The 57,671-nt window shown below is 60.8% G+C and carries 51 protein-coding genes (1 of these 51 running past the window's edge); 23 read left to right on the plus strand and 28 right to left on the minus strand.

What is annotated here, in order from left to right:
• Window positions 1-211: 211 nt before the first annotated feature.
• The 5 genes from ACFPU0_RS14160 to ACFPU0_RS14180 all read right to left on the minus strand — a co-directional run bounded on the left by ACFPU0_RS14160 (window position 212) and on the right by ACFPU0_RS14180 (window position 5,233).
• Window positions 212-928 carry an ABC transporter ATP-binding protein gene (locus ACFPU0_RS14160; RefSeq protein WP_377693801.1) on the minus strand — a complete coding sequence of 239 codons (717 nt, stop codon included), beginning with the start codon at window positions 926-928 and terminating at the stop codon, window positions 212-214.
• Window positions 929-930: 2 nt separating this feature from the next.
• Window positions 931-1,704: an ABC transporter ATP-binding protein gene (locus ACFPU0_RS14165; RefSeq protein ID WP_377693718.1), complete on the minus strand. Its 774-nt coding sequence runs from the start codon at window positions 1,702-1,704 to the stop codon at window positions 931-933.
• Window positions 1,701-2,948: an ABC transporter permease subunit gene (locus tag ACFPU0_RS14170; protein WP_377693719.1), complete on the minus strand. Its 1,248-nt coding sequence runs from the start codon at window positions 2,946-2,948 to the stop codon at window positions 1,701-1,703. Before ACFPU0_RS14170 ends, ACFPU0_RS14165 begins: the two co-directional genes overlap by 4 nt.
• Before the next feature lie 16 nt (window positions 2,949-2,964).
• Entirely contained in the window at window positions 2,965-3,903 is a 939-nt protein-coding gene (locus ACFPU0_RS14175; RefSeq protein WP_377693720.1) for a branched-chain amino acid ABC transporter permease, read from the minus strand.
• Between the two features lie 175 nt (window positions 3,904-4,078).
• Window positions 4,079-5,233: a branched-chain amino acid ABC transporter substrate-binding protein gene (locus ACFPU0_RS14180; RefSeq protein ID WP_377693721.1), complete on the minus strand. Its 1,155-nt coding sequence runs from the start codon at window positions 5,231-5,233 to the stop codon at window positions 4,079-4,081.
• 448 nt (window positions 5,234-5,681) lie between these two features.
• Between ACFPU0_RS14180 and ACFPU0_RS14185 the strand changes: the two genes are divergently transcribed.
• Window positions 5,682-6,407: a FadR/GntR family transcriptional regulator gene (locus ACFPU0_RS14185; RefSeq protein ID WP_377693722.1), complete on the plus strand. Its 726-nt coding sequence runs from the start codon at window positions 5,682-5,684 to the stop codon at window positions 6,405-6,407.
• 188 nt (window positions 6,408-6,595) lie between these two features.
• Here the strand turns inward: ACFPU0_RS14185 and nhaC are convergent, their stop codons facing one another.
• Entirely contained in the window at window positions 6,596-8,083 is a 1,488-nt protein-coding gene (gene nhaC / locus ACFPU0_RS14190) for a Na+/H+ antiporter NhaC (protein ID WP_377693723.1), read from the minus strand.
• A gap of 310 nt (window positions 8,084-8,393) precedes the next feature.
• Here nhaC and ACFPU0_RS14195 point away from each other — a divergent pair, with 310 nt between their 5' ends.
• Window positions 8,394-9,113 carry a FadR/GntR family transcriptional regulator gene (locus ACFPU0_RS14195; protein WP_377693724.1) on the plus strand — a complete coding sequence of 240 codons (720 nt, stop codon included), beginning with the start codon at window positions 8,394-8,396 and terminating at the stop codon, window positions 9,111-9,113.
• A gap of 25 nt (window positions 9,114-9,138) precedes the next feature.
• On the opposite strand, the gene ACFPU0_RS14200 is transcribed toward ACFPU0_RS14195, so the two are convergent.
• The 9 genes from ACFPU0_RS14200 to ACFPU0_RS14240 all read right to left on the minus strand — a co-directional run bounded on the left by ACFPU0_RS14200 (window position 9,139) and on the right by ACFPU0_RS14240 (window position 21,166).
• Window positions 9,139-10,590: an NAD-dependent succinate-semialdehyde dehydrogenase gene (locus ACFPU0_RS14200; protein ID WP_377693725.1), complete on the minus strand. Its 1,452-nt coding sequence runs from the start codon at window positions 10,588-10,590 to the stop codon at window positions 9,139-9,141.
• Between the two features lie 75 nt (window positions 10,591-10,665).
• Complete coding sequence (locus tag ACFPU0_RS14205) at window positions 10,666-12,351, minus strand: thiamine pyrophosphate-binding protein (RefSeq protein ID WP_377693726.1); 1,686 nt, start codon at window positions 12,349-12,351, stop codon at window positions 10,666-10,668.
• 25 nt (window positions 12,352-12,376) lie between these two features.
• Window positions 12,377-13,573 (minus strand): NAD(P)/FAD-dependent oxidoreductase, encoded by a 1,197-nt coding sequence (locus tag ACFPU0_RS14210; RefSeq protein WP_377693727.1) that lies wholly within the window; start codon window positions 13,571-13,573, stop codon window positions 12,377-12,379.
• Window positions 13,574-13,600: 27 nt separating this feature from the next.
• Window positions 13,601-14,413: an NAD-dependent epimerase/dehydratase family protein gene (locus ACFPU0_RS14215; protein ID WP_377693728.1), complete on the minus strand. Its 813-nt coding sequence runs from the start codon at window positions 14,411-14,413 to the stop codon at window positions 13,601-13,603.
• Between the two features lie 40 nt (window positions 14,414-14,453).
• Entirely contained in the window at window positions 14,454-15,656 is a 1,203-nt protein-coding gene (locus tag ACFPU0_RS14220) for a pyridoxal phosphate-dependent aminotransferase (RefSeq protein WP_377693729.1), read from the minus strand.
• A 1-nt stretch (window position 15,657) separates the two neighbouring features.
• Entirely contained in the window at window positions 15,658-17,331 is a 1,674-nt protein-coding gene (locus tag ACFPU0_RS14225; RefSeq protein ID WP_377693730.1) for a hydantoinase B/oxoprolinase family protein, read from the minus strand.
• A gap of 27 nt (window positions 17,332-17,358) precedes the next feature.
• Window positions 17,359-19,434, minus strand: a complete 2,076-nt coding sequence (locus tag ACFPU0_RS14230) for a hydantoinase/oxoprolinase family protein (protein WP_377693731.1) — start codon at window positions 19,432-19,434, stop codon at window positions 17,359-17,361.
• Between the two features lie 231 nt (window positions 19,435-19,665).
• Complete coding sequence (locus ACFPU0_RS14235; protein ID WP_377693732.1) at window positions 19,666-20,424, minus strand: SDR family oxidoreductase; 759 nt, start codon at window positions 20,422-20,424, stop codon at window positions 19,666-19,668.
• On the minus strand, window positions 20,417-21,166 hold the full coding sequence (locus ACFPU0_RS14240; protein WP_377693733.1) for an SDR family NAD(P)-dependent oxidoreductase: 750 nt from the start codon (window positions 21,164-21,166) through the stop codon (window positions 20,417-20,419). The genes ACFPU0_RS14235 and ACFPU0_RS14240 overlap by 8 nt, the downstream gene beginning before the upstream one ends.
• A 135-nt stretch (window positions 21,167-21,301) precedes the next feature.
• Between ACFPU0_RS14240 and ACFPU0_RS14245 the strand changes: the two genes are divergently transcribed.
• The 3 genes from ACFPU0_RS14245 to ACFPU0_RS14255 all read left to right on the plus strand — a co-directional run bounded on the left by ACFPU0_RS14245 (window position 21,302) and on the right by ACFPU0_RS14255 (window position 26,318).
• Complete coding sequence (locus ACFPU0_RS14245; RefSeq protein ID WP_377693734.1) at window positions 21,302-24,355, plus strand: FAD-binding and (Fe-S)-binding domain-containing protein; 3,054 nt, start codon at window positions 21,302-21,304, stop codon at window positions 24,353-24,355.
• A gap of 95 nt (window positions 24,356-24,450) precedes the next feature.
• Window positions 24,451-25,053, plus strand: coding sequence for a TetR/AcrR family transcriptional regulator (locus tag ACFPU0_RS14250; protein WP_377693735.1), 603 nt, complete (start codon window positions 24,451-24,453; stop codon window positions 25,051-25,053).
• A 32-nt stretch (window positions 25,054-25,085) separates the two neighbouring features.
• Entirely contained in the window at window positions 25,086-26,318 is a 1,233-nt protein-coding gene (locus ACFPU0_RS14255) for a DUF3422 domain-containing protein (RefSeq protein WP_377693736.1), read from the plus strand.
• A 99-nt stretch (window positions 26,319-26,417) separates the two neighbouring features.
• Here the strand turns inward: ACFPU0_RS14255 and ACFPU0_RS14260 are convergent, their stop codons facing one another.
• From ACFPU0_RS14260 to ACFPU0_RS14270, 3 genes are all read right to left on the minus strand, one after another.
• Window positions 26,418-26,771, minus strand: a complete 354-nt coding sequence (locus tag ACFPU0_RS14260) for a hypothetical protein (protein ID WP_377693737.1) — start codon at window positions 26,769-26,771, stop codon at window positions 26,418-26,420.
• A 96-nt stretch (window positions 26,772-26,867) separates the two neighbouring features.
• Window positions 26,868-27,188, minus strand: coding sequence for a hypothetical protein (locus ACFPU0_RS14265; RefSeq protein ID WP_377693738.1), 321 nt, complete (start codon window positions 27,186-27,188; stop codon window positions 26,868-26,870).
• A 900-nt stretch (window positions 27,189-28,088) separates the two neighbouring features.
• Complete coding sequence (locus ACFPU0_RS14270) at window positions 28,089-28,973, minus strand: LysR family transcriptional regulator (protein ID WP_377693739.1); 885 nt, start codon at window positions 28,971-28,973, stop codon at window positions 28,089-28,091.
• Window positions 28,974-29,112: 139 nt separating this feature from the next.
• On the opposite strand from ACFPU0_RS14270, the gene ACFPU0_RS14275 reads away from it, so the two are divergent.
• Complete coding sequence (locus ACFPU0_RS14275; protein WP_377693802.1) at window positions 29,113-30,093, plus strand: NAD(P)H-quinone oxidoreductase; 981 nt, start codon at window positions 29,113-29,115, stop codon at window positions 30,091-30,093.
• Window positions 30,094-30,136: 43 nt separating this feature from the next.
• On the opposite strand, the gene ACFPU0_RS14280 is transcribed toward ACFPU0_RS14275, so the two are convergent.
• Genes ACFPU0_RS14280 through ACFPU0_RS14300 form a run of 5 tightly spaced genes read right to left on the minus strand, consistent with a single transcriptional unit; the run spans window position 30,137 to window position 34,249 of the window.
• Window positions 30,137-30,916, minus strand: coding sequence for an SDR family NAD(P)-dependent oxidoreductase (locus ACFPU0_RS14280; protein ID WP_377693740.1), 780 nt, complete (start codon window positions 30,914-30,916; stop codon window positions 30,137-30,139).
• On the minus strand, window positions 30,913-32,088 hold the full coding sequence (locus ACFPU0_RS14285; protein ID WP_377693741.1) for an acyl-CoA dehydrogenase family protein: 1,176 nt from the start codon (window positions 32,086-32,088) through the stop codon (window positions 30,913-30,915). The genes ACFPU0_RS14280 and ACFPU0_RS14285 overlap by 4 nt, the downstream gene beginning before the upstream one ends.
• A 25-nt stretch (window positions 32,089-32,113) precedes the next feature.
• Window positions 32,114-32,827, minus strand: a complete 714-nt coding sequence (locus ACFPU0_RS14290; RefSeq protein WP_377693743.1) for a histidine phosphatase family protein — start codon at window positions 32,825-32,827, stop codon at window positions 32,114-32,116.
• Window positions 32,817-33,194: a DUF6285 domain-containing protein gene (locus tag ACFPU0_RS14295; RefSeq protein WP_377693744.1), complete on the minus strand. Its 378-nt coding sequence runs from the start codon at window positions 33,192-33,194 to the stop codon at window positions 32,817-32,819. The genes ACFPU0_RS14290 and ACFPU0_RS14295 overlap by 11 nt, the downstream gene beginning before the upstream one ends.
• A complete protein-coding gene (locus ACFPU0_RS14300) occupies window positions 33,191-34,249 on the minus strand; it encodes a phosphotransferase family protein (protein ID WP_377693746.1) in 1,059 nt (352 codons plus the stop codon). Before ACFPU0_RS14300 ends, ACFPU0_RS14295 begins: the two co-directional genes overlap by 4 nt.
• A 203-nt stretch (window positions 34,250-34,452) precedes the next feature.
• On the opposite strand from ACFPU0_RS14300, the gene prpR reads away from it, so the two are divergent.
• The 5 genes from prpR (at window position 34,453) to ACFPU0_RS14325 (ending at window position 41,759) form a co-directional block, all read left to right on the plus strand.
• Window positions 34,453-36,426, plus strand: coding sequence for a propionate catabolism operon regulatory protein PrpR (gene prpR / locus ACFPU0_RS14305; protein WP_377693747.1), 1,974 nt, complete (start codon window positions 34,453-34,455; stop codon window positions 36,424-36,426).
• Between the two features lie 280 nt (window positions 36,427-36,706).
• Window positions 36,707-38,317, plus strand: a complete 1,611-nt coding sequence (locus ACFPU0_RS14310) for a long-chain fatty acid--CoA ligase (protein WP_377693748.1) — start codon at window positions 36,707-36,709, stop codon at window positions 38,315-38,317.
• A gap of 82 nt (window positions 38,318-38,399) precedes the next feature.
• Complete coding sequence (locus ACFPU0_RS14315) at window positions 38,400-38,729, plus strand: DUF485 domain-containing protein (protein WP_377693749.1); 330 nt, start codon at window positions 38,400-38,402, stop codon at window positions 38,727-38,729.
• Window positions 38,726-40,372, plus strand: coding sequence for a cation acetate symporter (locus ACFPU0_RS14320; protein ID WP_377693750.1), 1,647 nt, complete (start codon window positions 38,726-38,728; stop codon window positions 40,370-40,372). The genes ACFPU0_RS14315 and ACFPU0_RS14320 overlap by 4 nt, the downstream gene beginning before the upstream one ends.
• Window positions 40,373-40,496: 124 nt before the next feature.
• On the plus strand, window positions 40,497-41,759 hold the full coding sequence (locus ACFPU0_RS14325; RefSeq protein ID WP_377693751.1) for an OprD family porin: 1,263 nt from the start codon (window positions 40,497-40,499) through the stop codon (window positions 41,757-41,759).
• Between the two features lie 41 nt (window positions 41,760-41,800).
• Here ACFPU0_RS14325 and ACFPU0_RS14330 read toward each other — a convergent pair whose 3' ends face one another.
• From ACFPU0_RS14330 to ACFPU0_RS14340, 3 genes are all read right to left on the minus strand, one after another.
• Window positions 41,801-42,097 carry a putative quinol monooxygenase gene (locus ACFPU0_RS14330; protein WP_377693752.1) on the minus strand — a complete coding sequence of 99 codons (297 nt, stop codon included), beginning with the start codon at window positions 42,095-42,097 and terminating at the stop codon, window positions 41,801-41,803.
• Between the two features lie 74 nt (window positions 42,098-42,171).
• Window positions 42,172-42,855, minus strand: a complete 684-nt coding sequence (locus ACFPU0_RS14335; RefSeq protein ID WP_280365100.1) for a type 1 glutamine amidotransferase domain-containing protein — start codon at window positions 42,853-42,855, stop codon at window positions 42,172-42,174.
• 90 nt (window positions 42,856-42,945) lie between these two features.
• Window positions 42,946-43,377 carry a nuclear transport factor 2 family protein gene (locus tag ACFPU0_RS14340; RefSeq protein WP_377693753.1) on the minus strand — a complete coding sequence of 144 codons (432 nt, stop codon included), beginning with the start codon at window positions 43,375-43,377 and terminating at the stop codon, window positions 42,946-42,948.
• A gap of 136 nt (window positions 43,378-43,513) precedes the next feature.
• On the opposite strand from ACFPU0_RS14340, the gene ACFPU0_RS14345 reads away from it, so the two are divergent.
• Complete coding sequence (locus ACFPU0_RS14345) at window positions 43,514-44,485, plus strand: LysR substrate-binding domain-containing protein (RefSeq protein WP_377693754.1); 972 nt, start codon at window positions 43,514-43,516, stop codon at window positions 44,483-44,485.
• Window positions 44,486-44,853: 368 nt separating this feature from the next.
• Here the strand turns inward: ACFPU0_RS14345 and ACFPU0_RS14350 are convergent, their stop codons facing one another.
• The gene (locus ACFPU0_RS14350; protein WP_377693755.1) at window positions 44,854-45,819 is read right to left on the minus strand and encodes a LysR family transcriptional regulator; all 966 of its coding nucleotides are present in this window, start codon (window positions 45,817-45,819) and stop codon (window positions 44,854-44,856) included.
• A 308-nt stretch (window positions 45,820-46,127) separates the two neighbouring features.
• On the opposite strand from ACFPU0_RS14350, the gene argH reads away from it, so the two are divergent.
• From argH to ACFPU0_RS14405, 11 genes are all read left to right on the plus strand, one after another.
• Complete coding sequence (gene argH / locus ACFPU0_RS14355; RefSeq protein ID WP_377693756.1) at window positions 46,128-47,555, plus strand: argininosuccinate lyase; 1,428 nt, start codon at window positions 46,128-46,130, stop codon at window positions 47,553-47,555.
• Window positions 47,556-47,649: 94 nt separating this feature from the next.
• Window positions 47,650-48,528 carry an amino acid ABC transporter permease gene (locus tag ACFPU0_RS14360; protein WP_377693757.1) on the plus strand — a complete coding sequence of 293 codons (879 nt, stop codon included), beginning with the start codon at window positions 47,650-47,652 and terminating at the stop codon, window positions 48,526-48,528.
• A 26-nt stretch (window positions 48,529-48,554) separates the two neighbouring features.
• A complete protein-coding gene (locus ACFPU0_RS14365) occupies window positions 48,555-49,319 on the plus strand; it encodes an amino acid ABC transporter ATP-binding protein (RefSeq protein ID WP_377693803.1) in 765 nt (254 codons plus the stop codon).
• Window positions 49,320-49,352: 33 nt separating this feature from the next.
• Complete coding sequence (locus ACFPU0_RS14370; RefSeq protein ID WP_377693758.1) at window positions 49,353-50,171, plus strand: ABC transporter substrate-binding protein; 819 nt, start codon at window positions 49,353-49,355, stop codon at window positions 50,169-50,171.
• A 15-nt stretch (window positions 50,172-50,186) separates the two neighbouring features.
• Window positions 50,187-51,032 carry a polysaccharide deacetylase family protein gene (locus tag ACFPU0_RS14375; protein WP_377693759.1) on the plus strand — a complete coding sequence of 282 codons (846 nt, stop codon included), beginning with the start codon at window positions 50,187-50,189 and terminating at the stop codon, window positions 51,030-51,032.
• Window positions 51,029-51,928 carry a polysaccharide deacetylase family protein gene (locus ACFPU0_RS14380; protein WP_377693760.1) on the plus strand — a complete coding sequence of 300 codons (900 nt, stop codon included), beginning with the start codon at window positions 51,029-51,031 and terminating at the stop codon, window positions 51,926-51,928. The genes ACFPU0_RS14375 and ACFPU0_RS14380 overlap by 4 nt, the downstream gene beginning before the upstream one ends.
• Entirely contained in the window at window positions 51,925-53,286 is a 1,362-nt protein-coding gene (locus ACFPU0_RS14385; RefSeq protein ID WP_377693761.1) for an MmgE/PrpD family protein, read from the plus strand. Before ACFPU0_RS14380 ends, ACFPU0_RS14385 begins: the two co-directional genes overlap by 4 nt.
• Window positions 53,287-53,467: 181 nt before the next feature.
• Window positions 53,468-54,328, plus strand: coding sequence for a transporter substrate-binding domain-containing protein (locus ACFPU0_RS14390; RefSeq protein WP_377693762.1), 861 nt, complete (start codon window positions 53,468-53,470; stop codon window positions 54,326-54,328).
• A 34-nt stretch (window positions 54,329-54,362) separates the two neighbouring features.
• Entirely contained in the window at window positions 54,363-55,352 is a 990-nt protein-coding gene (locus ACFPU0_RS14395) for an NAD(P)H-quinone oxidoreductase (RefSeq protein WP_377693763.1), read from the plus strand.
• Between the two features lie 101 nt (window positions 55,353-55,453).
• Window positions 55,454-56,632, plus strand: coding sequence for an MFS transporter (locus ACFPU0_RS14400; RefSeq protein ID WP_377693764.1), 1,179 nt, complete (start codon window positions 55,454-55,456; stop codon window positions 56,630-56,632).
• Window positions 56,633-56,685: 53 nt separating this feature from the next.
• A complete protein-coding gene (locus tag ACFPU0_RS14405; RefSeq protein ID WP_377693765.1) occupies window positions 56,686-56,967 on the plus strand; it encodes a hypothetical protein in 282 nt (93 codons plus the stop codon).
• A gap of 686 nt (window positions 56,968-57,653) precedes the next feature.
• Here the strand turns inward: ACFPU0_RS14405 and ACFPU0_RS14410 are convergent.
• Window positions 57,654-57,671, minus strand: the 3' portion of a protein-coding gene (locus ACFPU0_RS14410) for an IS1182 family transposase (protein WP_377693766.1). The gene runs 1,413 nt beyond the window's last position; the window shows 18 of its 1,431 coding nt (coding positions 1,414-1,431); its start codon lies beyond the right edge, outside the window; its stop codon occupies window positions 57,654-57,656.

A 57,671-nucleotide genomic window follows, 5' to 3' on the forward strand; every position in this document is an offset into this window, starting at 1 on the left:
GGCGTGCAGAGGACTTTCACCTCCAAGTCGTCCAGTTCACCACCACAGTGAACCGAACAGCGCCAGTCACGGCGCTACGCGCCATGCCTGGCGCACCCAAAAAAGTACCCCAGCATTGCTGGGGCAAAATGAGAGCGAGCGAGGCGCGAGCCGACACAAAGTGCGCCTCACCAAGCCCTCACGTGGGATTCATAGGTGATTCGGTTTACCGTCACTCGCCCAGGTAGGCCTTTTGTACCTGCTCGTTGTGCAGCAGGTCCTTGGCATCCCCTTCCAGAGCGATTCGACCGCCATCGATCACATAGGCCCGCTGGCAGGTCTGGAGCGCGAGCTTGGCGTTCTGCTCAACCAGCAGCAGCGTCACCCCGCCTTTCACCACCTCGCGGATGGTCTCGAAGATCTTCTGCACGATGATCGGGGCCAGGCCCATCGACGGCTCGTCCAGCAACAGCAGCTTGGGCTTGCCCATCAAGGCGCGGGATATGGCGAGCATCTGCTGTTCACCACCGGACATGGTGCCCGCGAGCTGGAATGCTCGCTCCTTGAGCCGGGGGAAAACGGCGAACATGCGATCGATGTCGGCACCAATAGCATCCTTGCCGTCTGTACGAGAGAAAGCCCCCATCTCCAGGTTTTCCATCACCGTGAGCTTGGAGAAGATGCCCCGTCCCTCTGGTACCAGAGCCAAGCCCTCGCGTATCAAGTCATAATTTTTGATACCCGAATGCAGCTTGCCATCGAATCTGATCTGGCCGCTTGCTGGCGAGAGCATACCGGCGAGGGTCTTGAGCGTTGTGGTCTTACCGGCACCGTTGGCGCCGATGAGCGCAACCATCTCGCCCTCCGCGACGCGAAAGCTGATGCCCTTCAAGGCCTTGATCGCCCCGTAGGCGACCTGCAGGTTTTCCACTTCCAAGATCTGTTTCACGTTCATTCCCCGCTTTCCGTTCCCAAGTAGGCCTCGATGACGCGAGGGTCCTTTTGCACCTGGGCAGGCAGACCGTCGGCGATCTTCTTCCCGAACTCGAGTACGGTTACTCGGTCGCACAATCCCATCACCAGCTTTACGTCGTGCTCGATGAGCAGCACGGTCTTGCCGTCGCCCTTCATCTTGCACATCAGTTGGCGAAGTCCTTCCGTCTCGGAGGCGTTCATACCCGCCGCGGGCTCGTCGAGTGCAATCAACAGCGGCTCGGTGGCCAGCGCACGGGCAATCTCAAGGCGTCGTTGATCGCCGTAGGAGAGGTGCTTTGCGGTTTCGTCGGCGAACTTGCCGATGCCGACATAGTCGAGCCAGTACTTGGCGGACTCGCGAATCTCGCGCTCCTCTTTCTGGAAGCCACGGGTGCGGAAGATGGCGCCGAACACTCCGCCCGCAGTCCTGACGTGACGTCCCACCATCACGTTTTCCAGGGCCGTCATGTTGTGGAACAGGCGGATGTTCTGGAAGGTACGGGCGATCCCGGCCTTCACAACCTTGTCGGGCTTGGAGGTCTGCAACGGCTGGCCGTTGAAGATCACCTTGCCCTTCTCTGCCTGGTACAGGCCCGTCAGGCAATTGAAGAGCGTGGTCTTGCCGGCACCGTTCGGCCCGAGCAATCCGCGGATCTCCCCGCGCCCGATACTGAGGTTGATCTCGTGAAGGGCCTGCAAGCCACCGAAGTACTTGCTGACCGACTGGACTTCTAGCAATACGCTGTTCATGCCTTACGCGCCTCGCCGATCTGATATTGATTTGAAGATTGGCTGCTCGCCGGTGCGGTCGGTGCGCTTGAGTTGCCTGCATGCTGGCCCGGCTCGTCATCCTTGTCGTGCAATTCCGCGCGGCGGCGGGTGGATGGCCATAGCCCTTCCGGACGGAAGCGCATCACCAGCACCAGGGCGATGCCAAAGACCAGCATGCGCAGGGTGGAGGCATCGAGGATGTTGCGCAGCGTCTCGCGGCTGATGAAAGTGACGTTGTCCATGATCACCGGTTGTACCCAGTTCACTAGGTCACGGAACAGCTCAGGCATGATGGACAGCAACAACGCCCCCAGCACCACGCCGCGAATCGAGCCCATACCGCCCAGCACCACCATGGCCAGCACCATGATCGACTCGATCAAGGTGAAGGACTCGGGACTGACGAACCCTTGGTAGCTCGCAAACAGCGATCCGGATACGCCTCCAAAGGTGGCGCCCATGCCGAAGGCAAGGAGCTTGATGTTGCGCTTGTTGAGACCCATGGCCTCGGCAGCCACTTCATCCTCGCGCAGCGCCATCCAGGCCCGGCCGATTCGAGAGTTCTCCAGACGCTTGGACATCACGATGGCAAAGATCACGATGGCCAGGAAGAACAGGTAGTAATTGATGACAGGAGTCACCTGCAGTCCGAACAGACTCCACTTGCTCTGCAGTGAGAATATCGCTTGTGGCGCTTCCCCCACCGCGTAGGACCAGGCGCCGCCATCGACATGCAGGGGCGCAATGGAACTGATGCCTTGGGGGCCGTTGGTCAGGTTCACCGGCTGATCCAAGTTGTTCATGAAGATCCGGATGATCTCGCCGAAACCCAGAGTCACGATGGCCAGGTAGTCGCCACGCAGCTTCAGTACCGGCGCTCCCAACAAGGCTCCGCATAGACCGGCAACCGCCGCCGCCATCGGAATGATCAACCAGAGTGGCCAGTTGAGTACACCATCAGCCAGCCCAGCCATGCTCAGATGCGGGGAGGCGAGTAACGCATAGAGGTAGGCCCCCACCGCGTAGAAGCCGATGTAACCCATGTCCAACAGACCGGCATAGCCAATGACGATGTTCAGCCCCAGTGCCAGCAGGACATACAGCATTGCGAAACCCAGGATTCGTACCCAAGTGGGACCCAGGATCGGCGTCGCGTTGATGATGAAGGGCAAGGCGATAAAGGCCAGCAGCAGCAAGCCGTACTTCAGATAAGTCTTGTTCATGTTGAGTTTCCGCCTCTCAGGCACGTTCGGCCATGCGCTCACCCAGCAGGCCGTTGGGTCGCGCCAGGAGGACCAGGATCAGCACCATGAAGGCGAAGATGTCCTGGTAGTGGGAACCAAGGAATCCACCACTGAGTTTGCCGATGTAGCCAGCCGCCAACGACTCAATGAGTCCCAGGAGAATGCCGCCGGCCATGGCACCAAACAGGTTGCCGATACCTCCGAGAACAGCGGCGGAGAAGGCTTTTAGACCAAGCAGCAAGCCCATATAGGCGTCGGCCTGGCCATAATTGACGGCGCGCATGACGCCAGCGATCGCCCCCAGTGAAGCACCAATTACGAAGGTGGCGGAAATGATGCGGTTGATGTTAATGCCCATCAGCCCGGCGACTTCCTGATTCTGTGCGGTAGCGCGCATGGCTTTGCCCAGCTTGGTCTTGTCCACCAACAGCCAGAGCCCGAACATGATGACCACCGACACCACCATGATGCTCAACTGCGCATTGGTGATGGTTGCGCCAAATACCTCGATTGGCTTGATCTCGATTACATCGGGGAAGGTCTTATAGCCACGCCCCCAGATCATCATTGCAGCGTTCTGCAGGATGATGGAGATACCGATGGCAAGGATCAGCGGAGTCAGGCGCGGTGCCTTGCGCAGCGGGCGGTATGCATACTTTTCCATTCCCTGGGCCAGCAGCATGCAGACGATGCAGGCGATCATCAGCGCGAACAACAGAGTCAGAACACCCGCGGACATGCCGAAGCCCATCAGCATGGTAAGCACGGAGATTGTGACCATCGCGCCGACCATGACGATCTCGCCATGGGCGAAGTTGATCAGGCCGATGATGCCGTAAACCATGGTGTAACCAAGCGCAACGAGCGCATAGATACTACCGAGCACCAGACCATTCAGGACCTGCTGCAAAAGAACATTGAGTTGGGCTTCCACGAACGTTTCCTCACAAAGCGGCACTGTGTCGGCCGGCGCTGTAGACGACGGCCTTCACAGACGGGATGGCTTTCCTGGCAGTTAAAGCTTCGGCGTGAAGTACCTCAGCCGGTGGACCGAGGCACTGGCCTTGCCTCGGTCTTTTTGTAAGCGGCCTGGGAAGGCTCACCGGGTCTTATTGATTGCCACGCTCGATGCCGAGCGTGTTCCATTGACCACCCTGGAACTGGAAGACGGTTGCGGCTGCGTTCTTGAGGTTGCCTTTCTCGTCGAAGGCGATGGTTCCGGTCACGCCGTCATAGCTGCCGGCCTTGAGCGCCGCGAGGTAGACCGACGGATCGGCGGATTGCGCTTTAACCATGGCATTGATTGCGGCCCAGGTCGCGTCGTAGGCAAAGGGTGACGACTGAACTACACCCGTGCCGAACTTCTGCTTCAGCTTGTCCTCAAAGGCGGTTCCACGCGGCATCTCTTTCAGCGGCATGCCGTAGTTCCATGCATAGACGCCTTCAGCCGAGCTACCGGCCATCTTCGTGAAGTCTTCGTTGGGCAGGTTACCGATGTTCATGAACTTGGCTTTGAGACCAAGGTTCTTCATCTGCTTGGCCATGGGCGCGGCTTGGTAGTCCAGGCCAGCAAAGAACACCAGATCAACACCTTCCGACTTCGCGGTGGTCAGGATCGAGTTGAAGTCGGTGGACTTGTCGTTGGTGTACTCACGCACCGCCACCTCGCCTTGAGCCGACTTGACGGCCTTGACCACCTCGTCGGCCAGCCCTTGGCCATAGGCAGTACGATCATCGATCACAGCCACGCGCTTGGCACCCAGGCTCTGGACGATATAGGTGCCGGCATAACGACCGAGAGTCGCATCGTCGTTCACCACTCGGAAGACCGACTTGATGCCTTGACTGGTCAGCAAGGGATTGGTGGCTGACGGCGAGATCTGGGGAATACCGGCGTCTGCATAGATCTTCGAAGCCGGAATACTGGTACCGGAGTTGTAATGACCGATCACCACGGCCACGCCGGAGTCCACCAAGCGCTGCGCCACTGCTGTGCCAGTCCGGGGATCAGCACCATCATCTTCGGACACCAGCTTGAACTGGACAACCTTGTCGCCAATTTTCAGCTGCTGCTGGTTGGCTTCCTCAATGGCTATGCTCACGCCATGTTCGACGTCCTGCCCCTGGTGAGCCGAAGGCCCTGTCAGCGGGCCGGCGAAGCCGATCTTCACGACTTCAGTTTCATCAGCGACAGCAGCGCCAGTCATAACACCAGCGGCCACGGCCGCCACGAGGAATTTCCGGCCAAAAGCATGAATTCGCATGTTCCCCTCCACAACCGCTTCCGCGATCGGATTGAGCACCATCGGTGCATTGCATCTTTGTTGTTTCCTCGGTCGAGCTGCTCAGCTCCCCAAGGGTGTTCTGGATACAACCTCCGCTGCCATCAGGCCGCCAGCACTGTTGAAAGCGACAGTCGCTGAATGACAGTACTTGTAAGATATCAGGCGTCATCTGTCTGTCAATATACTTTTCCCGGACGGACTGAAAGCGCGCGAAAACGCTCCACAGCGGTGCAGAAAACGGGCGAAAATGACGAAACGCACCACAAGTGGTATGTTGTTTGACAACATACAAGCTAGAATGTAGCGGCTAGCAAGATCCAGCGGACACCGCTAACAACAAGGCTCACAGCCTTGTCATACCGAACCAATGAAACTCGTTCTTTCGAGCGACCAGGAAGATCCGCTACCGGCCAATGAAGGAGGAATCATGAACAGAGCCCTGGGCACCAAGCGAGGCAACCTAGCGGAAGCCGTTATCGTCGAACTTTCCGACCGCATCGATTCCGGCATCTATGCACCCGGCGACAAGCTGCCATCCGAGCAAGAGCTCTGTAAGGAATTCAATGTCAGCCGCCCAGTAGTCCGCGAAGCCGTCGCATCTCTTCGCCTGGGCGGTCGCCTGGTAGCCAGGCAAGGTGTTGGCGTGTTCGTGGTCGAACAGGACTCCAGGCGACTCGGTTTTGAGCTCAATCCGGTGGACGGTGTTCGCAATGCCCTGCAGGTCCTCGAGTTTCGTCTCGGCGTAGAGACCGAGTCCGTAGCACGCGCTGCCGAACGCCGCACACCAGACAGCATGGCCGACATCACCAAGGCCTTTGATCGGTTCAACTCGCTGGATGGGACCGATCTCGAGGAAGAAGCCAAGGCCGATTTCGAGTTCCACCTGGCGATCGCCCGGGCCACAAAGAACCCGAATTTCCCTCAATTTCTGGAAGCACTGGGCAAGGACATCATCTTCGACCTGCGTCTCAAGCACGGTCAAAGCACTGGCAAAAGCCGACTTGGCCACATCAGAAAGATAACCCGTGAGCACGGAGCAATTCTTTCGGCCATATCCCTTGGAGATGTCTCCGGCGCTCGCTCCGCGCTGAAAAGGCATCTGGAGGAAAGCCTTGCACGCTATCAGCGGCTGGTCGCGGATAACCCCGAGTGAAGGCCACCGAGTCAATATGCAACCTGCGGCATGACGCCGGCGCGAGATGAACTACCGACTGACCTGAAGGACGCGCAAGGCCATGCAGAGGCTCCCTCCCCTGCCAAAGCCGAGAGCGCAATTGACAGGGTAGACGGGAGGCACCCGCGCTCAACCTTAGCGCAAGACGCCTCGCCTTGAGCAATGAACTAACCACCACTCGCGGTAGACGGTTGCAGTGCTATCGCACCGCCAACCTCCCGTTCACCGAACACTCCTTCAGCCTCGCTCTTCTGCTCATCCACCTTGGAGATGCACTTACCAGTGAGTGCAAACAGGACGTCGATCAGGAATGACGCCCAGCACGCGATGGCCCATGGAAAGTACGCCAGAGTACCGACACCCAAAGTGGCTGCAACAAAAACACCACTACTGGACCAGGGAATCAACGGTGCCGCTACGGTGGCGCCATCTTCCATCATGCGCGACAACACCGTGACCTGAATGCCGCGCTGGCGATACGCAGGCGCAAGCATCCGTCCAGGTAAAGACATGGCCAAGTACACATCGCCAGAAGCCAGATGAACCCCCAGAACGGAAAACAGGCTGGACAACAGGAGCCGCGACTGAGTGTGAGCGAACTTCATAACGGCACCCAGGATGGTTTCCAGGCAGCGCGTGGATTCCAGAACTCCACCCAACGCCAAAGCACAGAGAATCAGGCTGATAACCCAGTTCATCGACATCATGCCGCCCTTCGAGAGCAATGCATCGACGGACTGATCTCCGGTATTAGCCTGATACCCGTTGAGCAGGACCGCAAATAGCTCATGCAAGCCGATGTCCTGGAAGACCAGCCCACACATAACACCAGCCACAAGCCCCGCAACCAATCCCGGCAAAGCCGGAGCTTTGAGCACCGCCAGCACCAGGACAACGATCGGAGGCAAAAGCAACACGAGTGAAAAGTGAAAGCTCTGGCTCAAAACCGTCATGGTCTGATTGATAGCCACTTCATCGACCGATTGGTCCGCATACCCGAGCCCGACAACCAGATAAACCACAAGGGCAATGAGCATGGCGGGAACGGTGACCGGCAGCATGCCGCGAATGTGCTCGAACAACGTGCAGCCGACTACCGTGGGCGTAAAGTTAGTGGTGTCGGAAAGGGGGGAAATCTTGTCACCGAAAAACGCGCCGGACACGACTGCGCCAGCAGTGATTTCCACAGGAATCCCCAGACCGCCGCCAATGCCGATCAAGGCAAGCCCGATGGTACCGGTAGTCCCCCACGAGGTTCCGGTTGCCAACGAAACAACAGAGCAGATCAAGCAGGTCGCAAACAGAAACAGGCCTGGCGACAGGAACTCCAGCCCGATATGGATCATCAGGGGCACGATTCCCGCCTGAATCCAGGCACCGATGAGCATTCCCACCACATAGAGAATGAAGAAGACCGGAATCGCGGACGAGATTGCGCGCACCATGCCTTCCTGCATCTCTTCCCAACCGTATCCTCGCAACCATCCCAGACCAGCGGCGACGAGCACGCCAATCAAGATGGGGACCTGAACGGAGCTCTCATCAAAAAAGAGGATCTGGATAGCCACCAGCACGATGGTCACCAGAATCGGAAAACACGCCCACCACAACGATGGCTTGCCGATCACACCTTTCTTGCCGCTAACCTCAGACATCCACTGCATTCCTTGTTTTTATGCACGCACACACCAGGAACCCCGGACGCCAATGCACTGGCATGCGGGCTCCGCACACACACAGCCCAACGACAGCCGCCAATTGAACGACTGACGCAATTCAGTCAGAAACGGAACACTGCGGTACTGATATGTTGTTTGATAACATATCGGCTAGATCCGCCAGGCTCCTGAAGAACCACTGAAGCCGCTCGCTGTGGGGCCTTCGCACTTGTCATGCAGCTTGAGCCCAACTTGTACTTTTCGATTCCTACTAGATACTTTGATCATCTACACAAAGGAGACTCCTGTGAGCACCTTGGGCACCAAGCGCGCGAACCTGGCAGAAGCAGTGATCGCTGAGCTATCGAATCGCATTGACTCCGGGATCTACGCACCCGGTGACAAACTCCCGTCCGAACAGGAGCTCTGCAAGGAATTCAATGTCAGCCGTCCGGTGGTCCGGGAAGCGGTTGCTTCGCTGCGCCTCGGCGGCCGACTGCTAGCTCGTCAGGGCGTCGGTGTGTTCGTGCTTGAGCAGGACACCAAGCGCGTCGGCTTCGAGCTGAGTCCCGTGGACAACGTCCGCACTGCCCTGCAAGTGCTTGAACTGCGGCTGGGCGTGGAAACCGAGTCCGTTGCTCGCGCTGCCGAGCGCCGCACACCTGACAGCATGGCCGACATCACCAAGGCCTTTGACCGGTTCAATGCCCTCGACGGATCCGACCTCGAAGAGGAAGCCAAGGCGGACTTCGAATTTCATCTGGCCATCGCCCGTGCTACCAAGAACCCGCATTTCCCTCAGTTCCTCGAAGCCCTCGGCCAAGACATCATCCACGACCTGCGCCTGAAGCACGGGCAAAACACCGGCAAAAGCCGCAGTGGCCACATCAAGAAGATCGCCAAGGAACACGGCGCGATACTCTCCGCCATTTCCCTGGGCGATGTCAGCGCCGCCCGTACCGCCATACGCAAACACCTGGAAGAAAGCCTGGCTCGATACCAGCGCTTGGTCGACAGCGGAGAGTGATCTCCGCTGCCGCCCTCCTCGCCTGTCAGGCAATGCCCATGCAGAGGTACTTGATCTCGAGGTAGTCCTCGATTCCGTACTTCGAACCCTCGCGGCCGATGCCCGATGACTTCACCCCGCCAAAGGGCGCCACTTCGGTGGCCACCACGCCGACGTTGATGCCGACCATGCCGTAGTCGAGCGCTTCGGACATGCGCCATACGCGCCCCAGGTCGCGAGCGTACAGGTAGCATGCGAGCCCGAACTCCGTGTCGTTGGCAATGCGGATGGCTTCCTCCTCCGTGGAGAAACGCATCAGCGGCGCGACCGGGCCGAAGATTTCCTCGCGCACTACACGCATCTCTGCGGTGACATCGGCCAGCAGGGTCGGCTCAAAGAACGCCTCGCCCAGTTCATGGCGCTTGCCACCGGTAACCACGCGCGCTCCCGATGCCTTGGCCTCTTCGATCATGCATTCGACGCCGCGCGCTGCCTTGCCATCGATCATCGGACCGGTGGTCACGCCATCCTGCTGGCCATCGCCCACAACCAGGCTCTCCACGCGGGCGGCAAACTTGCGCACGAACTCATCGTAGATGCCGTCCTGAATCAGGAAACGGTTGGCGCAGACACAGGTCTGCCCAGAGTTACGGAACTTGGCAATCAGCGCCCCTTCGACTGCGGCATCCACGTCCGCGTCGTCGAAGACAATGAAAGGCGCATTTCCGCCCAGTTCCAGGGTGACCTTTTTCACTGTCTCGGCAGACTGCCGCAGCAATTGGATGCCGATCGGCGTCGATCCCGTGAAGGACAACTTGCGCACCGCAGGGTTGGCGGTGAGCTCATCGCCAATCGCACGGGCGTCACCAGTCACTACGTTGAGCACACCGCGCGGAATACCCGCACGCTCCGCCAAGGCACAAAGCGCCAAGGCACTGAACGGGGTCTGCGTAGCCGGCTTGAGCACCATGGTGCAGCCAGCTGCCAGAGCCGGCGCGGCCTTACGGGTGATCATCGCTGCGGGAAAGTTCCACGGCGTGATCGCCGCGCAAACCCCGACCGGCTCTTTCAGTACCAACAGACGGCGATCCGCATTGGGCGATGGGATGACATCGCCGTAGACACGCTTGCCCTCCTCCGCAAACCACTCGACGTAGGCCGCCGCGAAGGCGATCTCGCCACGGGATTCCGCCAGCGGCTTGCCCTGCTCCGCTGTCATGATCAGCGCCAGGTCGTCCTGGTTTCGCATAATCTCGTCGAACCAGGCTTTGAGCAGAGACGCGCGCTCCTTGGCGGTCTTCGCTCGCCATTCGGGCAGCGCGGCTTCCGCAGCCGCGACCGCCTGACGTGTCTCGGCGGCCCCCATGCGCGGCACCGTGCCGAGCAGTTCACCGGTGGACGGGTTGGTCACTTCAATGCATTGCCCGCTATCTGCGGACAGCCACGCGCCGTCGATAAAGCAACGCTCACGCAGCAGATCAGTGTCGACAAGTCTCATGATCTGGCTCTTCAGGATTTGTGGTGAAAAAGATCGGGGCAGGCGCTGCCGCCGCCCCGAGGAGGCAACCTGTTGTTAACGGGCGGCCAGCGCCTTTTCGCGGATCTGGCTTAGGGTCATGCGGGGGGTCAGCGCCTCTGGATCGACCTGGATTTCGATCAGGGCGGGTTTGCCCGAAGCTTGGCAACGCTCGAATGCGCCCGCGAAGTCCTCAGTCCGGGTGACGGTCTCGCCATGCAGCCCAAAAGCACGGGCCAAGGCGGCAAAGTCCGGATTGTGCAACTCGGTACCAGACACGCGTCCGGGGTAACTGCGCTCCTGGTGCATGCGGATGGTGCCGTACATGCCGTTATTGACCACGATGGTGATCGTCCGCGCGTCGTAGTGCGCTGCAGTGGCCAGCTCCTGGCCGTTCATCAGGAAGCAGCCGTCACCGGCAAAGGCCACCACGGTGCGTTGCGGGTAGGTGAGCTTGGCCGCGACCGCCGCCGGCACGCCATACCCCATCGAGCCGTTGGTGGGTCCCAACAGAGTACGGAAGCAGCGGTGCTGGTATCCCCGATGCACCCAACCGGTGTAGTTACCAGCGCCGCAGGTGAGGATGCTGTCGGCCGGCAGAGTTTTGTTGAGCCAGGCGATGACCTCGCTCATTTGCACATCACCCGGCGAGCGCGGTGTTTCGAAGTTGCCGCGATAGCCACGGTTTAGGCTGGCGGTCCAGTCCTCGAACTCCTGCGGGCGTACAGCCGGCAGCGCTGCTGCTTGGCGCAGGAAGCTGGCTGGCCCGGCGTTGATGCCCAGGGTCGGCTGGTAGACGCGGCCGATTTCCTCGGCGCTTGGGTGCACGTGCACCAGTGCCTGCTTGGGCGTCGGGATGTCCACCAGCGCGTAGCCGCCGGTGGTCATCTCACCCAGGCGCGCGCCAACCACGATCAACAGGTCGGACTGCTTCACCGCCTCCACGAGCACTGGGCCTGCGGCCAGGCCCAAGTCGCCGGCATAGTGCGGATCGGTGTTGTCGAACAGATCCTGGCAGCGGAACGAGGCTGCCAGCGGCAGGTTCTGAGCGGTGACGAACCGCTTGAGATCAGCCACCGCCTCGTTGTTCCAGGCGCCGCCACCGGCGATCACCAGGGGCTTGATGGCCCTGGCCAACAGCGCCTGCAGCTCGCCCATCGCCTCGGGCGCGGGAGCGGCCTCGACACGCTGCGCCGGACGGGCATCGGCGACGTCCACCAGATCGGTCAGCATGTCCTCCGGCAGCGCCACTACCACGGGGCCGGGACGACCACTAATGGCACGCTGGAAGGCCTGGTTGATCAGTTCAGGAATGCGTGCGGCGTCGTCAATCTGCACCACCCACTTGGCCATCTGGCCAAACATGCGTCGGTAATCCACTTCCTGGAAGGCTTCGCGCTCGATCTGGTCGCGCGCCACTTGGCCGATGAACAGGATCATGGGCGTCGAATCCTGGAAGGCGGTGTGCACCCCCACCGAGGCGTTGGTCGCCCCCGGGCCACGGGTAACCATGCAGATGCCCGGCTTGCCGGTCAGCTTGCCATAGGCCTCGGCCATGTAGGCCGCCCCGCCCTCCTGACGGCAGACGATCAGGTCGATCTCATCTTTGACGTCATGCAGCGCATCGAGTACCGCCAGGTAGCTCTCGCCAGGCACGCAGAAAGCCCGCTCTACGCCATTGACGCGCAAGGCGTCCACCAGAACCTGACCGCCACTGCGCTTTGCTTTGTCACTATTGCTCATTGTTCTTCTCCTCCAGGCAGTGCGATCAGATGACCGAATCTTCCAGGAACGGCTTGTTGTCGATTACGCGCTGGTAAGACAGCGCAGACAGGTCTAGCGAACGGTAGCCACCGTAGGTGATCAGTTCCGACAGGCCGCGACCGATGGCTGGAGCCTGCTGCAGACCATGACCACTGAAGCCGTTGCAGAACAGGAAATTGCTCACTTCGTTGTGCGGGCCAACGATGGCGTTATGGTCGAGCACGCAGAAGTCGTAATGGCCAGCCCAGAAGTTGACCACCTTGATGCCCTCGAACGCCGGCACGCGCTCGGCCAGAACCGGCCAGACCTCTTCGTCGAACTCGTCATGCAGCACGTCGAAGTCTTCGAAATCCACTTCCGGATCGTTCTTCGGATAGGTACCACCCAGGTAGAACTTGCCCTCGGGACGGAAGAACACCCCGGTCGGATCGATGGTCAGCGGCACGGTGCCTTCGAGCGGGGTACGGCAGTCGAAGACGAACAGCGAGCGGCGACGTGGCTCCACCGGGATATCCAGGCCGGCCATGCGGGCAACTTTGGTGCCACGGGTCCCCGCACAGTTGACCAGTAGGCCGCAGCCAATGCGCTCGCCGCTGGCCAGTTGCACGCCGGTGATGCGATCACCTTCGCGCTGCACGCCCACCACTTCGTTCTCGATGTATTCGATGCCCATCGAGCGTGCTTTGCGACGGAAGCCGTTGAGCATGCCAACGCTGTCGAACCAGCCCTCGCCGCTGCGACCGTAGCTGGCCCCAGCCAGGCTATCGACGTTTACCCAGGGGAACTGACGCGCCAACTGCTCGACATCAAGCAGCTGTACGTCGGCGCCGTGAGACACCTGGGTGTCATGCAAGCGACGCAGCACCTCGAAGCCTTTGTCATCACCCAGGAACAGGTAGCCGTTCTCGTGGAAGGCCAGGTCCGGGCGGTCGCCATCCACTTCCATGAGGTCAGGGAAGGCACGCACGAACTCCGCACCGAACATGGAAATCTCGATGTTGATCGGGTTGGAGAACTGCTGACGGATGGAACTGCTGGACAACGCGGTCGCCGACTTGGCGTAAGTCCAGTCGCGCTCAATGACCAGCACCGAGCCATTGAAGTCCGGGTTGTTGGCCAGGAAGTAGGCGGTGGCGCTGCCGTTGACTGCGCCGCCGACGATCACCACATCGTAGTTTTGCTGTTTCGCGGTGGAAGCCATGGGATGCACTCTCTAAAGATGTGGAGATTATTTCGGGTCTTCGAAATGGCCGGCGCCGGCAAAGCTGCCGCCGTGGTAGCGCGCCATCGGAGAGTTCGGATCAGGCATCGGGGTATTGGCCAGAACCTTGGCGCGGTAGTCGTCGGCACTGTCCTGCGGCTGATAGCCGAGCGAGGACACCAGGCGGTTGTCCCACAGGGTTTCGCTGTTGTTGGACATCCCATAGACGACCATGTGGCCGACACGGGGCGCCTGCAGGGCGCGGGTGACGATCTGGGCAAAATCGCTGTAGGACAGCCAAGTCGCCAGCATTCGGCGGTCGGTAGGCTCCGGGAAGCAGGAACCGATGCGGATGTTCACCGACTCGATGCCGAACTTGTCGTAGTAGTAACGGCCCAGGTCCTCGACGAAGCACTTGCTCAGGCCATAGAGGCTGTCCGGGCGATGCGGCGCATTGGCGTCGATCGTCTCGGTGCGGTCGTAGAATCCGATGGCATGGTTGGAGCTGGCGTAGATGACCCGCTTCACTCCGTGCTTTCGGGCGGACTCGTAGAGGTGGTAGCTGCCGGCAATGTTCGACTGGAGGATGGACTGAAAGGTGTTCTCCACCGGCACCCCGCCCAAGTGGACGATGGCGTCCACCCCTTCAGCCATTGGCAGCACGGCCTTGAAGTCGGCCAGATCGCACTGCACGATCTCCTCATGCGGACGCGCAGCGCCCATGTCGGCGATGTCGTTCAGGCGCAGGTACTCGGCAAGCTCTTGCAGCTCATCGCGCAGTACCCGCCCCAAGGCACCTGCGGCGCCGGTCAGAAGCAGTCGTTGGAAAGGTTTGCTCATATCACGCATCCCACTGAATGATTATTGAGGTCCAAGGCGCTCAAACGAGCGCCTCGAGTGCCTCTCGCATCTGCACCAGGGCCATTTCCAGGTTCTCGCGGGAGGTCGCGAAGGACAGCCGGATGTAGGGCTGGATGCCGAAGGCGGAGCCTGGCACGGTGGCAACCTTGCCCACTCGCAGCAGATAGCTGGAGAGATCGGCATCGGTCTCGATCAGTTGGCCATCCGGCGTACGCTTGCCGATGAAGGCCTCGCACTTGGGAAAGGCATAGAAGGCCCCTTCCGGAACGCGCAGCTCGAGCCCTTTGATCTCACCCAACCCCTTGGCGACCAGCTCGCCACGCGCGCGGTACTCCTTGGTAGCAGTGCGTACAAAGTCCTGAGGACCGTCGAGCGCTGCGGTGGCGGCCACCTGCGAGATGGACGACGGGCAGGTGGTGGTCTGGGACTGCATCTTGTTCATCGCAGTGATCAGGTCCTTGGGACCTGCTGCGTAGCCCAGACGCCAGCCAGTCATGGCATAGGCCTTGGAGACGCCGTTGATCAGCAACGTGCGTTCGCGCAGCGCCGGGCAGGCGTTGACGAAGGACACGAAGGGCTTGTCACCCAGGGCGATGTGCTCGTAGATCTCGTCCGAGATGACCAGGATCTTCGGATGCTTCTCGAGGACCTTGCCCAGCGCCGCGAACTCCGCTTCGCTGTAAATCACCCCACTCGGGTTGCTGGGAGAGTTCAGCATCAACCAGCGGGTCTTCGGGGTGATGGACGCTTCCAGGCGCTCGGCAGTGAGCTTGAAATCGTCCTCTACGCCACAGGGGATCACCCGCGGCGTACCGCCATTGAGCAGCACCATGTCGGTGTAGGACACCCAGTAAGGCGCGGGCACAAGGACTTCGTCCCCCGGCTCCAGCGTGGCCAGGAACACGTTGAACAGCAGCTGTTTGGCGCCGTTGGCGATGGCGATCTCCTCGGGGCGATACACCAGGCCATTTTCACGCTCGAACTTGCGCACGATGGCCGCACGCAGTTCCGGGAAGCCGTTGGGCGCGGTGTAGCGGGTGCGCCCCTCGATCATCGCTTGGTGTGCCGCTTCGATCACGTGGTCAGGCGTGTTGAAATCGGGCTCGCCAAGGCTGAGATCGATGACCTTTTCACCTTTCGCCGCCATCTCCTTGGCGAGAACCGAGACCGCCATGCTGGGCGAGCTCTTGATTTGCTGCGCCCGGGTGCTCTGGAAACTCATGTCATTTCACCTGTTGCAGCTGCGCTGCATCGAAACCGTAGTCGGCGCAAGCCTGCTGCTCGGTGATGTAGCCAAAGCGCACGTCACGCTCGATCTCTTCTGGCGAACGTTCGCGCGGATCGCCATAGCCACCACCGCCGGGCAGTTGGAGAATCAGGCGACGCTCGGCCGGTACAAACTGCTGGCCTTTGCCGCGCAGCACCGTGCCGTCATCGAGACCAACGAAGCCCGCTGCACCTTCCTTGCCGCCCTCAACACCACGAGCCGGATGCTGGATGCGGTCGAACATCGCACTGAAGCGGAAGGCGTAGCCTTCGGCGGCAGAAATTTCGATGTTCTGGCCAAGGCCGCCGCGACGCTGACCAGCACCACCCGAGCCGTTGCGCAGTTCTTTGCGCCAGACGATCACGGGCCCGGCGTACTCGGTAGCCTCCACAGGCATGGTGTGCACACCACTGGGGAAGGCGGTGGCGCTCAGACCATCCTTGATAGCGCGGGCGCCCATGCCGCCGCTGTTGAACATCAACATTTCAGCGTTGTGGCCTTCCGGATTGCTCTCCAGCGGGCGAACACTCAGATGGAGGTTCCACAGGGCACTGGCGCCTTCGGCAGGCACCTGGCCCGGCAGGCACTTGTGCAGCGCCCCCAGCACCAGATCAGGCACGAAATGACCGAGCACATGGCGCACCGACACCGGCGCGGGACGTTTGGCGTTGAGGATGCAGCCTTCCGGCGCGATCACCTCAAAGGGCGCCAGCGACGCCGTGTTGTTCGGAATCTCCGGTGCGACGATGCACTTTAGGCCGTAGCAGGCGTAGGCCTTGGCATAGGCCAGCGGCACGTTGATACCGAACTGGCTCATGCCAGAGGTGCCAGCAAAGTCGGTGAGGATGCCGTTCTCGCTCACGGTCAGTTTCACCGCCAGGGTCACCGGCACGTCGTAACCGTCCAGGGTCATGCTGTAGTCGTAGGTGCCATGCGGCAGCGACTTGAAGCACTCCAGAGTGGCGCGGCGGCTGTGCTCGAGGATGAAGCCGCCGATGTGTTCCAGGTCGTCCAGGCGGAACTCTTCCAGCATGGACAGCAGACGCTGGTGGCCGGTCTCGTTACAGGCCGCCAAGGCGTAGAAGTCACCAACAACCCGCTCGTTCTCACGCACGTTGTTGCGCAGGATGTTGATCAGGTCGCGATTGACCTGACCGCGCTCGAACAGCTTCATGATCGGGATGAACAGGCCTTCTTCGTAGACCTCGCGGGCGTCCGGGCCGAAGCCTCGACCGCCGATGTCCACTACGTGGGCGGTACTGGCGAAGTAGCCAATCAGTTTGCCGCGGTAGAACGACGGCGAAACGATGGTGATGTCGTGCAGGTGACCGGTGCCCTTCCACGGGTCATTGGTCACATACACGTCGCCTTCGAAGATGTTGTCTTCGCCGATTTCATTGATGAAGTGCACCACCGCCTCGGCCATGGTATTCACATGCCCCGGCGTACCGGTCACGGCCTGGGCCAACATGTTGCCCTTCACGTCAAAGACGCCGGCAGACAGGTCGCCTGCTTCCCGCACGCTGGTACTGAACGCGGTGCGGATCAGGGTGAGGGCTTGCTCTTCCACCACCGAAATCAGGCGGTTCCACATCACCTGCATTTGAATGTCGATCAGTGTTTCGCTCATGGTTAATCGCCTTCTTGCAAGAAATGCTTAGCGTCGCTCGACCAGCAGGCAGCCATCGGGCTGCACAGTGGCGGCGAAGGTGGAAGAAACGAACGTGGAGGTTTCACGCTCGGCGATGACCGCGGGCCCTTTGACCAGTGCGCCGACTTCCAGCGTGGCGCGATCGTAGATGCCTGCGTCGACGAAACCGCCGCTTACCACGTCGAACACTTCGCGACGGGCAACCGCAGTGGCGGCATGGGATGCCTTGATCTGTGCGACCTTCGCAACCTCGGGCAGCGGCGAGCTCGCTTTGACAGACCAGCTCACGATCTCGACATCCGGACCTTCGATCGGGCGACCGAAGAAGCGGGTGTAGGCTTGCTCGAACAGCTCACGGAACTGCGCGGCGTCCGAGTCAACGAAGGCCTTGGCGGGCAGGGTCACGGGAATTTCCCAACCCTGGCCGACATAACGCATGAAGGCAGTGCATTCCAGTTCGGGCTCACCCTCGGACATGCCCTGGCGAACAAAGCCCAGGGCTTCCTCGGTCATCTCGCCGATAAGCTGATTGACGCGATTGCCGGAGAAGCTCGACAGGCGGATGAACAGGCTGCGAACCGCTTCGTAGCCGAACGGGGCGCGCAGAAAGCCAATAGCGGAACCCACGCCGGCGCCGGCCGGAACCAGGAAACGGGATACCCCCATCTTTTCGCACAGGCGAGCGGCATGCAGCGGGCCGCCACCACCGAAGGTGATCATGGTGAAGTCGGAGATATCCTTGCCGCTTTCTACCGCATGGACACGGCCAGCGTTGGCCATGTTCTCGTCCACCACTTCACAGACGCCGTAAGCGGAAGTACGCGGATCCATGCTCAGCGGCTCGCCGATCACACGACTCATGGCGCTAGCGGAGTTGTCAGTGGAGAGCTTGATGCTGCCACCGGCGAAGTTGTCCGGATCCAGACGACCCAGCAGCAGGTTGGCGTCGGTGATGGTCGGCTCGATGCCGCCACGCTGATAGCAGGCCGGACCCGGCTCAGAAGCCGCACTGTGCGGTCCGACGCGAATCTGGCGCATGGAGTCGATGCTGGCGATGGAGCCGCCACCGGCGCCGATTTCCACCATCTCGACCACCGGGATCGAGATGGGCATGCCGCTGCCCTTCTTGAAGCGGTAGGTACGGGCGACTTCAAAGGTCTTAGCGGTTTTCGGTACCTGATTTTCGATCAGGCAGATCTTCGCCGTGGTGCCGCCCATATCGAAGGACACCACCGAATCCAGGGAATACTTGCGGGCGATATCGGCGGCAAAGATGGCGCCGCCGGCCGGTCCCGACTCCACCAGACGCACCGGGAACTCGGCGGCGCTTTCAACCGAAACGATGCCACCGCCGGAGTGGATCATGAACACCGGGCAACCTGCGCCGGCCTCCTTCAGCGATGCCACCAGACGGTCCAGGTAGGACTTGATCAGGGGTTTCACGTAGGCGTTGGCGCAGACGGTATTGAAGCGCTCGAACTCACGCATCTGCGGCGACACTTCGCTGGAGATGGAGACCGACAGATTTGGCAGACGAGTCAGCAGCGCGTCGCGGACTTGACGCTCGTGAGCACCATTGGCGTATGCGTGGATAAAGCCGATAGCCACGCTCTCATAACCACCATCGGCGATACGCTGCACCAGGGCTTCGATATCACTGGCCTGCGGGACCAGCAGCACCTCACCTTCAACGTTCAGACGCTCGCGGAGCGTGAAGCGGTGCTCGCGCTCGATCAGCGGCGGCGGGAGGCTGATGTTGATGTCGTACTGCTCGAAGCGGTTCTCGGTGCGCATTTCCAGCACATCACGGAAGCCTTCGGTGGTGATGAACGCAGTGTTCGCGCCACGCCGCTCGATCAGGGCGTTGGTAGCCAGCGTCGTGCCGTGGATCAGAACATCGATATCCGACAGCTGCAGGCCGGCTGCATCCACCACGGCCTGTACGCCTTTGATGATGGCGCGCTCCGGCTTGGTGTAGTCAGTCAGGATCTTTGTCGAATGCAGGACACCATCCAGGTCCAGGGCAATGTCGGTAAAGGTCCCGCCAATATCCACGCCGACTCGGCAGGAAGTGGTAGTCATCGTTATTTTCCTCTCCAGTTCTGCTGGCTATGGCTGGCTGCAATTAGCCACGCTTCACACGTAAGTTATTTGTTGTCTTACAGGCAGTCAAGCAAAAATCCCTACTTTTTCTTCCGCCTTACCTGCACCGAGCAACCTCAACCAACAGACTGAAAGCCCCGCCAAGCGAGGCATTCAGTCGAAATGCCACAGGAGAGCGCCCTGCACTCCCCAACCCGGCTCTCATACCACTCAGCCGGTTTTAACCATCCGAGAACCACCCACGGCCTGAGCCGTCGGAAATACCTCGAGACGCGACACATCCACCTGTTCGGGCAGCTTCAGGGCCGCCAGCAGGAGGCTGGCAATGTCTTCCGGATTGATCGACAGATAGCCGTCGTACAATTCCTTGCTCGCGGCATCCATCCCCATGGCGGACTTGTACAACTGCGTCTGCACACGACCTGGAGCGATCTCGGTGACCCGCACACCACTGCCCAGCAGATCGCACCGCAGGGCATCACAGAACAGGCTGATTCCCGCCTTGGACGCACCATAGACTGCAGCGCCGGGATGGGGAGCCCGCCCAGCACTAGAGCCGATGAAGAACAGATGGCCATGGCCGCGGCTGACCATGCCCGGCAGCACCTGCCGAGCGAGGTGCAGTGGCGCCTTCAGGTTGATATCGAACATGTTGTCGATCTCGGCGGCATCCATCTCCTGGAACGCCGCACGTGAAGACAGCACACCCGCGTTGTTCACCAGCACGTCGACTTGGTATTGCTCCAGTAGGGCAGCAAACTCCTGCGTCTGGCGCACATCCAGAGGAACCGGCAGGGCACCGCACTCGCCCTGGAGCTCTTCCAGCAGAGCCTGGTTTCGACCAACGGCCAGCACCTGCAGGCCGGCAGCCCGCAGGGCGATGACGATCGCGCGACCGATGCCGCTGGTCGCGCCGGTGACCAGCGCAGTTCTGTAGCTGGCCGGCAACATGGAGACGGACTCAGGCATAGATGTAGCCCCCGCTGACGATGACGTTTTCGCCGGTCGCGTAGGTGTTACGACTGCTGGCCATCATCACGATCCACTCCGCGATCTCGGTCGGCTCGGCCGCACGCCCCAGCGGGTTGGCGCTGGCCAGTTCGCCCAGGAAGCCCAACTGCTTGGCACGCTCGGTGGCGAAGCCCGCCGGAGCAACGGAGTTCACCAGAATCTGATCCGGGGCACAGGCCTGGGCGAAGGACTTAGTCAGGCTGACCACTGCAGCCTTGGTGGCGGCATAGTGGGCATTCTGCGGGTGCGCTTTGAAGGCATCGACCGAGGTCACATTAACGATGCGACCAGTTACCGTAGGCGCCGCGACGAACTGCTTCATGTGCTGAACCGCCGCCACCATCATGTGGTAGGTGCCCTTGATGTTCACGGCATTTTCCAGATCCCACTCGTCATCCGTGATTTCCAGGATGTTCTTACGCGGATAGATAGCGGCGCTGTTGATCAGGCAATCAACCCGACCAAAGGCATCGACCATCTTCTGAAAGGCCGCATGGGCGCTTTCCTGGCGAGAAATATCGCCCACTGCCGTCGCCACCCGGTACCCATTGGCCCGGAGAGAAGCCGTGGTTTCTTCCAGCAGCTGCTCGTTACGATCAATCAAGCCGACCTGTTTGGCTCCCCGCTCCAGCATCAGCTTTGCGGTGACCAGACCCAGACCAGACGCACCACCTACGATCACAACCGATTGCGCTTCCACAGCATACCTCCGTTGGTTAAGCCTCTTTACGTAAGATGACTGTTGTCTTACATTTGGTCAACCCCGAATGCTGCCCTGCAAGTTCGGTCCGTCGACTCGCTGGATGGCAGTAATGCCCCGTGTAGGTATCTCGTGATGATTTCGCGCCTGGCCCCGCCCTCCTCTACTGACGACCTGTACTTCTCCTTCCTCAACACGCTTGAGGCCGAAGGCTTTATTGGCGAAGTATCGACCTACTACGGTGATCGAACCGTCCTTTCGACGGATAACTCGATCTACCAACGTCTTCCACAAGCGGTTGTCTTTCCCCGCAACCGTGAAGACGTACAGCTTGTCGCCCGTCTTGCCGCTCTGCCCCAGTTCGCGAAACTGTCCCTGGCGCCACGCGGTGGCGGCACCGGCACCAATGGCCAGTCCCTGAGCGATGGCCTGGTGGTCGACATCTCGCGACACATGAACCAAGTGATCGAAATCGACCCGATTCAGGGCTGGGCACGGGTACAAGGTGGGGTGGTCAAGGATCAGCTCAATGCCGAGCTGAAGAAGCACGGGCTGTTCTTTGCCCCCGAACTGTCGACGTCCAACCGCGCCACCATCGGCGGAATGATCAACACGGACGCCAGCGGCCAAGGTTCGTGCCTGTACGGCAAGACTCGCGATCACGTGCTCGAACTCGGCACCGTGCTACTCGGCGGGACCTACTGGCGCTCTCAGCCACTGGAAGAGAACGAACTCGAATCCTGCAAGCAGCGTGACGACGAGATCGGTCGCATCCACCGCCTGCTCGACGAGGTCAGCCGCACTCATCGGCAGCTGATCGCCGAGCGCTTCCCGAAACTGAACCGCTGCCTGACCGGCTATGACCTAGCCCACCTGCACGACGACCAGGGCCGCCTCGACCTGAACGCCGTGCTCTGCGGCTCGGAGGGCACACTGGGCTTCATCGTCGACGCGAAGATCCGCGTGCTGCCGATCCCCAAATACAGCGCCCTGATGAATGTCAGCTATGCCAGCTTTGACGCGGCATTGCGCGATGCACCGTCGCTGATGGCCCTGGACGCGGCGTCGATAGAAACCGTCGATTCGAAGATCCTTCAGCTCGCTAGGCAGGACATCATCTGGACCCAGGTCGCCGAGTATTTTCCGGAACGTGGCGACCAGCCTATTCAGGGGATCAACCTCGTCGAATTCATCGCCGAGGATGCCATCGCGCTCCAGGCAAAACTGGATCGAGTGACCACGCAGCTGCAGACGGCCGGACAGAACAGCAGCAGGCTGGGCCACACGACCGCATTCGGCGACGCGGCCGTGAAGAGCATCTGGAGCATGCGCAAGAAGTCCGTTGGACTGCTCGGCAACCTCAAGGGCAACAAGCGTCCGATTCCCTTTGTCGAAGACACCGCGGTACCGCCTGAACACCTGGCCGATTTCATCGCTGAATTCCGCCAGGCGCTGGACCGGCGCAACCTCACTTATGGCATGTTCGGCCATGTCGACGCTGGCGTGCTGCATGTGCGACCCGCCATCGACATGCGTGATCCCGAGCAAGAAGTCCTGGTCCGGGAAATCACCGATGAAGTGGTCGCACTGACCCAAAAGTACAAGGGCCTTCTTTGGGGCGAGCACGGCAAGGGGCTGCGCTCGGCCTATGCCCCAGAATTCTTTGGGCCGCTGTACCCCGTCCTGCAGGAAATCAAGGCTGCCTTCGATCCACACAACCAGCTCAATCCGGGCAAGATCGCGACGCCGCCAGCAGGACATCTGCTGGGCGTCGATGAAGTGGAAACGCGTGGCCAACACGACCGACAGATCGAAGAACGGGTCTGGCAGAGTTACGACACCGCGGTCTACTGCAATGGCAACGGCGCCTGCTACAACTACGATCCGGATGACGCCATGTGCCCGTCGTGGAAGGCCACTCGCCAACGCGCACAGTCACCCAAAGGACGTGCCTCACTTATCCGGGAATGGCTACGTCTGCAAGGTGCTGCCGGCGTGGATGTTCTCGCCGCCGCTACGCGCGTACGACAAGGTAATTTCCTCAGCAGTTTTCCGCGACGGTTACGTAACTCCTGGGCACGACATCGGGGCCAGGACGACTTCTCGCACGAGGTGTATGACGCCATGGCCGGGTGCCTGGCGTGCAAGTCGTGCGCAGGCCAATGCCCCATCAAGGTCAACGTCCCCGAGTTCCGCTCCCGCTTCCTCGAGCTGTATCACGGGCGGTACCTGAGGCCCCTGAAAGACTATCTGATTGGCTCGCTGGAATTCACGATTCCCTATCTCGCGCGGGTCCCTGCGTTGTACAACGCGGTCATGGGAGCACGTCCTGTCCAGGCGTTGCTGCGCAAATACGCGGGAATGGTCGACAGCCCGTTACTCAGTCGCTTTGATCTGCGTCCGGTTCTCGACCAGTGGCAGGTCCGGCTAGCTACGCCCAGCACACTGGCCGAGCTCGACGCAACGGAACGAGCTCGAAGCGTCGTACTCGTTCAGGATGCCTTCACCCGCTACTTCGACACCGAAACCTTCGCTGCCTGGGTGGAGCTGTTTTCACGTCTGGGGCACAGGGTCTACCTGGCCCCGTTCCTGCCGAACGGCAAACCACTGCATGTACAGGGTTTCCTCGGTACCTTCGAGAAAGCCGCCCGCAGGAATGCAAGCCGGCTACTCGACCTACAGAGATACGGCATCAGCCTGGTGGGCCTCGACCCGGCGATGACGCTGGTCTATCGCCAAGAGTACGCCAAGGTGCTCGGCGCCGAGCGTTGCCCCACTGTCCTACTGCCTCAGGAATGGTTGCTCGAGGCCAAACTTCCCGAACTCCCGACACCTGTTCTGCAAACACCCCTATTCAAGCTGCTTGGACATTGCACTGAGCGCACCAATAGCCCCTCCAGCATGGAGCAGTGGCGGCGACTGTTCGCCCGCTTCCAACTCAAGCTCGAGCTGCCGAGCGTTGGCTGCTGCGGGATGTCCGGCACCTATGGCCACGAGGCTCGCAATCACGAGACCTCCGTAACGATTTTCGAAAGTTCTTGGGGGCCACGCATCGCCGCCGAACCTGACCCCGCGCTAGTCCTGGCAGACGGCTACTCCTGCCGCTCCCAGGTCAGTCGCCTACAACATCGCAACCTGCGACACCCACTCGACGCTCTGCTCGAGTATGTGCGGCAAATCCAGAGATGAGTTAGCGCCCGCGCCGCTCCAGCCCTGGCCAAACAGCATGTTTCCAGGAAACGAGTGGTGCGTTCTCCCCTGTCAGCCAGACCAGAGGATGCCCCATGAACCAGATGAGTACGCTCCACCAACGGCCGACCACCCAGGAGCGGCTTCGCCAGACCGCGCTGGATCTCTTCAGCACCAATGGTTACCAGTCGACCAGCTTGCGCGATCTCGCTGCTCATCTGGGAGTCCAGGCAGGGTCGATCTACAACCACATCGAGAACAAGCAAAGCCTGTTGTTCGAGTTGATGGAGGAAGCGCTAGACGATTTGCTGAGCGAAACGCGTTTCACACTGAAACGTGGCAGCACCTCGCAATCCCGGCTGCGTCTGTTCGTCCAGGCCTTCGTGAATTTTCAGTCCCGGGAGAGGAAACGTTTGATGTTGGTCGACCGTGAGTCCATCAACCTCACGCCTGAGCAACGTGAACGCATCGCGGCTCTGCGCAGGCAGTATGCGCAATGCTTCGAATCGGTCATCTCTCATGAACTACCGAAGCAGCCCTGCTCGAGTAACGGAATGCAGGTATTGGTCAACGCCATCATTGGCATGCTTCAGAGCCTTCCCCTCTGGGATGACGGCGAGTCGGCTGTGTCCTCCCAAGAGATCGTGGACCAGCTCACCTCCATGATCACTGGCGCCATTGGAGCGGCTAAACGCTGACCCGACAAACCCTTCCCAGCAGGTGGCCCGCCATGCATCCCATGAGAGTCGATTTGCACAATGAGCTGCACGCACGCCCTTCCATCTACTTCAACGAACCAGCCCATGTCTTCCACATGGCACTGCTCGAGGAAGGAAACGCGCTCGATCGGATAGTCCGGAAACTCGAAGCCGAGGGCGGAGATACTGCTAAACAAGGCCCATCGCAAGGACTCCTGACGCTGGGTGGATTCTCAATGAAATGGGAACGCCACACCGAGTTTCTCTCCCTGACCCTGGTCGTACCCAAGTCCGCTGGAAGCGAATTCTGGCCAGCGATTCCTAACTGCTTGGCGTCGCTGGTAGCGGGCCACGAGCACCTGATCGTGGAGTGCACTCAGATCCTGGTGGAAGCCGCGGAGAACTGGGAGGGTCACACGGCCCGGTATGGCTTCAAGGACCCGTCCGGTTCCCAGATCGGCGCAGGTGACGCCGTGGTGTGGAGCGATTTCCGCCTGTCCGAACGCAACATCAACCGGATCCTCCTGATAAATCGGTCCCTGAATGCCTACCGCCTGGGCCGGATGGTGCGACGCTTACTGGAAATTGAAACCTACCGGATGATGGCCTCGCTCACCCTGCCCGTCGCCAAGGAAGTGTCCAGCCAGCTGAGAGAGTTCGAGCGAGAACTCACCGTCCTGTCTGACGAGAACGCCAACACCAGTGGCACCGACGCCAGGCAAATCCTTAAGCGCATCTCGGCCCTATCGGCACGAATCGTCCGCCATACCGCCAGAACCCGCCAGCGTTTCAGCGCGGCGGAAGCCTATTCCCAGATCGTGTTCGAGCGCATTGCAGAACTACGGGAATCTCACGTGCAGGGATGCCAACGTCTGGGCATTTTCATTGAGCGCAGATTCAAACCCACCCTTCGCTATTGCTCCGCCACCCATCAACGTCTGGAACGCCTGAGCGACAGCGTTGCGAACCTCGGCGAGTTGCTCCAGGCCCGAGTGCAGGTTGAGGTGGAGGAGCAGAACAGCGCCATCTTGCAGAGTCTGAACGCTAGAGCGACCACCCAAATCAAGATTCAGAAAGCTGTGGAAGGGCTTTCGATCATCGCCATCAGCTATTACCTGCTGAGCCTGTTTAAGCTGCTCTATGAGGGCCTTCACGGCCTGGGGGTCGACCTTTCGCCCAAAGATGCAGGTCTCTACGTAGCGCCCTTGGCGATTGCGATCATCGGCACGATTGCGTATCGAATCAGGAAGGCTCAAGAAGACTGACTCGCGTGGACCATCGCGCAACGCTCCTGCGTCAATCGGGTTGAGACACTCATGAGAACCCACGAGGAGAAGCTGAACGCTTTCGATCGTGGGTGGTAATTACTTCAGACCGTTCTCCCGCAAAATATCGTCGAAGGTGCCATTCGCCTTGATTGTCGCCAGCCCCTTATTGAACGTGTCGATGATTGCCTGATGGCGCGGATTCTTCAAACTGCTGGTCACGTGCATCTGCTGGCTGGACAAGCTGTTATGGGTGAACTCGATCTGTTGCATAAGGTTGGGGTCATTGTGCTTGATGATCCAACGAGCAACTGTCTCGTCCTCTAGGGTCAAATCGATCCGGCCGAGGACCAGTTTCTTGATGTTTTGCAGGATCTGGGAAACCTCAGGCCGATCGAAATTGGTAGCACTGAGGAATTCGTCGCCATAGCCATATGCTTTGACAATACCCACAGTTTTTCCGGTCAGGCTCCCCAATCCACAGTACTCAAACGGATCTCCCTTTCGCTTTCACTCAGTGTTCAGCTTCAGTCGACCTAATGCTCGGCACTAAAAGTGATACTTGTCGAAGCGACGTTTAAACGCCTCTGCTGACCCTTCCATGATATCCAGCACCGCTGTCGCCGTATCTGCTCGATCAAGCCCACCGGCCGCCAGCCTGACGCCCCGCCCCTGAGCGACCTCCAGGGCATACGCCAGGTCCGTATCAGCCTCATCAGGTGCGCCATTGACAATCGGACGTCGGGGGCTCAACAGGCGCAGATCATCATCCGCCCAATGCTTGTTGTCTTCTGGCGTTTGGACCTGAAAGTCCGTTTTGAACCAACGTATCCCATGGTATTCGCTGACCCTGCCTCCTTGCTTTCGCACGCTTGCGCAAACTGAAGCGTGCGCACCAAGACGAAAGGAACCTCGCAGGCACGCAGCTCAAGCTTGATATCAGTGCAACATTGAAATGACTCTACCCTGCCTCCCTTTTACTTGGATAGGTGCCACGTGAGAGCGTGTGCGACTCTTCATCACTCTACGTGGAATGACCGTAAGCGAATGGGTATTACGTCTTGCGTTCTGCTCCCAGACATGTGGCAGAAACTGGCGAAAGCGGTGGAGGAGTTACCGCGGTCTGTCGCTCGCAATCTGAGCACGTACAGTTGGTTAGGCTCGCGCATGGCGTACCGCCTTGTGCCATTTATATGGAAATTAGGCGAATTATCTTTTCAACATAATTTATAGCGATTCTTATTCGCAATTGCTTGTCAAGCCTTTCGCGCTGACTCACACCTTGTCCGCTCCGCACCTAACCTTCGTAAGGAGCTTAAACGGCGCTATTGCGCTGGCATGCAGTAAAGGCTGCTCAGGAAACCGGTCCCTACCTGGCTACTCGAAGACGTCATAGGCCTTTGGACTGGAGATTGGGCCACCGGGATTGCCGAGCGCGCACAAGGCGGCCCGGACCGCGAACCCTTCATCATGGTCAACGTTGTAGTCGAGCGTGAACGCAAAGGGCCCGACGGCTGGCCAAACCGCTCAACCTGATCTGCTCTGGATTAGCACAGGGTGCAATTTGCATCGCACGTGAGCGCTAGTTACATTGCCGCGTACGGGTCAATTAGGTTCGTACTGTTCACTGTTTGCATTCGAAATGATCCGTATACGCCGAAGAGGCAACTGGCAGAGAACGGCCAGAAGCAGCCATATTCGTGCAGCGCCCATGCCCAGCGCCAAGGTCATTCCGTCATGGAGAGAGGGCTGTTTAGTGAGCTTCGTGATTCACAGATCAGGCGCTGCCGCTCCCTCAAAAGCCATCAAAACTGCCTCTATCACCACGCGGATCTTCGCGGTATGACGGAGGTCGCCGTGAGTGACCATCCACACCTCGTAAGGGTGACCCCGTGCGCGAGTGGGCCAGACGCGGACTAGGCCGTCCTGCGCCCCCATGTACAAGGGAAGCTCGCCCACGCCCAGACCAGCAGCAATGGCGTTTCGGACCATAACGCTGGAATTCACTGCGGTAACGATCCGGCCGGATGCGGCCGACTCGCCCACCAGGGTCACGTCGCGGCCTTCGGCCAAGTGGGGTTCGTACATTACCAGGTCGTGCCCCAGGAACCCGTTGCCGGGTTCGGGAGTGCCATGGGCTTCGAGGTATTCTGCCGAAGCGAATAGCCCCATGGGCCAACTAGCCAGGCGCCGTACCACTAAGTCCGGGTTGTCCGGCTTGAGTGTGCGGATGGCGATATCGGCTTCACGACGAGCGAGGTTGAGCAAGTCCGATGAGCTGTTGAGATTGACCCTCACATCCGGATAGCGGGCGTGCACACGCGCCATGGCAGGGATCACGAAATCGATGGCCAGTGAGTCGGTGGTGGTTACCCGCACTTCGCCGGAGAGCGCCCTGTCACGCCCTTGCGCCCGACGCACCAGCTCAAAGGCTGCGGTTTCCATACGCTCGGCCGCCTCCAGAACGGTTTCTCCTACCCCGGTCAACTGGAAGCCGCTGGAGGTGCGCAGGAACAGGGTCGAACCGAGCGACTGTTCCATGGCGGCGATCCGCCGGCTCACCGTCGCCTGGTCCACGTTCAGTTCCCGCGCGGCGCCACGCAGCGTCTGCTGCCGGGTCATCGCCAGGAACACTCTTGCATCGTTCCAGTTCATCTCGCCTTCCTCCTGCTGCATTCCTGCAAACAGGGCTTGTGAAAACACTGCGCGACGTTGCTAGTCCGCGCTCCTACGATGCTCGGCATCTCCCGTCATCGAGATTCATGACATGCACAATCCACCTATCCCCCAGCATATGACCGCCATCGAGATCAGCCAGCCGGGCGGGCCGGAAGTCCTGCTGCCGACCCTCCGCCCCACGCCCGCACCACGGGGTCGAGAGGTCCTGATCCGGGTCCGGGCCGCCGGCGTCAACGGCCCTGACGTACTCCAGCGCAAGGGTCTGTACGACCCGCCGCCCGGTGCCTCGGATATCCCTGGCCTGGAGGTCGCTGGTGAAGTCGTGGCGCTGGGCGAAGGCGTGACCCGACTGCGTATTGGCGAGCAGGTGATGGCGCTGATTCCCGGTGGAGGCTACGCCGAATATGCGGTGGCCGACGAACGCAACGCACTGCCATTGCCGAAGGGCTTGGAACTCACCGAGGCGGCCGCCCTGCTGGAAACCTTCATGACGGTCTGGACCAACCTGTTCCAACGCGGGCAGTTCAAGGCAGGCGACAGTGTGCTGATCCACGGAGGCGCCTCCGGTATCGGCACCACCGCGACCATGCTGGCTCGTGCATTCGGCGCCTCCACTGTGATCACCACCATCCGCAACGAAGAGCAGCGTCAGGCCAGCCTGGCCCTGGGTGCCGACGTCGCCATCAACTATCAGACAGAGGATTTCGTTGAGGCCGCGCTGGCCGCCACGGCTGGCAAAGGCGTGGACGTGGTGGTCGACATCATCGGCGGTGACTACGTGAGCCGGAACTATCAAGTCGCCGCCATGAACGGACGCATCGTACAGATTGGCCTGCTGAAGGGGCCGGCCCAGAACGTCGACCTCTTCCCCATGTTGACCAAGCACCTCACTCACCTCGGCTCTACCTTGCGTTCACGCAGCCACGAGGAGAAGGCTGCAATCATGGCGGAGCTGCAGGCTCACGTCTGGCCGCTGATCGAGTCCGGTCGGGTCAAGCCTCGGGTCAGCGCCACTTTCAGCCTACGGCAAGCCAGCGATGCTCATCGTCTGCTCGATACCGGCGGCCACATCGGCAAGGTCGTGCTGACGGCCTGATCCCACCGGGAGGTGCGATGCCCAGCGGGCATCGCATCCTTCGTCACAGACCCGAGCAGGCATGTCCTCCGTCCACTACGATCTCGGCCCCGTTCATGCCCCGCCCGGCGTCGGAAGCCAGAAGCAGCAACGCCCCCTCCAGGTCTTCATAGGTGCAGAAACGCCGCGACGGTACGCGCGCTCTCAGGCGCTCGCCCGCCTCGCTGGCGAGGAATCCATCGTTGATTTCAGTCACCACGTACCCCGGCGCGAGGGCGTTGACGCGAATTCCGAAGCGCGCCAGTTCCAGTGCCATGGAGCGGGTCAGGTGGCTGAGGCCGGCCTTCGCGGCGCAGTACGGACCAACGCCCCCGCCCACGCGCGATGCGAGGATCGACGTGACGTTGATCAGGCTGCCACCCTGCCCCGCCTCGACCATCCTCCGAGCAGCCTCCTGCGCGACCATCCAGGCGCCTTTCAGGTTGGTATCGAGAACGGCGTCCCAGTCTTCATCGCGATAGTCGAGGACGCGCTTCGTATCGCTGACTCCGGCATTGTTGACGACGATGTCCAGCCCGCCGAAGTCCGCCTGGATCGCATCCAGGCACTCCACCACCGATGCGCGGGCAGTCACGTCCAATGAATAGGCCCTGGCCTCGTGATCGTTGAAACGGATATCGCTGACCAGTTCATCCAGGCGCTCTACCCGCCGCGCTGCGACGGCGACGCGAGCACCAGCTGCGGCCAGCACCCGCGCGAAGTGCCGGCCCAATCCACTGGACGCGCCGGTCACCAGGGCACGCTTCCCGCGCAGGTCGAAAGCCAGCAGCGGAGAACGACTCATTGGGCACCGCCTTGCACGCGCGCGAGGATTTTGCGCGCCAGACTCATGCGATGCACTTCGTTGGGGCCGTCGTAGATCCTGAAGCCACGCGCGTCGCGGAAAATGCGGTCGACGATTGCTTCGCTGGTGACGCCCTGGCCACCCAGCACCTGCACGCTGCGATCGATCACTCTCCAGATGCCTTCGGAGCTGATCACCTTGGCCATGCTCGACTCGGAATTCCCGCGTTCCCCCTGGTCCAATACCCAGGCGCAATGCCAGATGGCGAGGCGCGTCGTGAGCAGGTCCATCTCGTTATCGGCAAGCATGAAACCGACGCCCTGGTGCTCGCCCAACACCTTGCCAAACGATTCGCGACGGCTGGCGTAAGCACAGGCCACGTCATGGGCGCGACGCGCCTGCCCCAGCCAGCGCATGCAGTGGGTCAGGCGCGCAGGCGCGAGCCGTACCTGCGCATAGCGGAAACCCTTGCCAACCTCGCCCAGCACATCACTGGCGGGCACCCGCAGGTTCTCGAAACGCAGCACCGCATGGCCACCAGTGAAGCAGCTATCCAGGGAGTCCATCATGCGTTCGAGGATGAATCCGGGGCGGTCGGTATCAGTCAGGAACATAGTCGCGTTGCCGTCCTCGGTACGCGCCATGACGATGGCGAAGCTGGCACCCTCCGCGCCGGTGATCAGCCACTTGTGACCATTGATGAGGTAATCGTCGCCGTCGCGCACGGCCGTAGTGGCCAGCATCGACGGATCGGAGCCAGCGCCTGGCGCCGGCTCGGTCATGGCGAAGCAGGAGCGGATATGGCCCTGCACCAGTGGGCGCAACCAGCGATCCTTCTGCGCCTCGGTCGCCACGACTTCCATCAAGTGGATGTTGCCCTCGTCGGGGGCATGGATGTTCATCGCGGTCGGGCCGAGTGGTGAATAGGCGGCCTCCTCGAACACGATCGCCTTGGCGGTGTGGGACAGTCCCAACCCGCCCATTTCGCGAGAGGCATGCGGCGTCAGCAGGCCACGTGCGCGGGCCTTCGCAACCAGTTCCTGACGTAGCTCGCCGGATGGACCGTGCGGCGTTTGTCGGGGGTCGTTCTCCAGCGGGATGATCTCCGTGGCGATGAATTCCCGTACTCGGGCCTGCAGGTCTAGAAGGTCATCCGAAAGCGCAAAGTTCATGGGTGATTTCCTGTGGTGAAAAGGTTCAAACCCTCAGCCCGGCCGGTTCGATGGCCAGGAAGAGGTTTTCCAGCACGGTGCCGTGGATACCGGCCTTGAGTGGGTCGTAGGGGGTGAAATTGAGCGTGCGAATGAGGGCGCTCACTACCTGGTCGCCACACATATCGATGTCGAGAACGTTGAGGCAGGCGGTGTCCTGCTCGAAGGCGGCGATACCGGCGAGCCCCAGGCCCGCCGCCCAGCCCAGCAGGATGCGATTGACCGCGTCATGGCTGACGATCAGGGCGCTGTCCCAGGCCGGGTCCTGCAGCAGTTCGAAGAACAGGCTGAGTACGCGGCGCTGAAAATCGTCCCAACGCTCACCGCCGAGGAAGCGCGCCCCGACGGTGCCCGCTGCACGGTATGCGCCAACCACCTGCTCCCGAAGCGCTTCGACCGGAATCTCGCGCAGGCGTCCCGCGCGAATCTCACGAAGCTCGGGCATGGACTCCACCGGGACCTGATTCCCCTGCAAGAGCAGGTCGAGCGTCTGCCTGGCACGTGGATAGTCGGAGCACAGCACCCGGTCGAACGGAACATCCTGCAAGACCTGCCCGAGCGCCCACGCCTGCTGCGTGCCCGTGCGCGAAAGCGCCACGGTCCGCGGGTCCAGTGGCCGCCCCTGTGCGTCGAAGTAGTCGACGTGCCCGTGCCTGACCAGGTAGCAACGGCGCCGCCGGACGTCGGAGTCAGCGTGCATCGTTGAGCACCTTGGGATTGCTGATGCCGAGGCGCGCCCGGGTGATGGCCGCAAGCGCATCCAACAAGCGCGCCTGTTCGCCTCCGGGCTGATCGAAGATGCCCTGGCGAATGAACTGCGCTAGCAACGCCAGTGCGTCGTCCCGAGTCAGCCCTGCCAATCCGCGCGGTTCCAGTACCTGCGCCAGGGCTTCGCATTCGAGGTCAGCAGCGCTATTACCCCGCTCGATCTCACGTGCGGCGATGGCCATGGCGCTGGCGATCATCCGGCAGTCGTACGCAAGGCTGGCGGGTAGTGCCGGCAGAAGCTTTTCGAGAAGCAAGCCGCGGGCAGTGGCCAAGAGTTCGGTTGCGTTCGGCGCAGTCATGAAGTGGCTCCACTGAGGATGAGGATTTCGTGCTCCAGCTCCGGCACCATGCGTCCAGTCAGTGCCAGTTCCAGGGACGTCTGCTGTCCGGTCAGGTGACGCTGCGCCTGCTGTAGCGCAACCACCGCCCAGCGCAGGTGGGCCATCAGTTGCCAGAAGCGCAGCTCCTCGGCGCCGGGACGATAGCCGGACACCGCTGCGTAGCCGTCGAGGAAGTCACCCAACTCCCCCACTCCGCCCGCCAGCCGGTCTGGACGGGCGAACCGCCAGCAGCGTGCGGTAAACCAGCCGAGGTCCTCGCGAGGGTCGCCCCAACCGGTGAACTCCCAATCGAGCACACCCGCCAGCCGTCCCCGGTCCACCATGTAATTGCCGGTGCGGTAATCCCGGTGAATCAGCCGCGAGGGGACCGGCGCGGGGCGGTTCAGTTCGCACCAGCGCAGCCCCCACTCGATGACCGGGTGACTGCCCGGCAGTGCGTCGAGGTAGCTCCGGTACTGGTCGATGCTCGCCTGTACCGGGTCGGCAGCGGCGGCCGGCAGGAAGTCGAGCGCCGGATGTTCAGGCGTGATCCGGTGCAGCAGCGCCAGGCTTTCGCCCAGTTCGCCACAAAGCGCTGCGCGGGTTGGCTCAAGGGCGGGATCGGTGGTGAGGCCATGGCCGCTGGCCGTACCGCCGAGCGCCTGCATGACGAAGAAATCGCGCCCGATCACCTGCGTATCACGGCACAGCCAGAGCGGTTCCGGCGCCTTCACACCTGCCTGGTGCACCGCCTGCAACACGGCGAACTCCTGCGCCCGGTCCATGCTGACCGCCACCGTGGACGGCGCATCGGTGCGCAGAACCCAGCGCCGCTCGGCTTGCCAGGAGCCCGAGGACAACCTGGCCTTCAGTAGCCAGTTTTCCTGGATGGCACCGCCCGACAGGCGTTCGCAGCTTTCGATCTGGACACGCTCACAGCCGACCTGCTGGGCGAGAAATTCAGCCAGCGGCGCCAGGGCGTCTGGAATGTCGATCCGGTACGGGCCGGATCCTGCGGAGGGAATGCTATACATCGGCAGCTCTTGCTCACGGGTGATGACTTACGAGCGAGAGAGCAAGAGCTATTCCAGTTCACTATAAATTCTTATAAATCCTTTAATAACAACGCTTTATGGAGAATCTTGAAGCCTATCCTAACTTATCAGCCCCCTTGCTCATTGCAGATCTGAAATCTTTGTTTCAGGCTAGAAAAGCCAGAACACCAGCGGACCCGACCATGCCAGATGCGCAGTATCTACCCCGAGTCGTCGCCCTCATCACCCATCTGCGCGCGCCTGAGGGGGCCAGCCGTATGGCGCGGATCGTCCAGCAGGTGGTGCCAGACTATCACCAGCGCGCCCAGGTCGAAATCGTCGAGACGACGGTCACCGAACTGCGGCGTACTGGCATGGAGCTGGAAAGCCGCGAGGACGTTGACCTGATCATCTGCTCCGGGGCCACCGCTGATTACCTGCGGCGCCATATCGGCACCACCATCCTGTCCATCCGCATGGGCGAGTACGACCTCATCCGCGCCCTGGACATGGCCAGGGCGCGGGCCACCAAGGTAGGCATCGTCAGCTTCCAGCAGGCTCACCCGGAACTGGACGCGATGGCGTCACTGTTCACCGTCGACCTCCGTCAGGCGACTTACACCAGCTTCGACGAGGCACGTCAGCGCATTCGCGAACTGGTGGATGAGGGCTATCGGGTGATAGTGGGCTCTTCCACAGCAGTGGAAGTGGCCGAAGCGGCCGGCGCCCAGGGTGTGCTGGCGTTAAATGCCGACGCGGTGCGCCGGACGCTGGACGAAGCGCTGGCGATCTGCCGCAGCCGTACACAGGCGCTGATCCAGCAGCAGCGCCTGAGCGCGGTGCTGCGCAACCTCAGCGATGGCGTGATCGCCGTTGACGCCGATGGCATCGTGCAATCGATCAATCCGCGTATGGCGCATTTGCTCGGCATTTCCGTCGAGTGGGCAAGGCAGCGTCCTCTCGCCGAGCTGATGCCGGAACTCGACATCAGCAGCAGCCTAAACCAGGGCGAAAGCGAGGAGAGCCGGCTGGTCCGCGTCGGCACCCGCACCCTGGTCGCCAATGTCACGCCGATCATCGAGCATGGCAAACCCGACGGTGTGGTGATCTCCTGCCAGGAGACGAACGCCATCCAGCGCGCCGACCGCCGTATCCGCAGTCAGGCGCGCCCCCGTCAGTTCACCGCGCGCTACCACTTCGACCAGCTCCTCGGGCAGGCCGCCGATTTTCGTGCCCTGCTAGAACTGGCTCGGCGCTATGCCGACACGGACTCCACCGTACTGATTACCGGTGAAAGCGGCACCGGCAAGGAGCTGCTCGCGCAGAGCCTACACAACGCCGGCCAGCGCCAGGCGGGGCCGTTCGTGGCGATCAACTGCGCGGCGTTCCCAGAAGCGCTGCTGGAAAGCGAACTTTTCGGCTACGAGGAAGGCGCCTTCACCGGCTCGCGCAAGGGCGGCAAGTCGGGCCTGATCGAGGCGGCGCATACCGGCACTCTGTTTCTCGACGAGATTGGTGATATGCCAGTGACCTTGCAGACCCGGCTCCTGCGTGTGCTACAGGAGCGCGAAGTGCTGCGCCTCGGCGCCTCGGAGCCGACCCCGGTGGACATCCGCGTCGTCGCCGCGACCCATTGCGACCTGCGCGGCCGAATTGCCGATGGCCGCTTCCGTGAGGACCTCTACTACCGCCTGAACATCCTCCGCCTGGCAGTACCGCCCCTGCGCGAACGCACTGGGGATATTCGCCTGCTGGCCGGCGCCATCCTCGGCCGGCTTGCGCTTCCGGTAGCGGCGGCCAGCGCTGGCCAGGCGCTGCTGGATCAGCTCATGCCGCGCCTCAAGGCACACCGCTGGCCCGGCAACATCCGCGAGCTGGAGAACCTGGTGGAGCGCGCGGCGTTGTCCGCGCAGGCCCTCGGTGACAACGATCAGGACAACCCGGACGGCCTGCGCGCCCTGTTTCCCGAACTGTTCGAGTCCGGCGCCCAGATAGCGGCGGCAGACCAGCCTGATACGTCGGGCCAGGCACTGCGCAGCGTCGCCAAAGCCAGCGAAATCGCCCATGTGCGTCGTGTGGTGGAGGCCTGCGACGGCGACCTCGATGAAGCGGCGCGACAATTGGGCATCAGTCGTACAACGCTTTGGCGGCGCCTGCGCGCGGGGCGCTCAGCCTAGCCCCCATCGGTTCCACGGATGCCGCTGCTAGTCGCAGCCTAGATTTCATCCCTGAAAAATCATTACAGAACTGAAATCGACAGACGTGAAACGAGGGCGGGCCATACGACGGGCTATCGGCCCACCAATCACCTATCCCCTTGAAACAACTGGCTTTAAATTCATAACCTCCCTTCACCGAAAGTGTCTGGCACAGCCCTTGCTCCTCCCCCGTTGAGAGGCTGTGACCGACCTGATGCCAGCCTCGATGCCCAAACAAGAAGAAGGCAGGAGGTTGCCCGTGCAAGGCCTGATGATGAATTTCAACCTGGGAATCACCGCGATCATGCGGCATGCCCTTCAGGTTGCGGCCGATACCGAAATCGTTTCTCTGTTCGCCGACGGCAGCGTGCACCGCTATCGCTATGCCGAGGCATTCGCACGAGTGGCTCGCCTGGCTAACGTCCTCGAACCCCTGGACTGTCCGCCAGGTGCACGGGTCGGCACTCTGGCGTGGAATGACCATCGCCACTTCGAACTGCATTACGCCATTCCCTGCTCGGGGCGCGTATGCCACACCATCAATCCCAAATTGTTCCCGGAACAGATCCGCTACATCATCCAGCACGCCGCCGACGATCTGCTGTTCATCGACCCGCAGTTCATTCCCCTGGTGGAAGCGTTGCAGCACGAACTGCCTTCGGTACGGCGCTTCATCGCCCTCTGCGCCGAGGACGAACTGCCCGCCAGCAGCCTGCCCAACCTGCTGAGCTACGAAACGCTGCTGGCGCAGGCGGCGGACAGCTATGCCTGGCCGGAACTCGATGAGCGACGGGCCAGCGGCCTCTGTTACACCTCGGGCACCACCGGCGACCCGAAAGGCGTACTTAGCAGCCACCGCAGCACCGTGCTCCACGGCATGGCGCAGAACATGGCCGACAATGTTGGCCTGCGCGCCATGGACGTGGTGATGCCGCTGGTGCCGATGTTCCACGTCAACGCCTGGGGCATGCCGTACAACGCGGCCATGGTGGGCGCCAAGCTGGTCCTGCCGGGGCCCAAGGTGAGTGACGCGGCGGCGATGGTGCGGCTGATCAACGACGAAGGCGTCACCTTTTCCCTGGCCGTCCCGACGCTCTGGGCCAACATCAGCCAGTACCTGACCACCCACAGCATCGCCGTGCCCACACTGAAGCGCGCCGTCAGCGGCGGCGCCGCCTGCCCGCTGGCACTGATCGAAGCCATGGCCCAGCACAATGTCGCCCTGGAGAACGGCTGGGGCATGACGGAAATGAGCCCCATGGGCAGCTACAACCGCTGCCAGCCGTGGTATGCCGAGTTGGATGACAGAGCACGCGGCCCGCAATTGCTCAAGTCCGGGCGAGCGTTGTTCGGGGTGGAAATGCGCCTGGTCGACGAGGCCGGCAACCTCCAGCCCCACGACGGCCAGGCTTCCGGCGCGCTACAGGTACGCGGGCCTTGGGTGCGCAGTGGTTACTTCGGTCAGGACACATCCGAGGACTGGTTCGACACCGGCGACGTGGCCACCATCGACCGGCACGGCTACATGCAGATCACCGACCGCATCAAGGACGTCATCAAGTCCGGCGGCGAATGGATCTGCTCCGTGGAAATCGAAAACGCCGTGATGGCCCATCCGCAAGTGGCCGAAGCGGCAGTGATCGGCGTCGCCCATCCACGCTGGAGCGAACGCCCGTTGCTGGTGGTGGTACCGCGCCAAACGGATGCCGCGCCGAGTCACGAGGAGCTGATCCGTTTCCTGGAGGGCAAGGTGCCGAAATGGTGGCTGCCCGACGCCAGCGAACGACTGGATGAGCTGCCCCACACGGCCACCGGCAAAGTGAGCAAGAAAACCCTGCGCGAGCTTTACAGCGACTACGCCTGGCACTGATCGCCCCCCAATTCCCTTCCTCACGACCCGCCTCCCAGGCGGGTCGACGGGCAGCCCTACAACAAAAACAAGCGGAGGCACCATGTCCACCACACCCGAAGACCACGCCGAACACTATCGCCGCATCCGGCAGGACCCGAGGTACATCGCCCTCACCCGAACTCGCTCGCGCACCAGTTGGTGGCTCACGCTGCTGGTACTGGCGAGTTACTTCCTGTTCATGGGGGTGGCCGCCATACGGCCGGACCTCCTGCACTTGCCGCTCTACGCCGGCAGCCACCTCAGTCTCGGCATTCCGCTGGGCGCCCTGCTGATCCTGGCGACCTGGCTGCTGACCGGCTGGTACGTGCACCGTGCCAACACCCATTTCGACCGTCTCGGCAACAGCATCATCGAGGAGAGCCAGGAATGAAGCGCACGTCAATCGGCGGCCTGGCCGCACTGCCCCTGTTCGCGCAGGCCGGCGAAGTCGGCCAACCAGGACCCAACCTACACGCCATCGGCATCTTCCTCCTGTTCGTCGCCATCACCTTGCTGATCACCTGGTGGGCGGCACGGCGGACCCAATCCACCCACGACTTCTACACCGCTGGCGGCGGCATCACAGGCTTGCAGAACGGCCTAGCCATCGCCGGCGACTACATGTCCGCCTCTACCCTGCTGGGGCTTTCGAGCCTGATCTTTGCGAAGGGCTATGACGGAGTCATCTACGTCACCGGTTTCTTCATCGGCTGGCCGGTGCTGACCTTCCTGATGGCCGAGCGCCTGCGAAACCTCGGCAAGTACACCTTCGCCGACATCGTCTCTTTCCGCCTCGACCAGCGCCGCATCCGCATCCTAGCGGCCTGCGGCTCGCTGACGGTGGTGAGCTGCTACCTGTTGCTGCAGATGGTCGGCGCAGGCCAGTTGATCAAGTTGCTGTTCGGCCTGGACTACAGCGTCGCAGTGGTGCTGGTTGGCCTGCTCATGCTGGTCTACGTGGTCTTCGGCGGCATGCTCGCCACCACCTGGGTGCAGATCACCAAGGCCATCCTGCTGCTGGCCGGCGGCACCACCCTGATGCTGATGGCCCTGGCACAGTTCGACTTCAGCCTGGAAACCCTGGCGCGCCGTGCCGTGGAAAGCCACGCCAGCGGCTGGAACCTGATGGGTCCCGGCAGCATGCTGTCGAACCCGGTGAACGTGGCGTCCATGGCGCTGGGCCTGGTGTTCGGCCTGGCCGGCCTGCCGCATATCCTGATGCGCTTCTTCACCGTGCCCAACGCCCGCGAGGCGCGCAAATCGGTGTTCTACGCCTCGGGCTTCATCGGATTCTTCTTCCTGGTGGTCTGCGTGCTCGGCTTCGCCGCCATCGTCATCGTCGGCACCGACCCGCAGTACTTCGTCGACGGCAAGCTGGGCGGCGCCCTGGTGGGTGGCAGCAACATGGTGGCCATGCACCTGGCCAAGGCCGTGGGCGGCAACCTGTTCCTCGGCTTCCTCTCCGCCGTGGCCTTCGCCACCATTCTCGCGGTGGTCGCCGGGCTCACCCTGGCCGGCGCCTCGGCCATCTCGCACGACCTCTACGTCACCGTGATCAAGCGTGGCCAGGCCAGCGAAGCACAGGAAATGCGGGTCTCGCGCCTGGCCGTACTCGGCCTCGGCCTGCTGGCGATCACCCTCGGCATTCTCTTCGAGCAGGTGAACATCGCCTTCCTGGTCGGCCTCACCTTCGGCATCGCCGCGTCGGCCAACTTCCCGGTGCTGATCATGGCCATGTACTGGCAGGGCCTGACCACCCGCGGCGCCATCTGGGGCGGACTCACGGGGCTGGTCAGCGCACTGGCGCTGGTGATCCTCTCGCCCACCGTCTGGGTCACGGTGCTCGGCCACGACAAGGCGATCTTCCCCTATGACCACCCTGCGCTGTTCTCCATGCCACTGGCCTTCCTGGTCATTGTGCTGGTGTCCAGGTTCGACCGCAGCGCGCAGGCCGCGCGGGACCGCCAGGGCTTCGCCGACCAGGCCGTGCGCGCCGAGACAGGCCTCGGCATGGCGGGGACGACCGCGCACTGACAGCCCCCACCACCGGCGCCGCCCGCGCGTCGCCGGCTGTTGAGCGTGGCGCGGTCCTGGCTCCTTTGGACCGCGTCCTTTTTATTCCCGCCCTACCCCAACAACAAGAAACAGAGGACTCACCATGCATCGCAACACCTTCACCGCCGGCCTGCTTCTGGCCGGTGGCGCCTTCGGCTTGCCTGGTCTTTCCCTGGCGGACTTCGCCAAGGACAGCAAGGCCAGTCTGGAACTACGCAACTTCTACATGAACCGTGACTTCCGCCAGCACGGCGCTCCCCAGGCCAAGGCCGAAGAGTGGGCCCAGGGCTTCCTGTTGCGCTACGAGTCGGGATTCAGCGAAGGCCGCATCGGAGTGGGCGTCGACGCACTGGGACTGCTCGGCGTGAAGCTCGACTCGGGTGCGCACCGCAGTGGCACCCAACTGCTCAAGCAGGACCGGGAAACCCGCCGTGCCCAAGACGAATACGCCGAGCTGGGATTGACCGCCAAGCTCAAGGTCTCTCGCACATTGCTGAAGCTGGGAACCCTTCAGCCGCGCTTGCCGTCGGTCGCCTACAACGACGGCCGCCTGTTGCCCCAGACCTTCCGCGGCGGCCACCTCATTTCCCAGGAAATCGCCGGGCTGACCCTGGACGCTGGGCGACTCAGCCAGGTCAACCAGCGCAATTCCTCGGACTACGAGGACATGACGGTGAGCAATGGCAGCGCCGGTGGCATCGGCGTGAAAAGCAGCAAGACGAGCGACGCTTTCAACTTTGCCGGCCTCACCTACCAGTGGAGCAACCAGTTGGCGACTGCCTACCACTACGGCGAGCTGGAAGACCTCTACCGTCAGCACATCCTCAACCTCACCCACAGCCTCGCTCTTTCGCCGCATCAATCGCTACGTACCGAACTGCGCGTGGCGCGAGCCAACGACGCTGGCAGCAGCAATGTCGACAACGACGCCTATGGCGCCATGCTGACCTACCGCTTCGCCACCCATTCTCTCGGTGTGGCCTACCAGCGCATGGCGGGAGACACAGGCTATGCGTACATCGCCGGCAGCGACCCGTTCCTGTTCAACTACGTGCAGTTTGGCGACTTCGCCAACCGCGACGAGCGTTCCTGGCAGCTGCGCTACGACTACGATTTCGCCGCCATGGGAATACCAGGGCTGACGTTCATGACCCGTTACCTCACCGGCGACGGTATCGAACTGGGCGCAGGCAAAGCGAATGGCAAGGAATGGGAGCGCAACACGGATATCGCCTATGTGTTCCAGAGCGGAGCGCTGAAGAACCTCGGCGTGAAATGGCGCAACGCCACGGTACGCACTCGCCACTTCGGCAACGACCTGGACGACAACCGTCTGATCCTCAGCTACACGTTGCCAGTCTGGTAACCCCAGGGCGCGGGCGGGTCATTCCCGCCCGCGCGGGGAAGTCAGGTGACGCGGGTCGAGCGAATGATGCGCGGCACGGACTGCAGCAGCGGCTCAGCCTTCTTCAGGGCTTCCTGCAGGTGCTCCGCCTGCCAGTGCGCGGCCTCGTCGCCCGCTGTTTTCCAGACTTCGAACGAGCAGAACTCCAGAGCATCTTCCGTGGACTGGTAGTAGGCGTATTCGAGGCAACCTGGCTCTCCACGCGTCAGCGTGCTGAGTTCGCACAGCAGCTCCAGCATCTCGCTGACGGCCTCGGGCCTGACCGTGAATTGCGCCATCACATACAACGGAAAAGACATTGGAAATTTTCTCCGGAAAAAGCGAACGCCCCCGGCCGTGCGTGGCGGCGCGGGGGCGTTTGCAAGGGCCTCTATTAGCCGGCGAGTGCCTTCAGGACCAGCTCCGCGACCGGTGCGCCAGACGCAGGGTTCTGGCCAGTGATGACCCGTTGATCAGCCACAGCGAACGGCAGCCAGGGTTCGGCGGCCTTCTTGTAAATCGCCCCGCGTTTCACCATTTCGTCTTCGGTCAGGTAGGGCACGTACTTGTCCAGTTCCGCGAGCTTCTCTTCGGCATTGGAGAAACCCGTGACTTCCTTGCCCTTGATCAGCAACGAGCCGTCGGAAAGCTCAATGTTCAAAAGCCCGACTGCGCCGTGACAAACCGAGGAGACGATGCCGCCGTTCTCGTAGATGCGACGGCTCAGCGCCTGCAGTTCTTCATTGTCGGGGAAGTCCCAGACCACCCCGTGACCGCCGGCGTAGTAGATCACCGCGTAATCATCGGGGTTGACCTCGCTTGGCTTCATGGTAGAGCCCAGGCGATTCATGAAGTCCTTGTCCTGGTACCACTCCCAGTCAACCGCCTCAGCCATTGCCAGGCTGTGGGGGTCGATAGGCGTGTAACCGCCCTTCGGGCTGACGTAGTCGACCTGGTAGCCGGCTGCCTCGACCTTCTTCACGAAGTGAACGGCCTCACCCAGCCAAAGGCCTGTGGCCCGTGCAAGGTTTGGGTATTTGGGGAAACTGGTCAGCACCACCAGCATCTTCTTGCTCATGTCACACCTCATTGCTGCGTTGTGGAAGGACAGGCCCTGCCTCGTTCAGAGAGACCCATCCGTCAGGAAGCGGTACGGATCGGTTCGGCGTCAGGGAGTCTCGACCAAGCTGGTTCGACCAAGGGCGGCGAACCATGCGGCATTGTCCCAGTAGGCCTTCATCTGGCTGATCCGCTGGTGATCGTCGATCCGAACAATGAAAACGTGGGGCAAATGGAACTGCCGCCCCTTGTTACGGATACCAAAGGCATCACGGGACTGTGTGCCGCTGATGGTCACTTCGAGGATCGCGGTACGGCCGTCAGCACAGGGATAGGCTGCAGTGATCTCATTGGAGAGATCGGGAAACACTTCGATCAAGGCCGACCAGATCGAGCGCCCGGCCTCTTCTGCGAACCCCTCCAGCGCGATCGGGAGATAGTCGATCCGCCCCTCTGGGGCAAAGCAAGCCAACATCTGTGTCAGGTCGTGGACCCGATAACTGGCAAAAAAAAGTTGTGCGACCTCCAATGCAGACTTCACTTTTCCAGACCCCACTGCTTGTTCGGTTCGAGGAAACCGGGCGGCCGCACCGGTGAGTTGCCACCTTAGACGCCGGTCCGATTGCTCGGTAGACGCCGGATCAGAAATCACTATTTCAAAAATGGAACACCACGCGATGTATGACCTGAATGAACTCTATTACTTCATCCAAGTCGTCGATCATCAGGGGATCGGTGCCGCCAGCCGCGCATTGGGCGTAACCAAGTCGAAGCTGAGCCGTCATCTCGCGGCGCTGGAAGAGCGTCTCGGAGTGCGCTTGATCAACCGCTCCACGCGTCAGTTCTCAGTGACCGATCTCGGCACGGCCTACTACCAACACTGCTTGACGATGTTGGAGGGAGCACAGGCGGCTCAGGCCGTGATCGACAACAATCAGGCAGCGCCGCGTGGACTGGTACGCGTTGCCTGCCCCACCGCCCTGCTCAATTTCCTGGTGGCTGGCATGCTGGCTCGCTTCATGGACCGTTATCCGGAAATAGAGGTGCATCTGGAAAGCACAAATCGTCAGGTCGATCCGTTGCGCGAAGGGTTCGACATCGTGCTCCGAGTCGGCTTCCCGCCTTTCGAGGACAGCGGGCTGACCATGAAACGTCTGTCGGCAAGCCCGCAGGAACTGGTCGCCAGTCCTGGTTTGATCGAGCGTGTCGGCCCCGCTCGCAGCCTCGCGGACCTGGCTCGCTTTCCAAGCCTGGACATGGGACCCAGCGCGCGCCAATACGAGTGGAACATGGAAGACCGTGGCGGAATCCAGGCGACAGTGCGTCATACGCCACGCCTGGTCACCGACGACATGATCACCTTGCGCCGCGTCGCACTGGAGGGCGGCGGCATTGTTCAACTACCCAAGCTGGTGGTGTTCAAAGACATCCGCAACGGCGCACTGAAGCCCGTGCTGGACGATTGGAGACCGAAGGGCGGTATTGTCCATGCCCTCTTCCCCACGCGCCGCGGGATGCCCCATTCCGTCAGGACGCTGCTCAACTTCCTGGGAAACAGCTTTGAAGCACTCGACTTCGAAAACCTCTACGAAGGATATGTACTGCGTGGGGATGAGGATGCCTGCTTTCTAACTAACTCTCGGCTCTAGATAGCGTTGAACTTGGCGGGCGAATCCGGCCAAAAGCCTCTTTCCGGTCGGCCCCCCAACCTTACGTAGTAGTCCGCTTTTGGCCGATAGCTGCCTGTCATGGAGGCTGATATCGGCCAAAAGCTGCCGCTTACCAGTGGCTACTTGCGGCCGATTCGGACAGCGCCATCCGACCTTAAAGACTTCAGGCTGGACAACCTGTACCGAATCACCAATTCACTAAAAGAGCGTGATCTCCAGCCTTGTCGATCACACCAACGTGTTTTTTTCGCACGCTTGCTCGATATAAGTCCCTTGCTGCTAATCGTGGGATTCAAAGAGGTCACCCCAGCGGCGCTAACACAATACTGTTTCGCCATGCCTCGCATTCAGGGGGTACGCTTGAGATCTATCTTCATAGCATCAGCAAAGGCTTTGATCAGAGGGCTTCGCGGCGTGTTGTGACGCAATATCAGGCTGAAAGGGGTCTGGAGGCTGACAGCATCAGGGCGAATCGCCTTCAAACGCCCGTCCTTGACCAGCTGAGCCGCATACTGGCATGGCAGAAAACCGATAAACCTACCTGTGAGAATCAATATTGCAACAGCTTCGACCTGCGTGGCTGAAGTGCTGATGTTTTCGGAGTCGAAAAACTCTCTCTTGGCAGAGTGAATCGCATAGCGATGATTGACGAAGTTAAAGTCTTTTAAGTGTTCCGTGTCTATCTCTTCGGCTGGCCGATCAAACAACTCGTGACCAACGCCGCAATACAAATTTGATTGCTCTTGGTACATCTCAAAGTAATCAAATTCTTCTCGCTTTTGATAGACCGGCACGATGCCTGCCACGAACCTTCCCTCAAAAACTCCCCGCTCAACCTCATCCAATTGAGAGACACTTAGGCGTATTCTCACCCTGGGAGCCTCATCATTTATTAACTGAAGCGCAGGTATTAGCGGCGAAGTTGCATCAAATATCGTGTTGTCGATAGCGCCAATGCTGAGATCGCCTATTAACTCATTCTGTGCACAACTTATCCTGTCTCTAAAACTCTCAACCGAGTTGAACAGGTCAATGGACGCCTGATAGACCATCTGACCCTCGTCAGTCAGGCTGAAACCCTCACGGCCTCGACTGCAGAGGCGCATTCCGATGCGGATTTCAAGGTCAGAAATCTGTTTGCTGATAGCTGCCAGGCCAACATTAAGCTCGTTTTGTGCCGCACTGAAGCCGCCGGCTTCCACGACAGCCTTAAACACTTTCAGGAGTTTGAAGTCCTGGCCGCTTAGCGCCATGGGCGCTCTGATTCTTGTCTTGCTGGGCAGGTTTCCGGATGTGGAAAGTGAGGTTTCCATGATGATTATTTACCTCGCGATCGGTATTCAACAGGCTAGGTTCCACAACAAGAAATCAGCCGGCCCAATCATCATGAACACATACAACGGCTCTTTGCAACACACATCCAATCCGGGATTTCAGTCGCAACTGACTGAATTTTCTAAGTTTTATCCTGCCCAAAGAGACAGGAACTTCGCTCCACCCCCATCCTTCCCAAAGACAAGTTTACGTCAGTGACTTTCGAGCCTTCACGCGTGCGCTGAAATGCCCTTCGAAGTATTTGGGAACACCCGTTCTAAATCGAAAAATGCGAGGAAAAACAACAATGACTCAACCTACTGATCGCCTTTGGGGCGCCCGTTTCAAGAGTGGCCCGTCCGAAGCGCTCGCGGCCCTCTCGCGCTGCCCCGAACGCTACTTCCAACTGGCTCCATACGACCTCGCCGGATCCCGGGCGCATGCTCGCGAACTGCAACGCGCAGGGCTGCTGGACGAGCCTGAAACCCAGCGCATGCTGGCAGCGATCGACAGCATCGATGCAGACTTCCGCGCCGGCCGCATCAGCCCCACAAAGGACGACGAGGACGTGCATACCTTCCTCGAGCGCGTGCTGACCGAACGGCTGGGCGCTTTGGGCGGCAAGCTCCGTGCCGGTCGCTCTCGAAATGACCAAGCCTCCAACGACCTGCGCCTTTTCCTGCGTGACCATGCCCGCAAGTTGGCCGTACAGGTCCTGGACCTTCAGGATGCACTGGTGGAGCAGGCCGAACAGCATATCGAGACCATCTGCCCCGGCTTCACACACCTCCAGCAGGCCCAGCCCATCACCTTTGCCCACCAACTGCTGGCCCATTCGCAAGCCATGCTGCGCGATGTTCAGCGCCTGGCCGACTGGGACGCGCGCACCAGGCTGTCGCCGCTGGGCGCTGCTGCTATGGCCGGCTCGGCCATCGCCCGCCAACCCCAGCAGTCCGCTGTAGAGATGGGATTCACCGCCCCCTGTGAAAACTCCATCGATGCGGTGGCCAGCCGTGACCACGTCGCCGAGTTCCTGTTCGTGACCGCCATGCTGGGCATCAACATCTCCCGCCTGTCGGAGGAGTTCTGCCTGTGGTCCTCTCGCCAGTTCCGCTGGGTTGATCTGGATGACGCCTATGCGACCGGCAGTTCAATCATGCCGCAGAAGAAGAACCCCGATATTGCTGAACTGTCCCGCGGCAAGGCTGGCCGTCTGATTGGCAATCTGACCGGGCTGCTGTCCACGCTGAAATCCCTGCCGCTGTCCTACAACCGCGATCTTGCCGAAGACAAGAACGAGGTCCTGGACACCCTCGAAACCTTGGGTCTTGTCCTGCCCGCCATGGCCGGCATGGTCCGCACCATGCGCGTTCGTACGGACGAGATGCGTCGCCAGGCGCCGCTTGGCTTCACCTTGGCGACCGAGGTTGCCGATTGGCTGGCGGTACGAGGCGTGCCCTTCAAGGAAGCCCACGAGATCACCGGCGCACTGGTACGTGCCTGTGAGGAGCAAGACATCGAGCTGTGGGAAGCCAGTCCCGCAACCCTGGCAGATATCGATTCGCGTCTGACGGCGGATGTGCGTGACAGCCTGACCCTGGAGGCGGCCATTGCCGCGCGCAGTGGCTGGGGCGGGACGGCTCCGGAGCGCGTCCGAGAGCAGATCACCCGACTGCAGGCGGCCCTGGAACGCCAGCGCGAGTGGACTGCCAACTACTCCGGCCCGCGTACCTGAGCCTTGCCTGAACGAAGCGTGCCCTGATGAATGGCGCGCTTTCCAGATCGACCGATAAGCCGCAGCGCTTTCGCGCCGCCTTCGGAGCAACACCATGAGCCAATTACAAGCACAGCGCCTTGCCGCCGAGCGCAAGCAACTTGAAAACGAGTTCGACATCGCTCAGTACGAACATGTGCCGCGCCGTTACTACGGCCGCATGTTCTTCGCCACTCTGATCGTGGTCCTGCTGATCGGCCTCGGACACGCCTTCGCCAAAGGACAGATCGAGTGGTCCTACGTCGGCCAGTTCCTGACATCCGAAGCGATCCTCTTCGGCCTGCTGAACACCATCGTCATGTCCGTCCTGGCCATGGTCCTTGGGGTCATCTTCGGGGTCGTCACTGCGATCATGCGCATGTCGCACAACCCCATCCTTCAATACGTCGCCCTGGCCTATACCTGGCTGTTTCGCGGCACGCCGCTGATTCTGCAGCTGCTGCTGTGGTTCAACTTGGCTCTGATCTTCCCAGTCATCAGCATTCCGGGCCTCTTCGAGGTCGAGACCGTGACCTTGATGACGCCCTTCGTCGCGGCCCTTCTCGGCCTGAGCATCAACCAGGGGGCCTACACCGCCGAAGTGGTGCGTGCCGGCCTGCTGTCTGTCGACACGGGCCAGTATGAAGCGGCCAAGTCCATTGGCATGCCTCGCCTGCAGTCGCTCAAGCGAATCATCCTGCCCCAGGCCATGCGGATCATCATCCCGCCGGTAGGCAACGAGTTCATCGGCATGGTGAAGATGACCAGTCTTGCCAGCGTTATCCAGTACTCCGAGTTGCTGCACAACGCCCAGAACATCTACTACGCCAACGCGCGCGTTATGGAGCTGCTGATCGTCGCGGGTATCTGGTACCTCGCCGTCGTCACCGTCCTGTCGTTCGGCCAGAGCCGACTGGAACGCTACTTCGCCAAAGGCGCAGGCAAGCGCTCTTGATCGCCCACGTTGTGAGAGATATCCCCATGAGAAGCATCGTCAAGGCTGTCGGCCTGAACAAATACTACGGCGATTTCCACGCCCTCAAAGACATCAATCTGGAGATCGAGCAAGGCGAAGTCCTCTGCGTCATCGGTCCTTCCGGGTCGGGCAAGAGCACCTTCCTGCGCTGCATCAACCAGTTGGAGAAAGTCGATAGCGGCGGTCTCTGGGTAGACGGTGAACTGGTTGGCTATCGGATGGTAGGCCGCAAGCTCTACGAGTTGAACGAGACCCAGATCGCCCGCCAGCGTCTGGCCACCGGCATGGTCTTCCAGCGCTTCAACCTGTTCCCGCACATGACTGTGCTGGAGAACATCATCGAAGGCCCCTGCCAAGTGCTCAAACGCTCGCCCAAGGAAGCCACCGAAGCCGCCGTCGAACTGCTGGCCCGCGTGGGCCTGGCCGACAAGCGTAATCACTACCCCATCCAGCTTTCCGGCGGTCAACAGCAGCGTGTTGCCATCGCCCGGGCCCTGGCCATGCGGCCGAAGCTGATGTTGTTCGACGAACCCACCTCCGCACTCGACCCGGAACTGGTCGGTGAGGTGCTCTCGGTCATGCGTGACCTCGCCAAAAGCGGGATGACCATGGTCGTTGTGACCCACGAACTGGGTTTCGCCCGCGAGGTTTCCAACCGCGTGGTGTTCATGGATGGCGGCCAAGTCGTGGAAGCAGGAAGCCCCGAAGAAGTCCTGTTGACCCCACAAAACCCAAGAACCCAAAACTTCATTTCTGCCGTTCGCGCCTAGGCGCCAATAACAATCTCAAGAGAACGAACGTCCATGAAAAAGCTGATCCTCTCCTCTGTACTGATGGGCCTTGCCGTTTCCGCGCAGGCATCCGCAGAACTCCCGGCAGCCATCAAGGAAAAAGGCGAAATCGTTGCGGCGATCATGCCCAACTACCCACCCATGGATTTCAAGGACCCGGCCACCAACGAGCTCACCGGTCTCGATTACGAGCTGGGCAATGCATTGGCCGAGCGCCTGGGCGTGAAAATCAAATGGCAGGAAACCGCCTTCGAGCAGATGGTCAGCGCGCTGACCACCAAGCGTGTCGACATCATCCTCTCCGGCATGACCGACACCGTGGAGCGGCAGAAAGCGGTCACCTTCGTTAACTACTTCACCAGCGGCCCGCAGTTCTACACGCTGCAGAGTCGTACTGACGTCAATGAGAGTACCGACCTCTGCGGCAAGAAAGTGGGCACCAGCCGACGCACCACGTTCCCGGCTGACATCGCCGCTTGGAGCAAGGCCAATTGCGAAGCCGCAGGCAAGCCGGCCGTGATCGTGGTCGGCTCCGAAGGCAGCGCCGATGCCCGTGCCCAGCTTCGCCAGCGCCGCCTAGATGCGGCCATGCAAGGCAGCGAAACACTGCCATACATCATGTCCCTGGAGAAGGACACCTTCAAACCCGTGGGAACGCCGATCACCTCGCAGTTGACCGGCCTCGGAGTGAGCAATGCCAACCCCGAACTGGCCCAGGCCGTAGCGGCCGCTCTGCAGAGCATGATCGCCGATGGCAGTTATCAGGCCATCCTGAAGAAATGGGGCCTTGAGGAAGGCGCGATCGAGCGCGTGACCATCAACGGCAAATAACCCAGGAGCGCGCTCATGTCCCCCTCGACCACGCCCAATTGGCCCGGCAAAAGCCGGGCCTGCATGGCCCTGGCCTTCGACGTCGACGGCCCGACTGGCGATGCGATGCTCGACGGATCGATCTGGCGCAAGCCAGAGTACTTCGGCTTCGGCGCTTACGACCCTTATCGCGCTCTGCCACGAATCCTCGACCTGCTCGACGCTGTTCGCATCCCGGCAACATTCTTCGTGCCCGCATGGGTGGTGGAGAACTGGCCCCGTCAGTGCCAGGCGATCGTGGAGCGGGGACATGAGGTCGCCTACCACGGTTACAAACATGAATCTTTCTATGCGCTGGAACTGGAGGAGCAGCGCCAGGTAATGGAGAAGTGTCGGGAAGTCTTCTGGGAGGTTCTGGGTATCCGCGCTGAAGGATTCCGCACACCGTCCGGAGATTGGCACACCCATACACCCGGAATGCTGCTGGACGCTGGGGTGATCTACTCCAGCAGCATGCGCGGCGATGATCGCCCCTATCTGGTCAACGTCGCCGGACACTCCCGGCCGCTGGTGGAAATCCCGGGCCACTGGGAGCTCGACGACTATGCCTCCCTGGCTTACACCAAGGGGCCGAACTTCCCTTCCGGGCTGGACCGCACGGCCAGCTATGAACTGACCCTCGATAACTGGTGCCGCGAATTTGACGGCGCCATGGACGAAGGGTTGTGCCTGACCACCCTGTTCCATCCGAAGATTACCGGTAAGCCCGGCAGGCTCCTGCTTCTGGAGCGCCTCTTCGAGCATATGCGTAAACGTGACGATGTGTGGTTCGCCACCTGCCGCGATGTTGCGCACTGGACTCTGAAGGAGTCATGGCAATGACTGACCTGCCAATCTGGCCCACTCCCTATCGCTGCGCGGTGGTGGTAACCGTTGACTACAACGACACCCACGGCATTCTCACCCAGGCACCTGCGGTAGCTGGCCGCGACAAGACATTGTCCGTCTGGCGTTATGGCACCACTCGTGGCGTCGCCCGCCTGCTGGATACCCTGACGGACCTGAACGTACGCAGCTCCTGGTGCATTCCCGGCATAGTCGCCGAGGAGAATCCCGATCAGATCGATGCGATTGTCAAAGGCGGACACGAGATCGCCTGTGCCGGTTACCGGCACCAGGACTACGACTTGCTCAGCCTCGCTGAACAGGAGGCTGAACTGGATCGCGGCTGCAGCGTGCTGACCAGCCTCACCGGTCGCAAGCCACGTGGTTTCCGTCTACCCGCGGGCAATTGGGCACCTGGTTTTCCCGAGGCCATGCGCCGCCAAGGCATGCTCTGGTCGTCATCCCTGCGTGGCGATGACCTGCCCTTTACGCACTTGCAGCCGGCTGCCGGCGGCGCGCCATTGATCGAACTACCCCTTCACTACGAGCTGGAGGACGAACCCTATTTCGCCTTCAACCTCAGTCCGGCGGTACCCCCGGCGCAATCGCGCATTGCCTCCTACAGCCACACCCTGAAGAACATGCAGATGGACTTCGCCGGGTTCCACCGCTATGGCCTCTGCTACGTACTGCGCTTGCATCCCGAGATCATTGGCACCCCCGGCCGTATCGGGCTGCTGCGCGAACTTCTCGAAGGCATTCAGCAGCATCCGGATGTCTGGATCGCCACTGCAGAAGAGGTGGCGCAGTGGTGGACACAATCCGGCCCCGCACTACCCGACGATCATCCGACCGTTGTGTACGCCGGCCATACCACGGAGCATCAACTGTGACTGCACGCTTCCAAAAAATGGTCCGTTTCGTGGTCGAGACCCACTTCGACGACCTTCCCCCTTCTCTGGTCGAGAAAGCCAAACGGCACATTCTGGATACCTTCGGAGCGACCCTGGCGGGCGCCGATAGCGACATATTCAAAGCCTCCTACCAGCTTTGCGTACAGCACGAAGCGCCAGGCGATACCGTGCTGTGGGGCACCAACCATCGCGCCACTCCGCGCAATGCTGCCCTGTTGAATGGTATTGCCGCACACGCCCTAGAACTGGACGATGCCGGCGGCTGCGACCATTCCGGCGCGGTTGTTCTGCCCGCCGTGATGGCAGCGTTGCAGGCCAGTGGCAAGGCAATTTCCGGGAAGGAATTGCTGGTGGCCGTGGTCATCGGCTACGAAATCGGCCGGCGTGTGCTCGAAGCCTGCGGCAGCTACTCCGCGCACAACGGTGCAGGGTGGCACTCGACCGCCACTTGCGGTGTGTTCGGCGCCGCGGCGGCATGCGCACGCATATTCGGGCTGGACCAGGCGCAGACCCTCTCCGCACTGGGTATCGCTGGCAGTTTCAGTGGCGGCCTGTGGGCATTCATCCACGACGGCTCCCAGACCAAGAAGCTGCATACCGGCCGTGCGGCAGAGGGTGGTTTGCTCGCCGTCATGCTGGCGCAGCAAGGGATCACCGGACCGTCTTACCTCTTCGACGATGTATGGGGTGGGTTCCTCAAGACCCTGGCGGGAGACGACGCCGAGCCACAAGCCCTGGACGAAACCCTGGGTGAAATCTGGAAACTGGCGCGTTGCTCTATCAAACCCTATGCATCGTGCCGGGGCACCCATGCCGCAATCGATGCCGTGGGATTGCTGATGGAGAAGCTGGACATCACGCCGGACCAGGTAGCCGAAATCCGCGTGGAAATGTGCAGCTTCCTCAAGGACATGTGCGGCCATAACCGCATCGAGACGCTGGCCTCGGCGCAGATGAGTCTGCCGTATGCATTGGCGGCGAGGCTCACCTTTGGCCACGCAGGGCTGGATGCCTACGAAGACGAGTGCCGAGAGAATCCGGCAATTGCTTCCTGGTTCGAGCGCATCCACCTTGAGGTGAACCCGACACTGTCCGAAGACGGTGAGCCTATCGTCACCCTGCGTACTCACGACGGTCGCGAGGCCAGCCTGTGCGTTGAAGTGGCACTTGGTGCGCCCGCTAATCCCATTAGCGACGAGGCACTGCTGGACAAATTCTACAGCCTGGCGAACCGCGTGCTCCCACCTGCCAGGGTCGCTGAGTTGGCCAAGCTTCTCCTGACACTGGAAAACGTGTCCTCCACCGAACAGCTACCCGAGTTGCTCTCGGCCGCATAGCGCAACAGCACTCAAACAGTGGAACCAGAGTTTCCAGCGCGTGAAAACCGCGCCGGAGGGCCTTGTGCATGGACGCGTAAGGCGAATCTGCCCAGGAGCTTCGCTTGCAGTACGTATCGGCCGTCTGGCCAACAAGAAGTAATCGCCTAACCAATCACAAGAAAAGAAAGGACATTACCCAATGACGAACGCACGTAGCACCCTGAATGTCGCAGTACGGATCGGTTCCCTGGCAGCCCTCCTCGGGCTTTGCATGGCAGAGGTCAATGCCGCCTCGCTGGAAGTACCATCCAAGGTCAAGGAGCGTGGTTATCTGTTGGTGGGGATCGAATCTACCTACCCTCCCATGGCCTACAAGGACCCGGCAACCAATGAGCGGGTAGGTTTCAACGTCGACCTGGTCAATGCCCTCGGTAAAGAGATCGGCCTGCCGATCAAGTTCGAGGAAATGAGTTTCGAGCAGCTCATGGCCTCCGTGACCACCGGCCGCATCGATGTGATCGGCACCGCCATGAGCGACCTTCCTTCTCGGCGTGAGAAATTGACCTTCGTCAACTACCTGACCACTGGCGCGCAGATGTTCACCACGGCTGCCAATGCTCAATCCGCCTCCGACGTCACGAACTTCTGCGGCAAGAAGATCGGTACCCCGCGCTCCACGAGCTTCTACGGCGAGACCCAATCCTGGAGCGAGCGCGACTGCTCCGCTAACGGCAAGCCGGCTGCCGAGGTCATGGGGATTTCCGGTGCTACCGCGACCCGCGTCGACCTCAAGCAAGCTCGACTCGACGCAGCCGTGCTCGGCCCTGAGTACGTCAGTTACCTCATGAAGCAGGAACCCAACACCTACGTCCCCGTGGGCAGGCCCATCTCTCAACAACTCCTCGGTCTGGCCGTAGCCAAGGGCGACAACGAGATGCGTGATCTGATGGCCGACGCGTTGGAACAGCTCCTCAAAAATGGCGACTACCAACAGGCGCTCTCGAAGTACGGGCTGGAAAGCCAAGCCGTGTCGAAAGTGACCATCAATAGCGGCGAATGATTGCACCATTCCCTATCAGACAAGGAAACCCATCGTGAAGGTCGCGATATTTGAACAAACTGGAGGCCCGGAAGTCTTGACGTTCGTTGAGCGTCCAGATCCGAAGCCCGGTGCAGGCGAAGTGCTCATTGATGTGCACGCAACGGCACTCAATTACGCAGACCTGCTGCAGCGTCGCGGGACCTACGGCTTGGTGAGTGGAGACGCCGAAATCGTGCTGGGCCTGGAGGTTTCCGGCACCATCGCAGAGATCGGCCCCGAGGTAACAGGCTGGAGGGTCGGCGACCAGGTCTGCGCATTGCTCGCTGGTGGAGGTTATGCCGAACGTGCTGTGGTGCCTGCGACTCAGGTCATGCCGTGCCCCAAAGGACTGGATATGACCGAAGCGGCCGCGCTGCCGGAGGCTGTCTGCACCGTTTGGTCAAACGTGTATGACATCGGTCGGCTGAAGCGGGGGGAAGTTTTCCTGGTTCACGGCGGTGCTGGTGGCGTCGGCTCCCTCGCCATTCAGTTGGCTCGTCAGTGGGGTGCACGCGTGTTCACCACTGCCGGCTCGGCAACCAAACGCCAGCGTTGCACGGAGCTTGGGGCGGACCTGGTCATTGACTATCACTGCCAGGACTTCGAGGTTGTTGTTCGGCAAGCCACCGATGGCGCGGGTGTCGATGTAATCCTCGACAACATGGGGGCTGAATACCTAGGCCGCAACATCGATGCCCTGGGCCAGGATGGCCGCCTGGTGATCATTGGACTGCAAAGCGGGCGGGAAGCGCCTGTCCATCTCGGCAAGATGATGGGCAAGCGCGCGTCCCTGCATACGACATCCCTACGGGACCGTTCGTTGGCGGCCAAGCAAGTCATCGTCGCGGGCGTGCTTCGTGACGTGTGGCCGCATATTGAAGCCGGACGGGTCAAGCCGGTGATCGACGAGGTGTTTAGCTTCGAAGACATCGTTGAAGCCCATCGGCACATGGAAGCAGGCGGCCACATCGGGAAAATCGTGATTCGCATGTCCGGCCGATAAGCCGCACGCAATCACGTATGCATGGCCTCGTTTACGAGGCCATGCATTGAGTTAACTCCCACACCCGTGCCCGCAGAATGTCCAGGACAGACAGGATCTCTGTGACTACTTACTCGCTTGTCATTCGCCGCCTGATGGTGTGCTCGCTGATGATCGTTATCAGCCGGGCCATTACCAGTCCTTTGCTAGTGCTCTTCATCAGTACCCAACTTGGGCTTGAGCAGAAAGACGTTGGGCTCCTGGTGGGGATTGCCGCCTTTACCGGCACATTGCTTGGCCTGTATGGCGGTTATGTAGTGGACCGTTTTGAGAAACGCCGGCTGCTTATCCTAGCGATGCTTTCCAGTTCAATCGGGTTCCTTCTGCTGACCTTTGCCAGCAATCTGTATCTGGCAACGCTGACCTTGGTCATCACCGAATCAGCCGCAGCACTGTTCGTCATAGGCTCCAAGGCCATCCTTAGCGATAACCTTCCCATCGAGCAGCGGGCGAAAGCCTTCTCCTTCCGCTACACCCTGACCAACATCGGATACGCCACTGGCCCGATGCTTGGCGTAGTCCTTGCCGGCGCTCAACCCATGGCACCTTTCTGGACCGCTAGCGCCGTCGCCTTTCTAAGTGTTTTCCTAATGAGCGCAGTGCCGCCCAGCCAGCGTTCAGCGGCTGCCACTCAGACCCAGCCACCAAGCTTCCTGGCTGCGTTGGCCACGCTCAGAAACGACCGCACCCTGATCCTGTTCACCCTGGGTAGCCTGCTCAATGCTGTGGTCCATGGTCGATTCACTATCTATCTGTCGCAGTACCTGCTGGTTGGCTATCCATCCGAGGAAGCCATGCAGATTCTCTCTGCAGTACTGGCCTGCAACGCGATTACGGTGATTGTCCTGCAGTACCAGTTCGGCCGCCTGCTTAAGCGGGAGCACCTGGCGTTCTGGATGGGTATCGGCTCGGCGTTGTTCATCAGCGGTCTGCTGGGCTTCATGTACGCCGAGAACATGGTGAGCTGGTGCTTGGCGATGTTCGTTTTCACGCTTGGTGAAATGATCGTACTGCCTGCCGAATACCTTTTTATTGACACCATCGCGCCAGAGCATCTGCGTGGCAGCTACTACGGTGCCCAGAACCTGGCAGCCCTTGGTGGGGCACTCAGCCCTATTCTGTGCGGGTACCTCCTGACCTATGCCATACCCGCCAGCATGTTCCTTGCCTTGATGGGGCTTTCCGCATTGGGTGGTTTGCTCTGTTTCGAAACCGGAAGGCGAGTCCGCGCGAAGACTTGACCGACTTTTTTGGCAGTAACGCTTCGCGTCAGTTGGAGCACAAAGGCTACAAAATGAATAACAACCAAGAATTCCGATTCATCAATGGGGCCCCTAAGCGGTTGCTACTGGTTATCGAGCCGCTTTCCAGCGAGTTCTGGATCGAAAGCCATGCCTCGGTGAGGATTCTCGTAGAAGGGGACGATGTACCTGCGACCTTCGATGTTGAGTACCTGGCAGGCGGTATGGTGGTTTACACCTCCGAAGGAAGCCAGGTGCAGGTTTTCAAAAATGGTCGCCACCTGCCCCAAGGAAAACGCTCTAAACGAATGGTTTCGAGGTTAATTCGTAGTTGATGCCTGAATCTACTTTCGCCGAGGCACCCGATCTGGACCGTTTTTCGTATAGTCGCAGAAGAAATTCCAGATGCTTGAAAGCCTCACATAACGTGACCCGATGGCGGTCGAACTGCTCTGGAAGGGGATGCCAAGGACCTGCTGCACAACGAGCAGGTACAAGGGGCCTATCTGGGCGAATGAGGCGGATCTCAACTGCGTCCTGCAAACAGATTCAGCTTTGATTCCCACGTGAGGGCTTGGTGAGGCGCACTTTGTGTCGGCTCGCTCCTCGCAGGTCCTCATTTTGCCCCAGCAATGCTGGGGCACTTTTTTGGTGGCGTTGTCGCCAAACACCACAAGCCACAAGCTGACTGGTGATCTCTTTAGCAAAAGCCGTGTACCAGTCGAGGCACCAAAAGTGCCTCGATTCCCTGTCTGAGGACATTGATGAATCAACGGCCGGGTCCTAATGAATTCCTGCCCCCAGCGACAGAACGTTTGAAATCCTCTTCGTCAATTGGCAGCTTTTGGCCCAGGCTGTGTAAAAACGCAGCGAGTGATGGATAGCTGGACATTGCATGGTTTTAGCAGCGTCCAGCGGCCTCGTGGTTGCTTGGCGTGTCCATCCGAGGCATTCAGGTGATTCGGGCAAGTGCGACTTGCACGATGCTGTGCGACGAGTTCAGTGGGCAGCAAACGGGATTTCAGGCCTTCATTGCCGC

This window comes from Pseudomonas sp. GCM10022186, assembly GCF_042656385.1.
In the GTDB taxonomy this organism is placed as follows: domain Bacteria; phylum Pseudomonadota; class Gammaproteobacteria; order Pseudomonadales; family Pseudomonadaceae; genus Metapseudomonas.

What these genes read in the sequence shown, in the direction of transcription:
- ACFPU0_RS14165 (WP_377693718.1), bottom strand. Translation starts at nt 1,704, where the DNA reads ATGAACAGCGTATTGCTAGAAGTCCAGTCGGTCAGCAAGTACTTCGGT.
- ACFPU0_RS14170 (WP_377693719.1), bottom strand. Translation starts at nt 2,948, where the DNA reads ATGAACAAGACTTATCTGAAGTACGGCTTGCTGCTGCTGGCCTTTATC.
- ACFPU0_RS14180 (WP_377693721.1), bottom strand. Translation starts at nt 5,233, where the DNA reads ATGCGAATTCATGCTTTTGGCCGGAAATTCCTCGTGGCGGCCGTGGCC.
- ACFPU0_RS14185 (WP_377693722.1), top strand. Translation starts at nt 5,682, where the DNA reads ATGAACAGAGCCCTGGGCACCAAGCGAGGCAACCTAGCGGAAGCCGTT.
- nhaC (WP_377693723.1), bottom strand. Translation starts at nt 8,083, where the DNA reads ATGTCTGAGGTTAGCGGCAAGAAAGGTGTGATCGGCAAGCCATCGTTG.
- ACFPU0_RS14200 (WP_377693725.1), bottom strand. Translation starts at nt 10,590, where the DNA reads ATGAGACTTGTCGACACTGATCTGCTGCGTGAGCGTTGCTTTATCGAC.
- ACFPU0_RS14205 (WP_377693726.1), bottom strand. Translation starts at nt 12,351, where the DNA reads ATGAGCAATAGTGACAAAGCAAAGCGCAGTGGCGGTCAGGTTCTGGTG.
- ACFPU0_RS14210 (WP_377693727.1), bottom strand. Translation starts at nt 13,573, where the DNA reads ATGGCTTCCACCGCGAAACAGCAAAACTACGATGTGGTGATCGTCGGC.
- ACFPU0_RS14215 (WP_377693728.1), bottom strand. Translation starts at nt 14,413, where the DNA reads ATGAGCAAACCTTTCCAACGACTGCTTCTGACCGGCGCCGCAGGTGCC.
- ACFPU0_RS14220 (WP_377693729.1), bottom strand. Translation starts at nt 15,656, where the DNA reads ATGAGTTTCCAGAGCACCCGGGCGCAGCAAATCAAGAGCTCGCCCAGC.
- ACFPU0_RS14225 (WP_377693730.1), bottom strand. Translation starts at nt 17,331, where the DNA reads ATGAGCGAAACACTGATCGACATTCAAATGCAGGTGATGTGGAACCGC.
- ACFPU0_RS14230 (WP_377693731.1), bottom strand. Translation starts at nt 19,434, where the DNA reads ATGACTACCACTTCCTGCCGAGTCGGCGTGGATATTGGCGGGACCTTT.
- ACFPU0_RS14235 (WP_377693732.1), bottom strand. Translation starts at nt 20,424, where the DNA reads ATGCCTGAGTCCGTCTCCATGTTGCCGGCCAGCTACAGAACTGCGCTG.
- ACFPU0_RS14245 (WP_377693734.1), top strand. Translation starts at nt 21,302, where the DNA reads ATGATTTCGCGCCTGGCCCCGCCCTCCTCTACTGACGACCTGTACTTC.
- ACFPU0_RS14250 (WP_377693735.1), top strand. Translation starts at nt 24,451, where the DNA reads ATGAACCAGATGAGTACGCTCCACCAACGGCCGACCACCCAGGAGCGG.
- ACFPU0_RS14255 (WP_377693736.1), top strand. Translation starts at nt 25,086, where the DNA reads ATGCATCCCATGAGAGTCGATTTGCACAATGAGCTGCACGCACGCCCT.
- ACFPU0_RS14270 (WP_377693739.1), bottom strand. Translation starts at nt 28,973, where the DNA reads ATGAACTGGAACGATGCAAGAGTGTTCCTGGCGATGACCCGGCAGCAG.
- ACFPU0_RS14275 (WP_377693802.1), top strand. Translation starts at nt 29,113, where the DNA reads ATGACCGCCATCGAGATCAGCCAGCCGGGCGGGCCGGAAGTCCTGCTG.
- ACFPU0_RS14280 (WP_377693740.1), bottom strand. Translation starts at nt 30,916, where the DNA reads ATGAGTCGTTCTCCGCTGCTGGCTTTCGACCTGCGCGGGAAGCGTGCC.
- ACFPU0_RS14285 (WP_377693741.1), bottom strand. Translation starts at nt 32,088, where the DNA reads ATGAACTTTGCGCTTTCGGATGACCTTCTAGACCTGCAGGCCCGAGTA.
- ACFPU0_RS14290 (WP_377693743.1), bottom strand. Translation starts at nt 32,827, where the DNA reads ATGCACGCTGACTCCGACGTCCGGCGGCGCCGTTGCTACCTGGTCAGG.
- ACFPU0_RS14295 (WP_377693744.1), bottom strand. Translation starts at nt 33,194, where the DNA reads ATGACTGCGCCGAACGCAACCGAACTCTTGGCCACTGCCCGCGGCTTG.
- ACFPU0_RS14300 (WP_377693746.1), bottom strand. Translation starts at nt 34,249, where the DNA reads ATGTATAGCATTCCCTCCGCAGGATCCGGCCCGTACCGGATCGACATT.
- prpR (WP_377693747.1), top strand. Translation starts at nt 34,453, where the DNA reads ATGCCAGATGCGCAGTATCTACCCCGAGTCGTCGCCCTCATCACCCAT.
- ACFPU0_RS14315 (WP_377693749.1), top strand. Translation starts at nt 38,400, where the DNA reads ATGTCCACCACACCCGAAGACCACGCCGAACACTATCGCCGCATCCGG.
- ACFPU0_RS14320 (WP_377693750.1), top strand. Translation starts at nt 38,726, where the DNA reads ATGAAGCGCACGTCAATCGGCGGCCTGGCCGCACTGCCCCTGTTCGCG.
- ACFPU0_RS14325 (WP_377693751.1), top strand. Translation starts at nt 40,497, where the DNA reads ATGCATCGCAACACCTTCACCGCCGGCCTGCTTCTGGCCGGTGGCGCC.
- ACFPU0_RS14330 (WP_377693752.1), bottom strand. Translation starts at nt 42,097, where the DNA reads ATGTCTTTTCCGTTGTATGTGATGGCGCAATTCACGGTCAGGCCCGAG.
- ACFPU0_RS14335 (WP_280365100.1), bottom strand. Translation starts at nt 42,855, where the DNA reads ATGAGCAAGAAGATGCTGGTGGTGCTGACCAGTTTCCCCAAATACCCA.
- ACFPU0_RS14345 (WP_377693754.1), top strand. Translation starts at nt 43,514, where the DNA reads ATGTATGACCTGAATGAACTCTATTACTTCATCCAAGTCGTCGATCAT.
- ACFPU0_RS14350 (WP_377693755.1), bottom strand. Translation starts at nt 45,819, where the DNA reads ATGGAAACCTCACTTTCCACATCCGGAAACCTGCCCAGCAAGACAAGA.
- argH (WP_377693756.1), top strand. Translation starts at nt 46,128, where the DNA reads ATGACTCAACCTACTGATCGCCTTTGGGGCGCCCGTTTCAAGAGTGGC.
- ACFPU0_RS14360 (WP_377693757.1), top strand. Translation starts at nt 47,650, where the DNA reads ATGAGCCAATTACAAGCACAGCGCCTTGCCGCCGAGCGCAAGCAACTT.
- ACFPU0_RS14365 (WP_377693803.1), top strand. Translation starts at nt 48,555, where the DNA reads ATGAGAAGCATCGTCAAGGCTGTCGGCCTGAACAAATACTACGGCGAT.
- ACFPU0_RS14370 (WP_377693758.1), top strand. Translation starts at nt 49,353, where the DNA reads ATGAAAAAGCTGATCCTCTCCTCTGTACTGATGGGCCTTGCCGTTTCC.
- ACFPU0_RS14375 (WP_377693759.1), top strand. Translation starts at nt 50,187, where the DNA reads ATGTCCCCCTCGACCACGCCCAATTGGCCCGGCAAAAGCCGGGCCTGC.
- ACFPU0_RS14380 (WP_377693760.1), top strand. Translation starts at nt 51,029, where the DNA reads ATGACTGACCTGCCAATCTGGCCCACTCCCTATCGCTGCGCGGTGGTG.
- ACFPU0_RS14390 (WP_377693762.1), top strand. Translation starts at nt 53,468, where the DNA reads ATGACGAACGCACGTAGCACCCTGAATGTCGCAGTACGGATCGGTTCC.
- ACFPU0_RS14405 (WP_377693765.1), top strand. Translation starts at nt 56,686, where the DNA reads ATGAATAACAACCAAGAATTCCGATTCATCAATGGGGCCCCTAAGCGG.